Below are 55,330 nucleotides of genomic sequence, written 5' to 3' on the forward strand. Positions count from 1 at the left end.
CCATTCAGGAGTGGGACGCGCTCAACGACGTAGTCGTCGCCAAGGGAACCATCGCCCGCATGGGAGACTTCACCGTCGAGATTGAAAGCCAGCTCGTCGCCACCTTCCGCGCCGACGGCATCATCGTCTCCACCCCCACCGGCTCCACCGCCTACAACCTCGCCGCCAACGGCCCCATCGTCATGCCCAGCGTCAACTGCATGCTGGTCACGCCTATCTGTCCTCACCTGCTCACTATCCGGCCCATCGTCGTCCCCGGCGACGCTACGGTAAGCGTCCACGTTGTAGGTGTCCCGAACGAGATCTACCTGACCGTAGATGGTCAGGAGGCTGTCGAACTGAAGCTTGACGACTACATCCACTGCCAGCGCTCCGAGGCCAGCGTTCGCCTCCTGCGCAGTCGGCCCAACGGCCTCTTCTCTGTGCTGCGATCCAAACTCAAATGGGGCGAACGCTAGTCCTACCGGACGGGCGCCCTGCGCGGGCAGCGGTCACTTCGTGACCCGTATACCCCTCCCGTCGCCGCTCCCGATGGTCGCCTGAAAGATTGATCCGCCGACCAACGGGAGGCCCACGCGAAGCGGTACACAAGTCACGAAGTGACCTCCCCACGAGCAGTGGGCCCGTCCGGCAGGACAAAGAGTCTTTCTCGAAAATAAAGTAGAAAAACCTGTCGTATTTTTCGCACCCAGAAAAGCGACCGCGAACCCACCACATCCACCACGCTAACTACCAAAACTCACCAGCAAAAAACCACGCCGTACACCCGCATTTTCGCAAAAACCCCTGCAAAAACACCCATCCACCACACCCCGAAAATTACCGCCGCAAAGTAACCATCGGACCACCCACCGGATGGCAAAAAACTTTCCCATGACTCAGCGCGATCCGCCTCTGCGCCAGCCCCGCCATCTCCGGATCGTGCGTCACCATCACGATCGTATGTCCGTTTCTGTGCAGGTCCTGCAACAGCTCCGCCACAATCGTCTGATTCGCCGCATCCAGGTTCCCCGTAGGCTCATCCGCCAACAAAACAGGGGGGTTATTGATCAAAGCCCGCGCAATACATACCCTCTGCTGCTCCCCGCCCGATAGCTCGCTCGGCAGATGCGACACCCGCTTGTCCAACCCCACCCGCTCCAGCGCCGCCCGCGCCTCCGCCTCATCCGTCATCGAGTGGAAGTACTGCGCCAGCATCACATTCTCCAGCGCCGACAGGTAGGGAATCAGATGAAACTGCTGGAAGATAAACCCAATCTTATCAGCGCGAAAGCGGTCCAACTCCGTCGCCGACATCGAAGCCACATCGACGTTATCGATCTTCAACTCTCCCGACGTCGGCCGGTCCAGACACCCAATCAAGTTCACCAGCGTACTTTTGCCTGAGCCCGAAGGCCCGGTGATCGCAACCCATTCTCCTGCAACGATGGAGAAGGTAGCATCGCCCAACGCCCGCACCACGCTGCCATGCCCCGCATACTCCCGCGTGACCTGCTTCAGCGCAATCACAGCGCAGTCATCCCGCGTACTTCCGTAAGGATCAACAAGCGGTCCGGTCTGAACTTTCGCTTCGCTCACACTCACTATCCTCTCATTCTCCCTTCAACAGCGCAGCCGGCTGCAATCCGCGCAGCACACGCACTGGGAACAGCGCAGCCAGCGCGGCGATCGCCACATTCAGCAGCAAAACCAGCGGCAGCACCGACAGATGCGGCAGCGTCGAAGTATGAAAGTTCCCCTCGCTGATCACCCACGCCGCCGCCGAGCCAACCACAAACCCCGCCACCACACCCGCCAGCGCCAACACCAGAGCCTCTAATAAGAACATCCCCATCAACTGCGTCTGCGACCCGCCCAGCGCCTTCATCAGCGCAAAGTCACGTCTCCGCTCCAGCACACTCGCGGAGAGCGTTGCCAGCACACTTACAGCCACGGTCAAAGCAATCAGCAGAACCGCGCCAAACATCAACGCATGGGTTCGATCCACAATCTTCGACTCGCCCTCCACCAGCTGCCGCACCGCCTGCACCTGAGCCTCCGGTAGATCCTGCCGCAGCCGCGCCATCGTTGCCTCAATCCGCGCCGAGTTGCCCGGAATCTGTAGCTCGATCACGCTCGGGCCTACGCCTGTCCACGCGGTAAACGCGGCCAGCGGCATGTAGATGCGGCTATCTTCCTCGCCGCCCGTCTTCACTCGTCCGACACCACGTAGCGTCACCGCATGCCCTGCGTAGGTCAATCCAACAGAACGCTCGTTGCCCACGAACTGCGCGGCTCTTTGCCCGAGTAGTACAGCATCTGTCGCGCCATCCTCTGGCCAGTGATCGACCTGCCACCACGAATCCAGCCGCCGCACGGCGCTGAAGTCTGTGCCTGCAACGACTACCGGTGTTCCAGTGTCGGTCGTCGACACAGCATAGCCAAACTCGGCCGCGAGCACGTCTGGTCCGGCTGCCTCTCGCACGCGCACCAGTGCATCCGTTTGGAGCGCAGTGTTTGCGGGAGCCGTGATTACGACGTTCGCGCCGAAGCTGCGAAACTCCTTGTGCAGCTTGGCGTCGAGATCCGCGTAGAGGGTGAGCAGGGCTGTTGCCACACCAGCCGAGACAGTCATCGCGACCAGTGCGGCGATGCTTCGCGCCCTACGGTGTACAAGCGACCGCCGCAGCATTCCGAGCAGGCTAAGCGTGGCCATCAGGCATCCGCCCGCAGAATCGCGGATGGATCCATCCGCAGCGCCGCACGTATCGACGGTGTGCTTCCTACCAGTGCCACCACGAGTGCCAACGCCACCACGACCGGCAGCAGCACGGGGATCAGCACAGCCTCTGCACTGCCTCCGTCACCCGCAAAGATTCTCGCTCCCAGCCACGCCGCCAGCCCCGAGCCGAGTAGGTAGCCCAGGGTGCCCGCGAAGATGGCAAGTAGGCCAGTCTCCGCATAAAACAACATTGCAATCGCGCCTTTGCTTGCGCCCAGCGAACGCATCAGGCCGATTTCTCCACGCCTCTCCAGAATGGCGGTCGCCATCGCCGCGCTCACCGCAAACCCAGCTGCCAGTAACGCCGCCGCACTGATGAGCCACATCAGGCCGCTGATCCGGCTCAACACATTTCCTTCGCTCTGCTCCACTCGCCGTACCTGCTCCGCTTGCGCGCCGGGAATCGCCTCACGGATTTGATACGCGATCGAGTTCGCGTAGGGACGGCAGTACCAGATCTCACGCTTGGCTGGAGTCAGGGAGTCAGGATCGACGCGGGCGAACGCGTCCTCTGGCTTGGTGCGGGCGCTGACTTCAACCCGCCGCACACTGCCTGTTGCGCCTGCGAACATCTGCGCATCCTGCAACGAAAGCAGGATCTCGTTTTCTGTGTCGTCCCCTGTTGTAACGATCCCCACGACGGTTGCGGTTGACGAAGAAGCACCGACACCCGGTGCGGCATGAAGGGAGAACTTGTCGCCAACTTTTAGTCCCAGTTGTTGTGCGAACTTCATACCAACCGCCACATTCATCGCGTTTTGCGTTGCTGCGTTAGCCGTTGGCCAAGCGCCATGTAACTTCCACCAGGGATGCAGCGCCGGGGCTCCGGTTTTCAGTCCGCCGAAGTCGTGATCGAACCAATAGCCGACGGCACGAGCAGGGAAGAGCGTTCCACCGGACTGCCGGGCAGCCGCGAGTTCGACTGGAAGCTCCGGGGAGACACCTGTGATGTTGTTGCCCCAGAAGATCGTCTTCAGCTTGGGCAGGTCGCTCTCCTTGAGGTAGGAGCCACCTGAAGCCGGCTTTACGTCTACGCCGCCGATCTTTACATCCAGCAGATCTGCTTTGGGATAGATGACAATGTTCGCGCCATACACTGCCAGCTCTTTGTGGATTCGGTCGCCGATCGTGGTCGCAAGCGCGAGCATGGCGGTTACCGCGGTTGTGCCGAGCAGGATCGCGATGCCAGCCAGCAGCTTGCGGCGGCGCTGTCTGCGAAAGCTCTCCATGAGCAGGCGAAAGAACATTACCGTTCGAACACCGGAGCCAGTTCGCGCAGATCGGCCGCCTGAATGACAAGCTGTCCACCGCCGACTGCCGATTTTAGCGGAATCGGATTACATCCACCCTTCATGCCCATGGAGCTCGCGTTCAACGGCGAAGCGCACATCTTGCACGTAATCCCCTGATCCCCGATATAAAAGCCAACCGGTCCGCAGATCTGGCAGGCGTCGGCGACCGAGACGATATTTCCATCGGGCTTTTTGAAGAGCAGAAAACGAATCTCTACGCTGCCGCCCTTGCCATCGTCCACATGCACACCGAAACGGTGGAGTTTATCGTCGTTGATGTCTGCCGTCGGCAGTGTTACCTGCGAGCCCACCAGAGTTACAGCGGTGGTAGGGGATAGGGCCGTTGAGCTCTTCGCGTAGATGAACTCCGCCGTAGAGAGGAAGATGAAGACAAAGCTGGTCGCGACGACGGCGGTCATCCACATCTTTTCGCGTCTCAGGCTCCACTCCGCACGGCGCTTGTCGGCGGGGCTTGCATTTGCGCTTAGTACAGCGGGGGTACGGCGCTTGTATTCCATCAACATCATCAACCCGGCGAGTGCGAGCATGGTGACGAAGAAGAAGAGATCGTTGCGAACGATGGGACCAATGAGACGCATCTCCGCCGTACTGGATGGGAGGACGCCGTTCTCGCTCAGCTCGTGAAGCCCGCTGACGATCAACTGGAATGCCACAAAGTAGAGGATGACTGTCGTGACGCGGAAGAACCGCTGCAGGTTGATCTTTACGCTGCCGCGAATGAAAAGTACTCCGAAGACTACGGCGACCGCGATTCCCAGAAGAGTTCCGGTGAAGCTTAGCAGTTCGGTCGAGTTTAGCGTCACTGCCGAAAGAATAAGGACAGTCTCGACGCCTTCGCGAAGCACAAGGAGAAAGACGAAGAAGAATAATCCGATCTTCGATACGCCCTTCGCGCCCGTGTACTGCGAGATCTTCTCTTCGATCGAGCCCTTCATCGTTCGAGCTGTCTTATGCATGAACCAGATCATGCTGATGACGAAGGCCGCGGCGGCCAGCATCACCCAACCCTCGACGATGTCTGAGTTGTATGCGGTGTGGGCCACCACCACTGCGACGGCAACGCTGGCCGTGATGGCTGATCCGAGTGCCCAGAATACGGTGCGCTTCAGCTCGGTTCTGCCGATCTTCGACAGGTAGGCGAAGACGATGCCTACGATCAGCGATGCTTCTACCCCTTCGCGGAGTGTGATGATAAATGCCTGCAGCATAAGTCTTTCTCTTCCCTGCAAGGACCTGTATCAAGCTGGCTTCAGGTCGGTCGCGCGGGTAGCTCTCCACGACGACCTGATTGGTCCTTGTTTCATTCTCTAGTGTATTGAGGACTAATTTGGTCGTCAATCGCTTGCAGGTGTTTCGAGGCCATATTTCGACATTAAAGACAAAATGATGACTATTCTTGCTCAATGATTCTTCGTCGCATCTCGTCCGGAATTCCATGGCTCTTCGTCTTGCTACTACTTCTTGGCTCGCTTTCACTTCAGGGAGCTGCACGACTGCCTCCGGCAACGATTCTGCTAATGCGCCATGCAGAAAAAACCGATGGTAGCGCAAATCTGTCTCCGGAGGGCTTTGAGCGGGCCAAGCGCCTAAGTGAACTCTTCCTGCCGGAAGGCACGAGATCGGATCTGCCAAAGCCTCAGTTTCTCTTCGCTACTCATGAGAGCGCTCACTCCGATCGGCCAGTCCAGACCGTCGAGGACCTCTCGAAAGCTCTGAACCTGTCCATTAATGATGCGTTCAGAGATGAAGACTATGCAGGACTCGCAAAGGAGTTGCTCAGCGGTAGGTATGCTGGCAAGGTTGTGCTTGTGGTCTGGCACCATGGCAAGATTCCGCAGCTGACGAAGGCACTTGGAGCGACGCCTCCTTATACCCCATGGCCTGAGCAGCAGTTCGACCGCATCTGGCGCATTGACTATGTACATGGCAAGGCAACGGTGCGCGATCTTCCATTCGCACTGATGCCAGGGGATTCCCAGTAGGAGTTGTCGGTGCTTGCTTAGCTTGTTGGGGGTGTGAGGTCGTACTATGGTGCGCCCGGAAGGATTCGAACCTCCGACCCTTTGGTTCGTAGCCAAATGCTCTATCCAGCTGAGCTACGGGCGCACATTGCAGTAGAGGCAACCTTTTAAAGATATAGGAAGTTGGTCTGCGGATCAAGTCTCGCGATGGTTTGTAGTGGATCAGTTGAGGAGCTGGGCGTAGTCTGCCTCATCCGTTTATTGGTGCTCCCAATAAGTCGGCAAAGGAAATTTTATCGTGCTAAGGATTGAGCTTTCCACCGATGGCTGCTGTAATCTCCGCCGTCGCTTTACGTAGTATTTTGGTGACCTGGTCTGCGTTCTTGGCGGACTCGGTGTATTGAATGTACGGAACGGTAAGCGCACCGACTGCTGAACCGCGATCGTCCAATACAGGAAAACTTATATTCATGACACCCTTCACGAGATAGCTGGCACGCTTTTCATAGCCTGCCTTTCTGATGCGCGCGAGGTGTACGTCAAGATCTCGTGGAGGCTTCTTGCCGGTCTCTCTGCTCCATTCCACGAGGGTTCTCTCGCGCTGTGCATCATTCAGGTGAGAGAGAATGACATAACCGCTGGCTGCTTCCATCAAATCTACGGTGGATCCGAGTTTTACGTAGAAGCCAAGGTTTGCAGGCGCGTTTACCTGCGCAAGGATCACCACTCGATCGGTCTCCAGCACACCCAGGTGACATGATTGCATGGCTTCGTGAGAGAGTCTGTGCATTACGGGTAAGGCGTCGGCGATCAGGCGTTCTGTTGGAGGATGCTCCTGTACAAGTTTGAAGAGCTTTAACGTCAGTGAATATCGCTCCTCGGCGATCTGAGAGATATATCCACGCCCTTCTAGACAGAGCAACATTCGAAATATCTCGGACACTGTTCGATTCAACCCGCGGGCTATCTGGCTTTTGGTCAGTCCCTCTGACTGGTGCGCAAGCAGTTCAATCACATCCAGGCCTTTTTCGAGCGCAGGTGTGGAATAGGTAACAGTTTTCCCAACCTTTGAAGATCTTCCGCCTCGTTTGCTGACCATAAATCGCTGCTTCTCCTGTGTTATCGCTTCGACACAGAGTACAGGATTACTTTGTTCTCGAATAGAGCTTAAACGTTATTCCAAGCTCCGTAGAAGGTGCAGTTTGCAGGCTGAATCCGAGCTGCGAAACAGACGTTTGCGTCAAGAGTTCAGACGCTTTAGGCAAAGATAGGTGTGTCGCGGCTTGCTGGCAGCGGTTAGGACATTTTCCGTCATAAAACATATTTTTCACATACAATTCTCCCAAATGATTCCACGTCGAGGAACTCGCTTGAATTTATCCCGCAGCCTATCTATCGTCTGTCTCTTCGCGATGAGCATCGCTTCCTCCGCGCAGCCACAGGATAAGCAATTGAAAGCTCAACCTGCGCACCCGGTACCTTCTGTGCAAGATACCGAGACGCACGCTCAGCGCGATGCTCGTATGGAGTGGTTTCGCGAAGCACGCTTCGGCATGTTCATCCATTGGGGGCTTTACTCGGTTCCTGCCGGGACGTGGAAGGGCAAGCAGATTCCAGGCATTGGCGAGTGGATTATGAACAACGGGTCCATTCCTGTAGCGGACTATAAAGCTCTCGCTCCACAATTCAATCCTGTTGCGTTCAGTGCTCATGACATCGTCGCCCTGGCCAAGTCTGCGGGTATGAAATACATCATCATCACGGCCAAGCATCATGATGGCTTTGCGATGTTCGACTCGAAAGCAGATCCGTTTAATATTGTCGATGCGACGCCGTTCAAGCGAGATCCTCTCCGTGAGTTGGCGGCTGAGTGTAGGAAGCAGGGAATCAAGCTGGGCTTCTATTACTCTCAGGACCAGGATTGGACTGCTCCCGGTGGAGCTGCTTACAAGACGGGCGACCATCAGCCCCCGACCTTTCACTGGGATAAGGCGCAGGATGGCGACTTCGCGACATATCTCCACACGAAAGCCATTCCTCAAATGAAAGAGCTCCTCTCTAACTATGGCGACTTTCCCGCCATCATTTGGTTCGATACTCCGACCAAGGACATGACACCTGCTCTCGCCGGTGAGATTGTGGCACTGATGAATAAATATCCCAAGCTCATTTGGAATAATCGCCTGGGTGGTGGCTACGATGGTGACACTGAGACGCCTGAGCAGTTCATCCCGCCTCAGGGATACAAGGGCCGCGATTGGGAGTCCTGTATGACGATCAATGACACCTGGGGTTACAAGTCTTACGACACCAACTTTAAATCCACGGAGACTCTCGTTCGGAATCTCATTGACATTGCCAGTAAGGGCGGCAACTATCTTCTCAATATTGGACCGGATGCGCAGGGTAATGTTCCTTCGGCAGAGGTTGAGCGTCTGCAGCAGGTTGGAAGATGGATCTCAGTGAACGGTGAGTCTATCTATGGCACTCAGCCAACACTATTTGGAGACGAGGCGGGTTCCTACAATTCTAGCGAAAAGGATAGTAAGGGTAAACCGAAGTTTATTCCCGCCTGGAACTGGAGATCTACTACTACCGCCGACAAGATTTACATCGAACTCTTCACATGGCCGACCGGGAAATTCCATCTGAACAAAGTTCCCAGAACAGTCACCAGTGCGTACCTGTTGGCGGATCCATCGCACACTCCACTTAAGTTCACACAGACCTCGGCTGGATTGGATGTTGAACTGCCGTCAAAAGCACTTGATCCCATTGCGACTGTGCTCGTCCTGAACACCGAGAAGTAGGAGTTTGGGCGCGGATTTATATCGCAACTTAGCAAACTTGAAGCTGTTGGAGCAATGGTTGAGAGCCACGCATGTGTTACCTGGAATTTTTTGCCGTGAGGTTGCTTAAGAATCGGTGATGCGACTAAGCCTGAGCTCTCCTCGCGCCGTATCTTTGTTCCGATACGTATCATTTCTAAGCGGAGTTGATTTCAGTTAGGTAACGGCGGCTTTTCAACTGCGATAAAGATAATCCTGGTAGGAGGAATTATGGATTTGGGATTGAAGGATCGCGTGATCGTAGTCACCGGAGGTGGATCGGGGATTGGAGAGGCTGTGACCCGATCCTGTATCGAGGAGGGAGCAGCGGTTGTCGTGGTCAGTAAGATTTCAGACAACGTGAGGAACTTTGTCGAGGAGATGAGTCAAAAGCAATATCGGTGCGATTTTGTGGAGACGCATCTCGAAGATTCAGATCAGTGTCTAAAAGCAGTGGAGTACGTGAAAAAGACGCATGGCCGTATGGACGGCCTGGTTAATAATGCCGGCTCAAATGATGGCGTCGGCCTTGAGAGCGGCGATCCTGGTCGATTTATGGAGAGCCTGCGGCAAAATCTACTGCATTATTATGCGATGGCACACTACGCGCTTCCTCTTCTGAAGGAATCTCGCGGAGCGATTGTCAATATCAGTTCGAAGGTCGCCTTGACAGGGCAGGGCGGCACGTCGGCCTATGCGGCGGCAAAGGGCGCACAGCTGGCACTTACGCGAGAGTGGGCGGCGGAGTTATTGCCGTTTGGAATCCGTGTTAACTCGGTTCTTCCAGCCGAGGTGTTTACGCCACTTTACAAACGTTGGTTGGATACGCAGGCGGACCCGGCAGCGGCGATGGAGAAGATCACGAGACACATTCCATTGGGCCAGCGTATGACCGAAGCTTCGGAGATCGCAGCAATGACAGTTTTTCTGCTCTCGTCGACCAAGTCCGGCCATACAACGGCTCAGCATCTGATCGTTGATGGTGGGTATACGCATCTGGATCGCATATTGACTTGATCCCATGCTTGGACATTTTGTCTTCGTTCTTTACAGGATTGTTTACAAATATGCGCCACCCTTTTCATGAAGTTGATGCATCACTCGAGATTTTGATTGGAATGAAAGTAAGGCGATGATTGGGACAGGTTTGAATCCGAGGACCGCGCCGACGTTTCCGATAGCAGCGAAGGCTGCGCTTGGGGATATGCAACTGCGAAAGAATGTGCGGCATGCAACGGATGTGATCCAGGGTAAGCGGGCTCGCGTGGTGGGCGAGATGCCGGACTGGCAGCAGCTACGCGAGACGGGTAGACAGATCCGCCAGCATACGATGGAACATTTGGATTTCTATCTGGAGGAGTTTGAGACGAACTGCACTCGGGCGGGCGGAATGGTTCATTGGGCTCGGGATGCGGAAGAGGCACGAAGGATTATTGTTGGGTTGGTAAAGGCTTCCGGTTCGGATGAGGTCATCAAGATTAAATCGATGACGACGGAAGAGATTCAGTTGAACTCCGCGCTGGAGGCGGAGGGAATCCATCCGTTTGAGACTGACCTAGCTGAGCTGATTATTCAGTTGGGAGAGGATCGGCCATCACATATCGTAGTACCGGCGTTGCATAAAAATCGGCAACAGATTCGGGAGATCTTTCAACGGACGATGAATCTGCCTGAACTTGGGGACAGACCAAAAGATCTGGCTGACGCGGCGCGGATATTTCTGCGAGAGAAGTTTCTCCGCGTGAAGACGGGCGTGAGCGGAGCTAACTTCTTGATCGCGGAGATTGGTGGAGTTTGCGTGGTGGAGAGTGAGGGAAACGGAAGGATGTGCCTGACGTTGCCGGAGACGCTCATCACTGTAGCTGGGATCGACAAGATTTTGCCTCGGTTCCAGGATCTGGAGGTGATGCTGCAGTTGCTGCCGCGGTCGGCGACGGGTGAGCGGATGAACCCTTACAACTCGATCTGGACAGGAGTGAGTGCTTCTGATGGGCCACGTGTGTTTCATGTGGTGCTAATGGATAACGCACGAACCGAAATCCTGGCGGATGAAGAAGGACGGCAGACGCTGAACTGTATTCGCTGTGGTGCGTGTCAGAACGCTTGTCCGGTTTACCGGCAGACTGGAGGACATGCGTACGGCAGCGTATATGCCGGGCCGATTGGAGCTATTCTGACGCCCCAGTTGCAGGAGATGCATTACGCGCAGTCGCTGCCTTATGCATCGTCCCTGTGCGGGGCGTGCTACGAGGTTTGTCCAGTGAAGATCGATATCCCAGAGGTGTTGATCCATCTGAGGAATAAAGTGGTGAAGCAAAACACCGCTGGAGTCGCGGGATTTTTTGATATTGAGGCAACCGCCATGAAGGCTATGGCGACGATCTTTCGAAGCGAACGTCGGTTCCGCGCGGCACAAAGGCTAGGACGTGTAGCGGAGAGTCCACTTGTGCGAAAGGATCAGAATGGCACGGGGTGGATTGGATGGCTGCCGGGGCTGCTGGGTGGCTGGACGCAGGTGAGGGATTTGCAGGAGATGCCGAAGCAGACGTTTCGAGAGTGGTGGGAGAGGCGTGGGATGAACGACTGAGGGGCTTTGATCTCTTGATGTTCTCCGTACTCGCTGTCCTTACGGAATACTGCGCCGTCAGTTTCTGGTCCTTCGGAACTTGCAGGACTTATAAGAAGTTTATTCGCCTTGATGTTTCTGCAAGAAGGATGAGTGTCGTAGCTGTGAAACCTATATAAGTGTTAACTTGATACCCAAACTCCATATCGCAGGGTACGACTCACTTATAGATCGGTTTGCAGTTCGAATCAGTTCAACCTCTAACGGAAGCCTGAATCGTTGGAGTCGAAGCTATCGCATTTTTGATCTCTTGATTACTTGCCATTAAATTGAATATTGCCTGGGTAAGCTTTTCGTCAGCTTTAGAAGCTTGTCGAATTTGCACTGGGAAACGTGCCCACAGTTGGAACGAGCCTCCGTTGAATTGGAGACGCGATTCTACGATGGGTGGGTCGATGGGCGCCTGCATCCAATTCTCGACTCCCTGGTGCTGCGCCTCGATTGTGGTCTTATATTCGCTATACACAGCATTCACTTCTTTTATTACTGCCTCGCAGACGATCTTGTAGTTTGCAGTATCGGTGAGTTTGACGATTAACTCATGCCAAGCGTATTCGGTGCCCGGCATTTGTTTATAGAGAGGGGTGCCAGCTTGAAATAAAACGGCGTTCGAAAAAACGGCGATGCGGCCTGTGGGATTGAGTTCTGTCCCGCTGCCGGCTAATTCCATCATGTAGAAGCGTACAAGGCCAACGTCGATTACATCTCCGGTTACCGATGAGATAGTGATGCGATCTCCAACTTTCACTCCATATCTTCCTATGATGAAGAAATAGGCCGCTACCGAGAGCAGAATCGTCTGAAGGCCAACTGCGATACCTGCTGTTATAAAGCCGGCAAACGTCGCAAGTGAATTGAACTGGGTGACGAATCCAAACAAGATAACGATTATGGACAGGAAGCCGACGACGATCCTGCGGACGATGAGAAATTGACGGCGACGGCGAATATCTCGTATGTACTTGTTTGTGGCACGGCTCCATACTTCGCCACCACCCAGGATCAATGCCAGAGCTACTCCGATCACAAGAATCCTGAGCAAAAGCGCATGAAGAATGCTCTTATATTCGCGGTCAACAGATGTCTGCCAAGCAGTGAGGTTTGCGCGGTTCTGTTCTAGGGTAATGATCTCTTGGCTCAAGGGAACGGCTGCAGCCGACAATGCCTTGAACCGAGTAGTAATGGACTCAATATTGGGGGGAGTAGCCGAGCCTGACCCTATCTGGTTTGGTGGTTGCGAGGAGATGGGGGCAGTATTTTCGGCTTGCTGTGAGAGTAGTTGTCCCTGCTGGATCGTACTGCGAATGATCGCCGAAAGTGGTGTTCTAAGAGATAGAGCTTGCTTATGAAGATCATTGTTATAGTCGATCAGTGTATCTAAGGAGTGCCGTGTTTCGAACAGCTGGAATAAGACCGTGCCTTGACTGGTAACGCCGGAGGATCGGGCAGATTCGAGCGTTACAAGTTGGGTAGATGCGGTCTTATTCTTACTCTGCAACTCTGGTATAGATTCCTGCAGCCGGTCGATGTCTGCTGCGAGTCCGGTATCGCCCTTAGAGGTAGAGATTCCAACGATCTTTTGTAGGGCGTCTTTCATCGCATTGGCCAAATCGAGAGCGCCCTCAATCTGCTTTTTTTGTAACTGAAGCGCTGCGATATCTCGTGGTTTCGCGCCCTCAATCTGTTTATCCAAGGTAGATTTGCGTGTCTCTAGATCGCTGATCTGCTTTTCGGTATTTTCTTCGGTGGAACGCATCTTCTGTTGCTCACTGGCAGAGGAAGAGGTGGCTGATGTCTGTTGGACTGCTTGATATGCCGCCATAAGTCCGGCTTGAGCCTTTGCCGATTGAAATGCAAATCCCGCAAGCTGAGATGAAAGAGATGCGGCCTGATCGCTATAAACGACGTCGTTCGGCTCTCCCGATTTCTGGATCGGTTGAGTGGAAGCTCGATAGAATTGAATGACAGAGTTAAGGTGGGCAACTAAAGCTCGAGCCCTGGCTTCAGTCTCGAACCCCAGACTGGGCGGCTGCTGCGAGAAAGACAGATTTTTTTGCCCAATCAGCCCAAAAAGCAATATGAGTGTGACCAGATAAGAGATGTTCGTTATGCTAAAGATTCCTGCAGACCGAAACCTGTGATTTAGGTTCTTGCGTTGGCCCTGTAACAATGTCACCTCGTGTCGTCGTCGGACTTTGAAGATATAAGTAAGATGCTGAAGATTTGGAGCAAGGCAGTCCAAATGGGTTGGATGCTCATGTCTTTCGTGAGCCGGATCGCAGCGAACTCGTATCGCCGGTGGCGAAAGTCTGCACGGCACACAAGCGGTGATGGCTAAATAATGATAGCTGTTTAGTACTTGCATGGCGAAGAATGTAAATCTTGGGCCGCCGAAACAGTAAGTCGGCAAAAAGTTCTCTGCTTCGACGGGACAATCGTCTGCGTATGATCAGTTGGAGAACAATAGAAGGAATATGGAGGAAACAACGTGAATTTAGATTTCGCTGGAACCGTCGCAATAGTTGCAGGTGGCACAGGTGGATTGGGGCGTGCCATAAGCCTAGCGTTTCTTGAGGAAGATGCAAAGGTAGTGGTTACGTTTCGGCATCAGGAAGAGTATGCCGCCCTGGAGAAGGCGGCAGGAACGAAGCGAGAGCTGCTCGAAGGATATCTCGTCGATGTGACAGATGAGGTTGCCATAGGCCAATTCATTGATCAGGTTTTGGCTAAACATGGCAAGCTCGGCGCTATGGTGAATACGGTCGGTGGTTATGTAGGTGGCGTCAAGTTGTGGGAGCTCGAAACAAAGGTTCTTGAGCAGATGCTGGCCCTCAACCTTCATTCAACTTATGAGCTGTCGCGTGCAGTGATACCGGTGATGCTCAAACAGGGAAGAGGCGCGATCGTAAATGTCGCGGCGAAGTCTGCGGTTGATCATGGAGCAGGAGCATCTGCCTATGCTGCGTCTAAGGCGGCTGCTCTGGCGATGATGGATTGCCTGGCAGCGGATGTGAAAGGCAGTGGGGTCCGAGTAAATTCGATTCTTCCGAGCATTATTGATACGGAGATAAACCGAAAAGCCATGCCGGGAGCCGACTTTGCGGCCTGGCCAAAACCTGAAGACATCGCTCGTGTCATATTGTTTTTGTGCAGTGATTATGCCAGGGTGATTCATGGTGCGGCCATTCCAGTTTATGGTGATAGCTAAATACTCGATGAGTTTTATTAAGTCCAGATTTTGATCAGACAATCGCTATGGCGTGCTTGCTGCGGCTACCTGTCCATGAACAGCAGGAGAGATCTCCCGCCGATAATCACCTTCTCTATCACTTCCTTCTCTGTAAAGGGATTAGTGATATCTTCCGTATCGATAATTTGAACCCACCTGTCTTTTGACACGCATGGCGGAAGAGTGAACTGCACACCATCCTGTGCCGCGTTGACAATCAGCAGAAAGCTATTATCAGCAACAGGGTCTCCCTGATCATTGGTGACCTGAAGGGTCTGGCCATTCAGCAAGACACATATAGAGCGATTCCATTCTGTATTCCAGACTTCGTCGGGCACCTGCTTGCCATCGGTATTGAACCATGCAGCATCCTGAACGATGGTGCTCTGTCCAGCCTTTCGAATCTCGCGATCCTGGAAAAATTTGCGACGATGCAGGTTCGGATGTGACAGACGAAACTTGATGAGACGCGCAGTGAAGTCGCGAAGCCGTTTGCGCGGTTCGTCGAGATTCCAGTCGAACCAGGTGAGTTCGTTATCTTGACAGTAGCTATTGTTATTTCCTCGTTGTGAACGAGCCACTTCATCACCGCCCGTCAACATCGGAACTCCTTGAGAAAGCATTAGCGTTGCCAGGAAGTTTCGCGTCTGACGTTCGCGCAGAGTGTTGATGCCTTGATCGTCTGTTAGCCCCTCGGCACCCATATTCCAGGAGTCGTTATCGTTCGTACCGTCCTTGTTGTCGTCTTGATTTGTCTCGTTATGCTTTTCGTTGTAACTCACGAGGTCGCAAAGCGTAAAACCATCGTGAGCAGTAACGAAGTTAATACTCGCATAGGGTTTTCGACCATCGAATTGATATAGGTCGCTCGATCCCATGAGGCGATTGGCGAAGTCGGATAGCTGGCTCGGGTCTCCACGCCAGAAACGACGAACGGTATCGCGGTATCTGCCGTTCCACTCCGCCCAGAGAACAGGGAATTGGCCCACTTGATAGCCACCCTCTCCGACGTCCCAGGGTTCTGCGATAAGTTTTATACCTGCAAGGGTCGGATCTTGATGGATAGTGTCGAAGAAGGAAGACAGCCTACTTACGTCGTGGAGTTCGCGAGCGAGTGTCGCGGCCAGATCGAAGCGAAAGCCGTCCACATGCATCTCTGTTACCCAGTACCGCAGGGAATCCATGATCATTTTGAGAACTTGGGGGTTACGGACGTTGAGAGTATTTCCTGTGCCGGTGTAGTCCATGTAATAACGTGGATTCTCTGTCAACCGGTAGTAGGTTAAATTGCAGACGCCCCTCCAGCTGAGTGTAGGACCTAGCTGATCGCCTTCGCAGGTATGGTTATAGACGACATCCAGAATTACTTCGATCCCGGCGGAGTGAAAGGCTCTGACCATCTCCTTGAACTCGTTTACTTGGCCACCCGTGTCGCCGGATGAACTATATCGAGACATAGGTGCGAAGTACCCGAGGGTGTTGTAGCCCCAGTAGTCTCTCAATCCTTTATCGACCAGATGGCCCTCATCGATGAAGTGGTGGATCGGAAGGAGTTCGACTGCCGTTATACCGAGCTTCTTAAAATAGTTGATGCTCGACTCATGACTAAGGCCCGCATAGGTTCCGCGTAACTTTTCAGGCACCATCGGATTTTGAATGCTGAAGCCGCGAACGTGAACTTCATAGATGACGGAGTCAGCGAGCGGGGTCTCGGGTGGGCAATCGCCTCCCCAATCGAACTTGCTATCGACCACCACAGATTTAGGGACGCCGGCCGCAGAGTCCTGCGTGTCGATCTTGAGATCATCGCCGGAGGCTATATCGTAGCCGAAGATCGGTGCTTTCCAGTCCACCTGACCTGAGATGGCTTCAGCATACGGATCGACGAGGAGCTTGGCTGGATTGAAGCGATGCCCCCTCTCGGGCTCCCATGGGCCGTCGATTCGATATCCATAGAGTTGCCCAGGCATGATGTCACGGATCAAACCGTGCCAGACAAAGGCGGTGCGCTCGCGAAGGGGAATGGAGTCTGTCTGTTTACCTTGCGGATCGAAGAGGCAGAGATCAACACAAGTGGCTCCCTCGGAGAAGATGGCGAAGTTGGTGCCTTTGCTGGAAACAGTGGCGCCGAGAGGGTAGGGGCGTCCGGGGAGAAGAGTCCGATTCATGCCTTTTTGGATGCGAAATCCTTAGATCAGTTGCGCTGCGGGGAGCTGCGAATCTACAGGCCATTCAAAATCATCGTCTTCTTCGCTACTTTGCCATTTTATCGAGGTGCCGATAGCCATCGGTGGCGATGAAGGCGGTGAGAAAGATGGTGAAGTTATAACTGGCGTGGATGAGTGTAGAGGCAAGGACCGAGCGCAGACGAAGACGAACGGCACTGAGAACGAGGGAGACGCAGAAGAGCAGCAACAGCACAGGCCAGGCGTAGGAGACCTGCTGGCCGTGAAGGGCAGCGAAGAAGATACTGGTGAGCACGGCGGAGAAGATGTAGGCGGGCATGGTGATCTTGTTTGAGGAGTTCCAGAGATCGCGCGCGGCTGAAGTGCGGGGGAGGGCGATCCAATCGTAGGCGATGGCGAAGGCGGGGAGAAGGAATCCGCGAAAGCCGATCTCCTCAAATAGAGGCGCGAGAAGGGTGCCGAAGATGGTGATGAGCCACACGTCGGCTGGAGTGCGGAAGAAGTCGTCCATGGGGATATTCTTCGGCATGGTGGCCAAGGATGAGGCTGCCTGTACAACAAGTGAGAGGGCGATGCCGATGGGGATTAGTTTGAAGGCGTTGCGGCGCACGGCATCAGGATTCGCCTGAAGGCCTTCGGGGAATGGGCGCTTCCACAGAAGGGGAAAGATAAGCCAGGAGATAGCGATGGTTGCAAGATAGGTGAAGGTCTCGGAGGCAATGAGGAGCTTAGGGGAGATTGAGGTCTTTGCGGCGGCGATCGTGGTGTGGGAGAGGGGAAGCAGGCTTAGCTGAGCGAGAAGAAGCAGAAGTCCGGCGATGGAAAGAAAAAGCGCGGCGTGGCCTAGGTTGGGAATTCGCGTGGGCGGCTCTACCTCCCGTGGTGAGTTAGGTGGTTCGGGAAAGAATAGGGTGGTTTCATCCTCTGTAGTGCCGGGCACAGGAAAGTGCGGGACGGTGGCCTCGGGCTCCTTCGGAACATAGAGGTGTTGCGATGACGGAGATGGTGTGGGAGTGAGGTCGCTCATGCTTTTTTCGTGCGTGATGAGGGTACAGCCTTGACAGCTTTTTTGGCGGAAGTCTTTGTGAGTGCGGCTTTCTTTACGGATTTCGATGTGCGGCCCTCTGCGGGCTTGATAGAGCTTGCTGTGGCCCGACCGGTCTTCTTTTCGGGAGCGATGAATTTGCCGCGGGCTTCTTTCTTCTTATCGGGTGCAGCAACGATGTTAAGCGATTGTGGACCAGCGTGGCTGGCACCGTTGCGGCTTGCGAAGTCGGTGGCGTGCGTTGAGTAGTGCCGGGCGAGGAAGCTGCCAGTGTGAGACTCGCGGACGGTCGCGACCTGCTCAGGCGTACCGTGCGCGATGATGCGACCACCGCCCTCGCCACCCTCAGGGCCGAGATCGAGGATGTAGTCGGCGTTGCGGATGATGTCGAGGTTGTGCTCGATGATGATTACGGTGTTGCCGAGATCGGTTAGCCGGTGGAGAACTTCGAGGAGCTTGCGGACGTCGTCGAAGTGAAGACCAGTGGTGGGTTCGTCTAGAAGGTAGAGGGTGCGGCCAGTTTGGCGCTTGGATAGTTCGCGGGCGAGTTTCATGCGCTGGGCTTCGCCGCCGGAGAGGGTGGTGGCTGACTGGCCGAGGTGGATATAGCCGAGGCCTACGTCGACGAGGGTCTGAAGCTTGATGTTTACGGTGGGAATGTCTTTGAGGATGGGAACGGCGTCGGCGATCGGGAGGTCGAGGAGGTCGGCAATGCTGTAGCCGTTGAACTTGACGGAGAGAGTCTCCTGATTGTAGCGACGTCCGTTACATACTTCGCAGAGGACATAGACGTCGGGCAGAAAGTTCATCTCAATGCGGCGCTGGCCTTCACCCTGGCAGGCTTCGCATCGTCCACCTTGGACGTTGAAGGAGAAACGGCCGGGCTTGTAGCCTCGCTCGCGGGATTCGGGGAGCATGGCGAAGAGGTCGCGCATGGCGGTGAAGACGCCGGTGTAGGTGGCTGGATTGCTGCGTGGCGTGCGGCCAATGGGGGACTGGTCGATCTGGATGACCTTATCGAGCTGGTCGATGCCGATGACCTTGCCATGCTGGCCGGGTTCTTCGCGGGAGCCGTATAGTTCTTTGGCGAGGGAGCGGTAGAGGATATCGTTGACGAGCGTTGATTTACCGCTGCCGCTTACCCCAGTGATGACGGTCATGATGCCGAGCGGGAAGTGAGCGGTAACGTTTTGCAGGTTGTGGGAGTGGGCGTCTTCTACGGTGATCCAGTTGTTGGTGAGGGCGCGTGGCTCTTTACGAGCCACGATTTCGATCTTTCCGGCGAGATATTGCCCCGTGATGGACTCTGGATTGTCCATGATCTGCTGCGGAGTCCCGTCGGCGATGAGGTGGCCGCCGTTTTTTCCAGCTCCGGGGCCGAGGTCGAGGACGTAATCTGCCTTGCGGATAGTGTCTTCGTCATGCTCGACGACGAGGACGGTGTTGCCGAGGTCACGCAGGTTTTCGAGTGCGGTGATGAGGCGCTGGTTGTCACGCTGGTGAAGACCGATACTGGGCTCGTCCAGCACGTAAAGAACGCCGCGAAGGCGCGAGCCAATCTGTGTAGCCAGACGGATGCGTTGTCCTTCGCCACCCGAGAGCGTTGCGGCGGAACGGTCGAGGGCCAGGTAGCCGAGGCCGACGGCATTGAGAAACTCCAGGCGTTCTATGATCTCGCGCTGGAGGCGATCGGCGATGATGCGATCCCGGCCTGTGAAGTTCATGTTGCGGGCCGAGGTGAGGGAACGCTCGAGCGGGAGGGCGGTGAAGTCGGCGATGGATGCGCCGTTTACTGTAACGGCGAGAGACTCCGGGCGCAGGCGTCGGCCCTTGCAGACGGGGCAGATCGTCGCGGACATGTACTGCATCATGTACTCGCGATAGCCCTCGGATTTGGTGTCCTCGAGGTTGGAGCGGAGATAGTTGAAGATGCCGTGGAACCCGGTGCGGCCGGCCTCATTGCGCGGGGGACCGTAGAGGAAGAGGTTCTGCTGCTCGGTGGTTAGATCTTCGAAGGGCTGCTTGATGTTGATCTTGGACTTTTCGGCAAAAAGCTTGATGAGGCGGAGGAGATAAGCTGAACCGCTGCCGGGCCCCATGGCGCCGTCGAGTAGAGGCTTAGACCAGTCGGTGATCGTCTTTGCAGGGTCGAAGTCGTAGATGCTGCCCAGGCCGTGGCACTCGGGGCAGGCACCGTAGTTGGAGTTGAAGGAGAAGCTACGTGGTTCGAGGCGGGGAACATTGATTCCGCAGTCGGGGCAGGCCATGGAGCTGCTGTAGAGGGTCTCGTCCATGCCGTGGATCGCGATGAGGACGAGGCCGTTGGCCATTTGAAGAGCCTTGGTGACAGAGGTTTCCAAGCGGCGGAGATCGTATTTGGGGACGACGGGGGTGAGGGATGCGTTGACGTTTCCCTCTGGAGGTGGCAGCGGTTTAAGAATGATGCGATCGACGATGGCTTCGATCGTGTGGTTCTTTCGCTTTTCAAGGCGCATGCCTTCAGTGAGTTCGGTGATCTCACCGTCGATGCGGGCGCGGAAACCCTGCTGGTCGAGCGTTTCGAGCTCTTCGCGGAACTCGCCCTTGCGTCCGCGAACGATGGGAGCGTAGACAGTAATACGTTCTCCGGGCGAGAGGGCGGCAATGCGCTCTACGATCTGCTCCGCGGACTGGCGGGTAATGGGGCGGTGGCAGTTGGGGCAGTGCGGTTGGCCTACGCTGGCGTAGAGGAGGCGCAGGTAGTCGTAGATCTCCGTGATGGTGCCTACGGTCGAGCGAGGACTGCGGCTGGTGGTCTTTTGTTCGATAGAGATAGCGGGGGAGAGTCCGTCGATGGCATCGACGTCGGGACGCTCCATCTGGTCGAGGAATTGGCGGGCATAGGCGGATAGAGTCTCGACGTAGCGGCGCTGGCCTTCAGCATAGATGGTGTCGAAGGCAAGCGAACTCTTGCCGGATCCCGAGAGGCCGGTGACCACAGTAAGGGTGTTGCGCGGAATGCTGACGTTGACGTTGCGCAGATTGTGCTGGCGTGCGCCGCGGACGGTAATGTGTGTAATACCCATGGAAGGTCTCAGGCGCTGTTCGGCCAAGTCTCTAGAATACGGCATTTTCGGGTAACGAGATGGATTCCCCAATTTTGACCGGGGCAACCCCATAATGGGAGGATGTATCCGAAGTTGCAACAAATTTAGTTTTCGGGTCATTGTAATTGCCGATAAATTTGTAACAATAGCGACGGAATAAATAGGCCGCCGGAGACGAAAAAGTCAGTTTTGCGGTGTGGACTCAGGGGTGCGTTTGTGATTTTGTCGATTATGTTGATCTGTGCGGTGTTGATCTCGTTAGGGGCGGGTGTGCTGGTGGCCTACGGAATCTGCACGGGAATGTTTGGGATCTTCCGTATGCATGCACGGCAGGTAGCTGCGGAAAAGATGGCGGAGGACATGGTGACTCCTGCTCAAGTCCTGAAGGGCTAGAGTAGGGTGGAGTGACTATCTAGGCAGAGTAGCGACACTTCGGCTGAAACGACCAAAGAATCTGGTGTTCTGTTTCACAAACACAAAACTACAAAACTGAAGAGAATTATTGAGGAGCGGTTGGTTGCTGCTGCTGGCGCATACGCTGGAGTTGCTCGTATATCTCTTGCGGAGTTTTGACTCCGTTCGGGGAATCGGGCTGGGCAGCGCTGGTAGGCGTGGCTCCTGGGGCTGCCGAGGTGGGTTCGTTCTGGTTGTGAGGTGCTGGTGACGGGGGCGTGCTGGCGGGCTCGGGTTCTGGCTCCGTGGATGATCGAAGCTCCTGACGATCGTCGAAGGCAGGAGCGTTAGGACTTGGGGGGGTGGGCCCTCCCTGTCTTGGGGTGAGAATAAGTTCGGCGGGACCATCTCCGTCGCCGGGAACAAAGAGCATGTTACTGCCGGTGCCGTCGAGAAGTTTTGCAAGTATCTGAGGCGCGGGCGCGGGGCCATATTGGCCGAAGACTCGTTCGTCGGTGACGCCACCGGTGATCTTCAACCCGGTCTCATGAGCGATCTGACGAAGAATTTGATTGAGACTCGCGTTGTCGGCGGAGATGGACAGAACGCCATCTGCGTAGGCCACCTGTGCGTGCTTGGGCGGTTGCTGCGACGGAGTGGGGGGAGGAAAGGGAGTTGAAGCAGTAGCATCTGCGGGTAGCGATGGAACCGTTGCGCTGGGCTTTGGCATCGGTGATTGCGCCAGCAGTGCAGAGGCGGTTAGGCCTAAGGCGACTACAAATCGAACTGGCGCGACACTTAGCATGTTTTGTGGACGTATCTGAGCGTATGAAGGTAATCCAATTGTAGAGATGTACGCCGGGATTAGTCTATCGCGGAGTTGCTTTGTGAGAGCTTGGATAGCGGTAAATTGAGGGGGATAGATTTTCATAGGCGATAAGAGAGGCCGGGTGCGCTGAAATTTACAAGAAAAGCAGAAGAGAAAGAAGCGGCTATAAAGCGGGAATATGCCGGCAAGGTTGTTTGTACTAGACTGGCAGTGGCCTTCAGGGAGTCCCGCGTAGTACGTGCGGCTCAATGGGAAGGCCGACGGCGGGCATGATGATGAGACTCAGGATGAGTTTGCTGGCGTTGGGGATGCTGGTGGCTACAGGTGCCTCTGGCGAGGTGTGCACGACGCAATCGCAGATGACGGCGGCGGACCGTGATGCGCTGGCGTCGGCGGCGCATGGTTTGGCTGCGAAGGTGCAGGCTAACGACGTGGCTGGGCTGCATGCGGCAACTGCAGCCGAGTATGCCAAGGATTTGAGCGGGATTGGCGATGTGGTGGGCGGTGCATCCGCGAAGGTCAAGGGCGGCACGTTAACGGTGGAACAGGTTTATCTTCTGGATGGAAGCCAGTTGAAACGGAGTGCAGATGGAACGACTACGGAGGCGCAGTTTTTTTGTTCGCTGAACAAGACGGTCGCGGAGGCAGATTTTCTAATCTCAGGTCTGGCTCCGGGGCAGTATGGATTTGCCATCGTGGATGTAAAGAATGCCAGCACACCGTATCGTTTGTCTTTCCTGCTACGACAGGAAGGGGGACGATGGGGGATGGCGGGATTTTACCCGAAGCCTCTCTTGGCAGCCGGTCACGACGGTCTTTGGTACTGGACGCAGGCACGCATGATGACGGCGCAAAAGCAGCGCTGGGACGCATGGCTGTACTACCAGGAGGCAGAGAGCCTATTGCGTCCGACGGATTTCATCCAGAGCACTCATCTGGAGAAATTGAAGGCTGAAGAGAGTGCGGCGACGCCAACTGTGTTATCTGAGGGTATAAGTGCGGAGACGCCGCTAGTCGTCAAGGGGACTGACGGGGTGGAGTATCGTTTCACTGCGTTGGGTGTGGATGATTCGCTGGCGAAGGAAGAGGTCGATGTTGCTGCGCATCTAAAGGTAGACCAGATAGGCGATGCTGCCGCGGCTCGCAAGCGGAACGCAGATGCAATGGCTGCGCTGTTGAGTGCGTATCCGGAGATGAGAAAGCCATTTCATGGGGTGTGGATCTTCGCGGAAGCACCTGGACAGAATCCGTTTGTTACGGAGCAGGCGATGAGCGAGATCCATTAGAGTCGTGATGTATTGATGGTGTGGTCTTTGGAAGTGATCTTCAGGGTAGAACTGACATCTTATTGGTTAGGCGGTTCAGAAAGAGAACAATGACAACGATCAAAAAAACATTGAGCCAGGCAATCCAGGAGAGACGGGCGACGCCGAGTTTTGATGGGGCGCCGATCCCGAGTGAAGATTTGAAGCAGATTATTGATGCGGGGCTGCACGCCCCTAGTGGGTATAACATGCAGCCGTGGCGGTTCGTGGTGGTGCAGTCGGCGGAGCAGAAGAAGAGGCTGCGTGCGGCTAGTTATAACCAGGGCAAGGTGGAGGAGGCGTCGGCAGTGATTGTGGCCTGCGGCGATGCGGACGGCTGGCGCAAGGATCTGGACCTGATGCTGGAGCTAGGGCGCAAGGGTGGGATGCCGGAGAGCTATGCGGCGCAGGCGGAGAGTAGCGTACCGATGTATATGTCCAGCTTCAGCAGCGGCCAGATGCAGGGGTGGCTGAATAAGCAGGTGATGCTGGCGTTTACGCATATGCTGTTGATGGCTGAGGTGTTGGGATATGATACGGCTCCGATGGAAGGGTTCGAGCAGGACAAGGTGCATGAGGTGCTTCGGCTGCCGCTGAGCTATTGGGTGGTTGCACTGCTGGCGATCGGGCATGCGAAGGGACCGGACAAGTTCTACGGAGGGCGCTTCGACATGGCGCATACTGTGTTCGGGGAAGAGTTTGGCAAGCCGTTGAAGTAGAGGACGCACGGAGACGATTGAGTTATGAGGGTTGTGCTTCGTGTTGTGGCTGCGTTAGTGGTTCTTGTCGTCCTTGCTGGTGCGGTCTTCTATCTGCATCCGCTTTGGGTCGCGGATCAGCAGATTCGGTTCCACCTTTGGCGGGAGGGTGTGAAGAGCGATTACGTTCAGGTGGATGGATACAGACTGCATTATTTTGAGGTGTTGCCTGCGGGTGGGGGTGGCGGGGTACCGCTGGTGCTGGTGCATGGTCTGGGGGCGCGGGGCGAGGACTGGGGGTCGATGCTGGCGGCGCTGGCTGGGCAGGGGTTCCATGTGTATGCGCCGGACCTGCTGGGATATGGGCGGTCTCCGCGGCCGGATGTAGACTACTCGATCTCACTGCAGGAGAAGACGGTTGCAGACTTCATGCAGGCGGTGCATGTGGCGCGGGCGGATGTGGGCGGTTGGTCGATGGGCGGATGGGTGGCGATGAAGCTGGCGATCGATCATCCGGAGCTGGTGAACCGGCTGGTGATCTACGACAGTGCGGGCGTGTACTTCCCGGCTACGTTTACGGCGGAGCTGTTTACGCCGGTCGATGCTGCGGGGCTGAACCGCCTGATGGCGATGCTGACTCCGCATCCGATCCGGCTGCCTGGGTTTGCGGCGAAGGATGCGGTGCGGAAGCTGCAGGAGAACGCCTGGGTGATCGATCGGAGCATGGCTTCGATGACGAACGGGCGCGATCTGCTGGATTTCCAGCTCTACAAGATCACTCAGCCGATGTTGATTGTGTGGGGCGAGAAGGATGAGTTAATCCCGCTGGCGGTGGGGGAGGCGATTCACCGGAGGGTGCCGCAGTCGGTGTTGAATGTGGTGCCGGGGTGCGGGCATCTGGCTCCGGCGGAGTGCGTGGGGCCTGTGATCGCGAGTACGGTGAGCTTTTTGCGGGCCGATCCGCCGATGCAGGGTGGGGAGAAGACGCTTGCGGTTGTGCGTTAGAGCGATTCGTCGGGTTGCCACTGGTAGGCGCCGGGCTGGGGCAGGCCGATGTGGGCGAGGACGCGGTTGACGAACTCGCGGGCCATCTCGGTGGTGCTTTGGGGGTGGTTGTAGAGGGTGGGGATGGCGGGGAAGATGGTGGCGCCGGCGTCGGAGGCGAGCTGCATGTTGCGCAGGTGGATACGGTTGAAGGGGGTCTCGCGGACGCAGAGGATGAGCGGTCGGTTTTCTTTGAGGCAGACGTCGGCGGCGCGGTGGATGAGGTTCTGGGCGAGGCCGTTGGCGATGGAGGCGAGGGTGCCCATGGAGCAGGGGAGGACGATCATGGCAGAGGTGGGGTAGCTGCCGCTGGCGATGTTGGCTCCGATATCGGTGTCGGCGTGCTGCTGGAGCTTTGCGCAGGGGGCGCCGAGGAGCTTTTCTGCGAGGTTGTTGCGTCCGCTGAGGTTGAGCTCTTCGGCGAAGACGCGGAGGGCGCTGTCGGACGCGACGAAGTTGATCTTGGCGACGCGGTCGTCTGCGGCGAGGGCGCGGAGGATCTCGGAGGCGTAGACGCTGCCGCTGGCTCCGGTTACGGCTAGGGTGATGTTGGTGGGTGCTGTCATGGTTTGCTCGTCGTCTCCTCTCTTTGCATTGCGGTGGGTACCCCACCCCCTGGGGGGTACCCACCGCTAAGTCTATTTTTTGCAATAGATGCGAAAATCGCTGTCGCTAAATATTTCTAAATAAAAGGCTTACGGGTAAATATTTCTTTCTAAAAGGCTTATGCTTGAAATCCCGAATAATTCTTCAAACACCGACTTTTTTGTCCTGCCGGACAGGCCTCCTGCGCTCAGTCACCCCGCAAACGAAGACCTGTTTGCGGGGACCCCGATACGCGACCACTTCGTGGTGGGTGTACCTTGTCTTGCAGGTTTCTTATTTAATCCTCTTATTCCATTCTAGCGGGTGGGGTGTAACTAGTACGCAAGGCTTTCCAAGTTTTTCGTTGCGGCGTAAGTATTGTGTTCTTAGTTGATTAGGTGGAATTGTGAAAGTCGTTTTGCCGCGTGGGGGCTTGACAGGTTTCCTGGGATTTACGGAGTTGGAGGTTGGGATGGGCGGAGGGCGTAGGCGATCAGTGTTTCTCCGTGCAGGTGATTCGTGGTGTTGAAGGTGTTATTGCTGGTTTCTTGCTGGTCGGTGATGGTCGGGTCCAGCTCGCAGGCGGCGATCTCTTCGGTGGTGGCGTGGATGAAGCAGAGCTCGCAGGTGGCGAGGTTGACCTCGCCGTTGTCGCCTTCGGAGCGCATGGGTGGGCCGAAGGTTCGGCAGAGGATGGGGCGGCCGGTGTAGAGGTCGCAGGTACCGGAGGTCAGGTCGAGGACGGGGCAGGGCTCGTCGTTGGCGAACTCTTCGAAGAGGATGGCGGCTTCGTGGTCCTCGTTGAGGATGCCGGTGGCGAGGTCGCCGGGAAACCAGGGGTCGAGGCGGGTGAGGGAGTTGGCTACGCGGGCGTGAATGCGTGCGGCACGTTCGGGGTCTGACTGTTCGAGGGCGGTGAGGCCTTCGCGGAGGCGTGCGGCGTCCTCGTGGGCGATGGGGAAGACGCCGATGCAGCACTGGGAGCAGCCGGGGTGGCAGGCGAGGTGGGGGCCTCCGCGACGGTAGGCGTCGGCGACTGCGGTGTCTACGATTTGGATGAGGGTTTGCATCGTTTGCGTCATGGAGGGGAGGTGAATGCTCATCCTGCGGGGAGGGAGAGTCCTACACCTCATGCTGAGACGCTTGCGTGTTGCGAAGACGCTGGCACGATGGGCAGCGTCTCCGGCGGGTTAGACGGCTTTGCGCTGGAAGGTCGTCTTCTTGGTGCCGGCGAAGGAGTCTTTGGCCTTGGCCGAGACGGAGGACGATCCGGCGACGGGGTTTCCGCCGCTCTTGGCGTTGGCGGCTTTTTCGCGCGCGGCCTGAAGTTTCTGGGCTGCGCGACCTAGGCCGCGGGTCTTGATGTCGGCTGGTTTGGGGATGAAATCACTCATATGGAAAGTTTCTCATGGGGTGGGGCTGGGAACAAGGTGGGTTGTTGGTTCTATGGGATGATGTGTTGCTGGCGGAGGCGGGTGAAGAGGTCGAAGAAGCTGTCGTCGGTGGATTGGTAGTCGAGGAAGCCGAGCTTGCGGCTCTTGCTCATGTCGGTGACGACTTCAATGGGACGGCCGAGGTCGGCGTCGGTGTGCCAGGCGGAGGCGAGGTGGTTGAGTTCGGGTTCGGCGAGATGGTGACGGTGGGCGATGTCGCGCCAGATTGGTTCGGCGTCGGCGAGTTGTTGCTCGAGCGGGGTGCCGTGGCCGGGGAAGGGTGCGGGTTCGATGCCGAACCACTGGGCGAGGCGGGACCACATCCAGCTCCAGCGGAAGACGTCGCCGTTGACGACGTTGAAGGCCTGGTCGCGGGCGGCGGGGGTGGTGGCGGCCCACTCGAGATGGCGGGCGAGGAGGCGGGCGTCGGTCATGTCGGTGAGGCCGTTCCACTGGGCTGCGGAGCCGGGGAAGAGGAAGGGGCGATTGGTCTCGCGGCAGAGGGTGGCGTAGGCGGCCAGGGTGACGCCCATGTTCATGGCGTTGCCGAGGGCGTAACCGACGATGGTGTGGGGGCGGTGGACGCTCCATGTGAAGTGGTGGCGGGCGGCGGCGGCGAAGACTTCGTCTTCCTGGGCGTAGTAGAAGTTGTCGATGGCGAGGCGGGGCTGTTCTTCACGGAAGGGCGTGGCGGGGAGGGTGCCTTTGCCGTAGGCTTCGAAGGGTCCGAGGTAGTGTTTGAGGCCGGTGACGAGCGCGGCGTGCTGGAGGGTGCCGGCGGGGGAGACGGCTTCGAGGAGGTTGCGCACCATGGCGCTGTTGATGCGGATGTTCTCTTTCTCGGTGGGTTGGCGGAGCCAGGTGGCGATGAAGACGTGGGTGGGTTTGAGTGCGGCGACGGCGGTGCGGAGGGCGGTGGGGTCGAGGAGGTCGGCGGCGATGAAGTTGACGCCGGGGATGTCGGCGGAGGGGCGGCGGGCGAGGCCGTGGACGTGCCAGCCTTTGGAGAGGAGTTGGTGGGCGAGGTTGTTGCCGACGATGCCGGTGACTCCGGCGATTAGGGCTGTGGGGGGCATCTTGTTCCTCTGGTTTCTCTGGGTCGAGCTAAGAGTCTGGGGATTGGATGATGGTGGGTGCAGTTGGGTGCGTGGCATGCTTCGGGGAGGCGTTGCGGTGGGAGACGGTAGAAGCAGATTCCTTCGCTTCGCTGCGGAATGACAAACAAAAGGGCGGGCAACGGCAACAGCAAACGCACGACAACGGCGCGGCGGTGGTGGTTATTCGCTTAGGACGCGGGCGAAGATGGCGTCGACGTTGGCGAGCTGGCGGTGATAGTCGAAGGCGCGGGAGAGTTTTTCGGGGGAGAGGCGGGCGGTGATCTCGGGGACTTTGGCGATCTCGTCGCGGAAGATGAGGTCGTTCTTCCAGGAGTTCATGGCGTGGGTCTGGACGAGGCGGTAGGCGTCTTCGCGGGACATGCCGGATTCGGCGAGGTCGAGGAGGAGCTGGCCGGAGAAGATGAGGCCGCCGGTGGATTCGAGGTTCTTGAGCATGCGAGCCGGGTAGACCATCAGCTTGGCGATGAGGTTCTCGGTCTTGGCGAGGAGGTAGTCGGCGAGGATGGTGGAGTCGGGGAGGATGACGCGCTCGGCGGAGGAGTGGGAGATGTCGCGCTCGTGCCAGAGGGCTACGTTTTCGAAGGCGGTTTGCGCGTTGGAGCGGATGACGCGGGCGAGGCCGCTGATCTGTTCGGAGGTGATGGGGTTGCGCTTGTGGGGCATGGCGCTGGAGCCCTTTTGTTTTTCGCTGAAGAACTCTTCGGCTTCGCGGACTTCGGTGCGCTGGAGGTGGCGGACTTCGGTGGCGATCTTGTCGAGAGTGGATGCGAGGACGGCGAGGGTTGAGACGTAGGCGGCGTGGCGGTCGCGCTGGACGACTTGCGTGGCGATGGCTACGGGTTTGAGACCGAGTTGGTTACAAATTGCTTCTTCGTGCTCGGGCTTGAGATGGCCGAAGGTGCCGACGGCTCCGGAGAGCTTGCCGACGCGGAGGTCTTCGGCGGCGGCGTCGAAGCGGGTGAGGTTGCGCTGCATCTCGGAGTACCAGAGGAGCAGCTTGAGGCCGAAGGTGGAGGGTTCGGCGTGGATGCCGTGGGTGCGGCCGATGATGGGGGTGTGCTTGAACTCTATCGCACGTTTTTTTAATGTTTCCGATAGCGCGACGATGCCGGCGCGGATGATGGCGGAGGCTTCTTTGAGTTGCAGGGACTGGGCGGTGTCGACGACGTCGGTGCTGGTGAGGCCGTAGTGGAGCCAGCGGGAGTCTTCGGGGGAGTTGATGTGCTCGGCGACGGTGGTGGTGAAGGCGATGACGTCGTGGCGGACTTCGGCTTCGATCTCGTTGATGCGGTCGACGGTGAAGGCGCCCTTGTCGCGGATGGCGTCGGCGGCGGACTGGGGGACGAGGCCGAACTTGGCGAGGGCCTGGGAGGCGGCGATCTCTACGGTGAGCCAGCATTGGTACTTGTTGGCGTCGGACCAGATGCGGCCTAGCTCGGGGCGTGTGTAACGGGTGATCATGGAATTCCTTCGTTTTATAGAGCGGCGGCAGCGACGGTAAAAGCAACAGCAGATCCCTGCGAGATGACAAACAAAAAAGCAACGGCAAAAGTTGCGGCTAGTGGTTCGTCAGAGACGGTCGCGCGAGGAGATGGATTATTTGGCGACGCCGAGGAGCTGGGACATTTCGTCGTAGAGGAAGCCTTCGCCGGGTTTGTAGGGTTGAACCCACTTGCCGTCGATGACGAACTGGGGGATGGCGCGCTTGCCGGTATGGGCGATGACGAGGTCGGCGGCGCCGGGGGTGTTCTCGATGTCGATCTCTTTGTAGGGGATGTTGTGGGTGGAAAGGAAGCGCTTGGCTTCACGGCAGTCACGGCACCAGGCGGCGGAGTAGAGGGTGAGGTCCATAGAGCTTTATTTTAGCTTGTTTGCTGGGGGTGCTGTCCTGCCGGACGGGCCTCCTGCGCGGAGGGCGGTCACTTCGTGACGGGTATATCGCCTTCGGCTGGGCCTTCCGTTGGTCGGCGATAACTTTCCACCCCGACCAACGGGAGGGCTTTGCGAAGCGTGATGCCACCACGCAGTGGTCGCTCGCCGCGCAGGCGGTTTTATTGCTCGTGGTAGTTGCGGATGAGACCGCCGTCGACGAAGTAGGTGGAGCCGGTGACGTAGGCGCCGTCGTCGGAGGCGAGGAAGAGGGCTACGCCGGCGACGTCCTCGGGGGTGCCCATGCGGCCGAGGGGGATGTTGGCGAGGAGGGCTTCGAGCTGAGACTTGTTGGCCATCATCTTGGTGTTGATGGGAGTGGCGATGGCGCCGGGGGCGATGTTGTTTACGGTGATGTTGAGTGGGCCAAGTTCCACGGCGAGGTCGCGCATGAGCATGCGCATGCCGCCCTTGGAGGCGCAGTAGGTCGAGAAGTTGGGGAAGACCATGTCTTCGTGGACGGAGCTGGTGTTGATGACGCGGCCGGGCTGTTTGGCGTCGCGGAGGCGGCGGACGAAGGCCTGGGTGAGGAAGAAGGCACCTTTGAGGTTGATGTCGAGGACGGTGTCGTAGTCGGCTTCGGTGACGTCCCAGAAGGCAGCGGACTTTTCGATGCCGGCGTTGTTGACGAGGATGTCGCAGCGGCCTAGTTGGGCGTAGGCCTGGTCGACGAGGTTCTGGGTGTCGGCGAGGTTGCTGACATCGGCTTTGACGAGGATGGCTTTGCCGCCGGCTGCTTCGGCTTTGGAGGCGGTCTCCTGGGCCTGGTCGAGGTGGTTGCGGTAGTCGACAACGACGGATGCGCCCTCGCTGGCGAAGCGGATGGCGATGGCCTGGCCGATGCCGGAGCCTGAGCCGGTGACGATGGCGACTTTTCCTGCGAGACGACCTGACATTTGGTGGGTTCCTCTATCGAACGCTGGTTTTATAGATCTTCGTATTCTGTTGGATGCTGGTTCAGGATCTTCTTTCCACGTCGTTTGATGAAAAAGTTGGAGAGCATGGGGCCGCACTCGTCGGCGAGGAGGCCGGGGGTGATTTCGACTTTGTGGTTGAGCTGGGGGTGGTTGATGACGGAGAGGACGGAGCCGCAGGCGCCTGCTTTGGGGTCGGGTGCGGCGTAGACGAGGCGCGCGATGCGGGCGTGGAGGATGGCTCCGGCGCACATGGCGCAGGGTTCGAGGGTGACGTAAAGGGTGCAGTGATTGAGGCGGTAGTTTTGCAGGGCGAGGCTGGCGGCGCGGAGGGCGACGATCTCGGCGTGGGCGGTGGGGTCGGAGTCGCGGAGGACGCGGTTCTGGCCTCGGCCGATGATCTTGTCCTGGTGGACGACGATGGCGCCGACGGGGACCTCGCCTGCGGCTTCGGCGGCGTGGGCTTCGGCGATGGCGGCGTGCATGAAGTCGATGTCTGGCATGGCTAGTAGAGGTTTGAGCCGGCTTCGGATTCGAGTGCGGCGATGAAGGATTGCATGATGGCGACGCGGGGGACGGCGAGGGCTTTTGAGGGTTCGAGGTGGAGCTGGGTGGGGAGGGTGGTGAGTTGCTTCTGGAGGGCGTGGAGGGCTTTGGTGAAGGTGCAGAAGCGGGTGTCGCTGCCGAGCTTGGCGAGGGTGCGGGTGATGCCGATGGCGCCGAGCTGCTCGAGGATGTCGGCGTCGCGGGCGATGGTGGCTTCGAGGGTGAGGGGCGTGTCTTGCGGCTGGTGGGTGCGGATGACTTCGAGGACGGCGGGGATCTTTTCTTCGGGGAAGCCGGACTCGGTTAGGATGGCGGGGGCGCGATCGGTGATGTAGGCTACGTGGTCCCAGGCTTTGAGGGCTTCCTCGTCTTCGGGGCGATGGCCGATGAAGACGCCGAGGTCGTGGAGCCAGACGGCGGCGAAGACTACGTCGTCGTCGTAGGTGAGGGCTGGATCCAGTGCTGCGCCGATCTGTTTTGTGAGAGCGTAGAGGCGGGGCTGGTGGCCGAACTTGTGGGTCGGGTTGGCTTGGGCGGCGATGTAGGTTTCGAGGGCGTTGCGGTAGGTCTGGTTCGACATCTTTAATTAGTCTCGCGTGTGAGTGGTTGGGCTTCGGGGCCGAAGAAGCGGGCGATCTGCTGGGCCAGGGCTTCGATGGCTGGGCGGCGTTGAGCGAGTTGCTCTCCGTTCAACGTGAACTGTTTGATCCACAGTTGCTCCAGAAGCGGGAGTATCTGTTCTGCGGCGAACCCGGTGCTAGGGAGGCCGATGGTTGCTTCGTAGAAGTGCTTTGCTTCAGGGTCGTACTCGTCGAGCGGGGAGTCATCAGCAATTAAACCTTCGATGTCTGCCGTTGCGAATAGTTCCTTTAATGAATCAAGATCGGGTGGGGGCGGCCAGGTGCTCATGCGGGCTCCTGCTGGCTGAGGCAGTGGAGGGTGCCGAGGCCCCAGACGAGGTCGACGGCGTGGATGCCGATGATCTCGCGGTCGGGGAAGCAGGCGGCGATGATGTTGAGGGCGTGGCGGTCGTTGGGGTCGTTGAAGGTGGGGACGAGGACGAGGCCGTTGGCGATGTAGAAGTTGGCGTAGCTGGCGGGGAGGCGCTGGTTGTCGAAGAGGACCGGCGCGGGCATGGGGAGTTCGACGATCTCGAAGGGCTTGCCTGCGAGGTTGCGGAAGTTGCGGAGGCGGTCGAGGTTTTCGGCGAGGGGAAGGTGGTTTTCGTCGTGGACGTTGGGTTCGACGCAGGTGAGGATCTTGTTTTCGGCGACGAAGCGGGTGATGTCGTCGACGTGGCCGTGGGTGTCGTCGCCGGCGCAGCCCTTGTGAAGCCAGAGGGTCTTTTCGATGCCGAGGTACTCATGGAAGGCGTGTTCGAGGCAGGCGCGGGTCTCGGCTTCGTCGCCTAGGCCGGGGTTGCGCTCCTGAATCTTGGAGAGGAGACACTCTTCGGTGGTGAGGAGGAGGCCGGCGCCGTTGGTGTCGATGCTGCCGCCTTCGAGGACGAAGCGGTGGGTGGTGCCGTTGGGGAGTTTGACCTCGGGTCGGATCTGGGGGATGTCGTAGTGGTGGGCGACGTGGAGGGGGATCTGGTCGTCGCGGAGCCAGTTGTCGTACTTGGCCCAGGCGTTGAACTTCCAGTTGGTGGCGGCGAGGTCGCCCTTTGAGTTTTTGACGAAGATGGGGCCGGAGTCGCGGAGCCATACGCGGTCGGTAGCCCACTGGTGGAAGTGGAGGCGGGCGAGGTTGGCACCGGCGCGGCGGAGGAGGCTGGTGGCGCGGTTTTCGGCGGCCTGGTCGTTGACGAGGATGTGGACGTCTTCGACGCGGGAGAGGTGGCGGACGATTTCAGAGTAGACCCAGGGGATGGGTTGGAATTTGCCGGGCCAGTCTTCGGCGTTGTGGGGCCAGGCGATCCAGGTGGCGGCGTGGGGTGCCCACTCGGCGGGCATGCGGTAGTGGGTCGGCGTGGGGTTGGTGTCGCTCACGGCGTGGTGCTCCTTCTTGGGAGGGTATACCCCTCCCCGTGCATAAAGTGTGTAAAGTCTTCCATCCAAGTGGCTTAGTGTTGGACCTGGATGCGGCTGCCGGAAGGTTCACGGCAACGTATCAAGTTTGAATGACATTTGAATGAACTGCGGGACTCGTGGATGGGGGCTTTCGTTTGGGGCTTTACGAAAGGCTCGATCTCTTTTAAGTATAGCTGGTTGGGTGGAACTACTGCGTCGCTTGGATGTGTCTGATTGGAGAGAGGTTTGGTTGGTTTGGGGCTTGACGGGGATTGGGTTGAACGATTCGCGCATATCGCTCATGACGGGGTTACGAGGCTCTTTGATGGGAGGAGGATTGCTGCTGGTGCAATTCGAAGTGTCGACCGTCCGGCGGTGTGGGTTGGTGATGGAATCTTTTATGATTGAGAGACTCTCATGCCATTGTTTACCGTGACGATGAAGGCGGACAGAACCGCTGACGAAAAAGATGTGATCTCTCGTGCCATCCATGAGGCGAGCGTGAAGGCAGGATATCCCGCCGACGACATGTTCCAACGTTTTCTCTGTCTTGCGCAGGACGACCTGAGGGTCGATCTTTACTATCCTGGGTTGCCGAAGCCCAGGACGGAGAAGATGTTGATGATCGAGGTCCTTGTGTCGTCGGGGACTGACGCCGATAAGAAGAGGCGTCTGCTGGCAGCTTTGGTCGAAGCGCTCGATGCTGCGGGTACTGATCCGAACGATATTATGGTGTTCTTCGGGGAGATCGATCGCGCCAATAGCTCCTTTGGTGGCGGTCGAACTGCGCCGCCAGTCGTGATGAGCTAGTCACGCGACAGACGTGGTGGCGGAGTTAGGCACGACGGTTGTACGGAGCCTAAGGTGAGGTTGGTCGATGTGCTACAGGCTTTGGTTTTTGCGGCTTTCTACCATCTTCTGAACTGAATTTCGTACAGGCTCGGATGCCCCCTTCATGCGATGAGACTGCATGAAGGGGAGTCCGGGAGTGGGCTCTACTGGTTGTAGATGGGCGCTCCCATCGGTGCGCCGGTTGCTCCGCCGTCGATGACGAGCTCGCTTGCCTGCATGAAAGAGGCCTCATCCGAGGCGAGGAAGACGACTGCATTGGCCACTTCCAGAGGGTCGCCCATTCGTCCGAGAGGGATAGCTCTTTCGACATTCCTGAAGAGAGTGTCTCTTTCTTCAGGGCTGGTCGTGGCCGCATCCCATATCGGGGTATCCACCGAACCTGGTGTGACTACATTGATTCGAATTCCGCGGGGCGAGAGCTCAGAGGCCATGACGCGCGCCATGGTTCTGATAGCCGCTTTACTTGCTGCATAGGCAGACAGGCCAGGCCTGCCGTTCACGTTCTGGACCGAACTGTTGAAGATGATGGAAGCGCCATCGTTGAGATAGGGCAGACACTCCTGCACGATGAAGAAGGTCGAGGTCACATTGACGCTCAAAATCTGTTCGAAGAGTTCTATCGAAGTGCTGCCGAGTGGAGTGAGTGGGCCGATTCCGGCGTTGGCGAAGAGAATATCGAGCTTGCCGAACCGCTCCACGATCTCCGCGATAGCCTCTTTCATGCCTTTGCGGTCGGTTACGTCCACTTTTATGACGAGGGATTCGGGGCCGAGTTCCAGCGTTGCGGCATCGAGCGTCTCCTGATTTCTACCAGTGATTGCGACGCTCGCGCCCTCCTCTATGAAGCGTTTCGCTGTGGCCAGGCCAATGCCGCTATTGCCGCCTGTAATCAGTGCAACTTTACCTTTGAGTCTCATCGAGCTTCCTTTCGTGGCTTTGACGCCGGAGCTCATCGTGTCTCCGATCCATTGGCGCGCCAGCCAATGCATACCCGAGTGGATAGATAACTCAGGTGGCTAACATATTCCCGTTTCTCTGTGAGAAGACGCGATCAGGACCCTAGTCGATGAAGCGGCTGGTGATGCCTCCGTAGGCGTCGATGCGTCGGTCGCGGAGGAAGGGCCAGTTGCGGCGGGTGTCTTCCTGGAGCTTGAGGTCGATCTCTGCGATGAGGATCTCCTCTTTGTCGTGGCTGGCTTGCGCGATGACGCGGCCGAAGGGGTCGGCGATGAAGCTGCCGCCCCAGAACTCGAGGCCTGCGCCTTCGGGGCCCTTCATCTCGACGCCGTTGTGGATGACGTCGCCGTGCTCGAAGCCGACGCGGTTGACGGCGCCGACGTAGACGCCGTTGGAGATGGCGTGGGCGCGCTGCATGGTCTGCCAGGCGGAGTACTGGGCTTCGCCGTACTCGGCTTTTTCGCTGGGGTGCCAGCCGATGGCGGTGGGGTAGAAGAGGGTGTTGGCGCCGCGGAGGGCGGTCTCGCGGGCGGCTTCGGGGTACCACTGGTCCCAGCAGACGAGGGTGCCGATGTCGCCCTGGGTGGTCTTCATGGCTTTGAAGCCGAGGTCGCCGGGGGTGAAGTAGAACTTCTCGTAGTAGAGGGGGTCGTCGGGGATGTGCATCTTGCGGTAAATGCCCTTGATGGAGCCGTCGGACTCGAGGATGGCGGCGGTGTTGTGGTAGAGGCCGGGGGCGCGGCGCTCGAACAGGGATGCGATGACGATGACTTTTTCTTCCTTGGCGACGGCAGATAGGCGCTCGGTGGAGGGGCCGGGGATGGACTCGGCGGTGTCGAAGAGGGAGTGCTCTTCGCGCTGGCAGAAGTACTGGGCGCGGAAGAGTTCGGGGAGGCAGACGATGTTGGCTCCGGCGCGGGCGGCCTCGCGGACACGGTCGGCGGCCTTGTCGAGGTTGGCGGCGGTGTCGGGGGCGCAGGACATCTGGATGAGGGCGATCTTTTTGTTGGGGGTCGTTTTGGCCATGGCTATCTCTCCTAGTTTATAGGTGTGGGAGGATCTTTAGTCTTTGTCAGGGCGTTGCGGTGCGATGGGTTGACGCTAGCACGCTGCTTAATATTAGAGGATTTTGTTTGGGTAAAGATTCATGGGCCTGGCTGATGGATCGTTGAATCGCGCTTCGTTCTTCCAGTAGAGGCGTTGAAGGGCCGATCTCTCTTTTTTCTGAGTGAATTTTCTGTTAGTTTTGAGGGGTAGAGCTGTCAGATCGACGATCGGGCGCGCCCTGCTTCCATTCACCTAAAAACATCTTTCCCGGCAGTTGCAGTCGACGCGTATTTTATTGCAGAAGGAGTGTATTTTGAGCGAATTTCGTGATTTTCTGGAGCTTTCGTACGGCGAACTTGAGGACCTGAACCTGCAGGCCAAGGAACAGCGTAAGAAGCGCGTGGCTGCTGATGTGATTCAGGAAGAGCGGATCAAGTACCTGACCGACGAAAAGCGGATCAAGGCTGTGACGGTGCTCTTCAGCGATCTCGAAGGCCGTCTGCATATGCTGGACTACGACAAGAAGTTTCTGGTGAAGAGCTTCGACAACCTGACGTTCGACGGCTCGTCGATTCGCGGGTTTACGGCACAGCGGGAGAGCGACCTGCGGCTGGCGATCGACTGGAGCGCGTTCTACTGGGTGCCGGCGGATGTGTTTGGCGCGGGCAAGGTGATGGTGTTCGGCGAGGTGATCGACAAGAACGGCGGGACGTATAGCGCGGATATTCGCGGCGTGCTGAAGGAGTTCTCGAAGGAGCTGTTCGACAAGCAGGGATACACGCTGAACGCGGCGAACGAGATTGAAGGCTTCTTGTTCGAGGGCATCGATGCGGAGCGAAGCTATCACGAGACGGGCCTGTTCGAGTATGTGAATAAGGGCGGGTACTACCACTCGCTGCCGGGCGATCCGCTGCGCGAGTTTATCGACACGACGGCGGAAGTACAGAGGGCGATGGGTTTTGAGAACGAGAAGGACCATCCGGAGGTTGCGCCTTCGCAGTTCGAGATTAACTATACGTATGGCGAGGTGGTTGCAGCGGCTGACCAGATTCAGCTGTATAAGCTGATCTGTCGACAGGTGGCGACGCAGATGGGCATGACGGCGAGCTTTCTGCCGAAGCCTGTGGTAGGCGTGAACGGAAGCGGCATGCACACGAACGTCTCGATTACGAAGAACGGAAAGAATCTCTTCTGGGACCCGAATGGGCAGGAGAAGATCTCGAAGATGGCGTGGCAGTTTACGGATCGGATTTTGACGCACGGCAACGATATCTGCCTGCTGTTGAATGCGAGTGTGAACGCTTATCGCAGACTCGATCCTCACTTTGAGGCTCCGAACCAGATCAAGGCTTCGGCGACGGATCGCGGGTCGATGGTGCGGATTCCGATTGGGAACGAGAAGTCGGCGCGGGTGGAGGTTCGTTCGGTTGGACCGGATGCGAATCCTTACCTGGTGCTGTACTCGATCTTCAAGAGCGGGCTGCATGGAGAGACGTCGAAGATCAAGAACCTGCGGCAGGCGGAGCGGTATCTGCCGGACAACGTGTATACGGCGCTTGAGAACTTCCGCGGTGCGGAGTGGACGACGACGCTGCTGGGCGAGGATGTGAAGGGCCGGTATGCGGATCTGAAGCAGGCTTCGGCGGATCGCTGCGCGCGGTTGCTGGGTACGATTGTGAAGGCGCCTGAGGTGCAGTTCCATCACGATGTGTACAACCAGCTGCTCTGGAATATCTTCTAGATCGTTGCTGCTTGTTTTATGGAAGGCCCTCGCGATGGTGCGGGGGCTTTTCTGTTTTGGGGAGCCAGTTCCTCGTTGACATGAGGGGATTGGTGCTGCATTCTGCTGCTGTTGTGCGGATGGAGGGTTTCGTCTTGGATATGGAACGGTCTTCGTGGATGGCGCCTGCGGGTGTGCTGGGGATTTGCCTGCTGATTGGGCTGGTGGTGGGTGGTTGGGTGCTGGGGACGGAGATTAAGGACATCAAGCTGGGGGACCGTTATGTGACGGTGAAGGGGTTGGTGGAGCGAACGGTGAAGTCGGATACGGCGATATGGCCGGTGATGTTCAAAGAGGCGGGGAACGATCTGCCGCAGGTGTTTGCGAAGAGTGAAGAGGACAAGAACACGGTGCTGAAGTTTTTTGCGGCGCAGGGGGTGAAGCCGGGCGAGATTTCGGTGGGGCAGATTAAGGTGACGGACAAGCTGGCTAATGAGTACGGCGGGAATAATACGGGGCCGCGCTATATCGTGGAGCAGACGGTGACGGTGCAGTCCGGCGATGTGGACAAGATTGCGAAGGCGGGGGAGAAGACGGCGGAGCTGGTGCAGGCGGGGATTGTGGTGGGGGACAACAATGGGCAGGGTGGGATCAAGTACAAGTTCAACGGGTTGAATGCGCTGAAGCCGGACATGATTACGGAGGCGACGCGGAATGCGAGGGATTCAGCGAATCGGTTTGCGGCGGACTCGGGGAGCCAGGTGGGGGCGATTCGTTCGGCGAGCCAGGGGGTGTTTTCTATCTCGGCTGCCGATAGCATTTCGACGGGCGATGGAAGCGGCGGTGGGGATAGCGGGGATGCGAGCATCATGAAGAAGGTAAGGGTGGTGGCGACGGTGGACTATTATCTTGTTCGATAAGCGCACGGGTGGCGCTGTGTCGTTGCCACTCGTGTTCGGCGAATGGTAGCCTTCCGTTCTTGACGATTCCACGAGGAGACGACACGCATGCAGGCTAGCTATAACGGAATTTCAGTGCCGACAGATGGACAGGCGATCGAATACAGCAATGGCAAGTTTACGGTTCCCGATCATCCGATTATTCCTTTTATCGAGGGCGATGGGACGGGGCGGGATATCTGGAAGGCTTCGCAGCGGGTGTTCGATGCGGCGGTAGCGAAGGCGTATGGCGGCAAGCGGTCGGTGAAGTGGTATGAGGTTCTGGCGGGGGAGAAGGCTTATCGGCAGACGAAGAATTGGCTGCCGGATGATACGGTGAAGGCGACGGTGGACTTTCGCGTGTCGATCAAAGGACCGCTGACGACGCCGGTGGGTGGTGGGATTCGCAGCTTGAATGTGGCGCTGCGGCAGTTGATGGATCTGTACCAGTGCGTGCGGCCGGTGAAGTACTACGCGGGTGTGCCGAGTCCGGTGAAGCATCCGGAGAAGCTGGATGTGGTGATCTTCCGGGAGAATACGGAGGATATCTATGCGGGGATCGAGTTTCGGCAGGGTACGCCTGAGGCCGATAAGTTCATTGCGTTTGTGAACGATGACATGTTGAAGGGGACGAAGAAGAAGATTCGGCTGGACTCGGGTGTGGGGGTGAAGCCAATCTCGATTACGGGGTCGAAGCGGCTGGTGCGGGCGGCGATTCAGTATGCGCTGGATAACAAGCGCAAGACGGTGACGCTGGTGCATAAGGGAAATATTCAGAAGTTTACCGAGGGGGCGTTTCGCGAGTGGGGGTATGAGGTCGCTTCGCAGGAGTTTCGCGAGCAGACGGTGACGGAGCGGGAGAGCTGGATTCTGGGGAACCTGGAGGCGAATCCGAAGCTGACGGCGGAGGAGAATGCGGCGCTGATTGAGCCGGGGATCGAGTTTGCGGCGAAGGAGTTTGGCGAAGAGGTTATTGCCGAGGTGAAGCAGGTTGTCGCTTCGATCGGCGACTCGCATGGCGGGGGGAAGTGGAAGAGCAAGATTCTGGTGAATGACCGGATTGCGGACTCGATCTTTCAGCAGATTATTCTGCGGCCTGAGGACTACAGCGTGCTGGCGACGACGAATCTGAATGGCGACTATATTTCGGATGCGGCGGCGGCGCAGGTAGGGGGGTTGGGGATTGCTCCGGGGGGAAATATCGGGGATGGGTTTGCGGTGTTTGAGGCGACGCATGGGACGGCGCCGAAGTATGCGGATAAGGATGTGATCAATCCGGGGTCGGTGATTCTTTCGGGCGTGATGCTGTTCGACTTTCTGGGTTGGACGGAGGCGGCGCGGCTGATCGAGAGTTCAATGGAGAAGACGATTGCGCAGAAGTTTGTGACGTATGACTTTGAGCGCGGGATGCAGGGTGCGACGAAGGCGAAGACGAGTGAGTTTGCGAGTCGGATGATTGAGAATATGTAGACGGGGTGCGGAGGCTCTGCGGTGGGCAGGGCCGTCCGCAGTGGTTTGATTCAAGGAGTGTGCGGTATTCGTACGCGGTGGGCGATGTTAGTGCATGGGTGGCTTTGCTGACTCTAAAATAGACAGTGAGAGTTCCTGCGGGACGATGGGACGATAAGGGAGAGATGATGCGTAAAAAGGTAACGATTGTAGGTTCGGGTAACGTGGGAGCGACGGCTGCGCACTGGATCGCGGCGAAGGAGCTGGCGGACGTAGTGCTGCTGGATGTGGTCGAGGGTGTGCCGCAGGGGAAGGCGCTCGATCTGCTGCAGGCGATGCCGATTGAGAAGCGGGACGTCTCGATTGTAGGCACGAATGACTATGCGGATACGGCGAACTCGGACATTGTGGTGATCACGGCGGGGATTGCGCGTAAGCCGGGGATGAGCCGTGATGACTTGCTGATGACGAACCATGGGATTATGTCGAAGGTTGTGGGTGAGGTGGTAAAGGCTTCGCCGAACACGATCATTATTGTGGTGTCGAATCCGCTGGATGCGATGGCGCAGACGGCGTTCAAGCATGCGGGGCTGCCGCGTGAGCGCGTGATCGGGATGGCTGGCGTGCTGGATTCGGCACGGTTCCGGACGTTTATCGCGGAGGAGCTGAAGGTATCGGTGGAGAACGTGACGGCGTTTGTGCTGGGCGGCCATGGCGATACGATGGTGCCGCTGTCGCGCTATTCGACGATGGCTGGGATTCCGATTACGGAGCTGATTGCGCCGGATCGGCTGAAGGAGCTGGAGACGCGTACGGCCAATGGCGGCGCGGAGATTGTGAAGCACCTGAAGACGGGCTCAGCTTATTATGCTCCGAGTGCGGCTGCGGTGGAGATGGTTGAGGCAATTCTGAAGGACAAGAAGAAGATTCTGCCTTGCGCGGCTTACCTGCAGGGAGAGTATGGGATCTCGGGTCTGTATGTCGGCGTGCCTTGCAAGCTGGGGGCGAAGGGGCTGGAGCAGATTATCGAGATCAAGCTGACGCCCGAGGAGCAGGCTGCGCTGCAGAAGAGCGCGGATTCGGTGAAGGAGCTTTGCACGGTGATTGGTGTGGCGTAGAGCCGGCGAAGGGTCTATCGATTTGCCTAGGCTCGATGCTAGAACAGTGCCACTCTTCGGAGTGGCACTGTTGTTTGGGCGAGAGATGCGTCGTCGCCGGATATAATCAGGCGGATGAATCCCTCTGTGAGCGTTTTAGTGCCTACGTTTAATGGCGCGAAGTTTTTGCCTGCGACACTGGATTCTATTCTTTCGCAGACGTACGCTCCGGCAGAGGTGATCGTCTTTGATGACGGATCCACGGACGATACCAGAGAGGTCGTCTTGCGGATGGGGAGCCGGGTTAAGTATCACTTCGCGCAGAATGGCGGGATCTGCCGGGCAAGGAATGCGGCCGCGTCGCTTGCGATTTCAGAGTATCTGACGTTTTGCGATCATGACGATCTTTGGCGGAGCGATAAATTAGAGCAGCAGATGGGGCTGCACAGGAAGAATCCAGAGCTGCACTACTCGTTTACCAACTTCTCTATTGTGACGGACGATGTGTGGTCGGATAAGACCAAGTTTGAGGATGCGCGTGGAGATTTTCTTCTACCCGCTGTTCCGGAGGGCCTTGGCCCTTTCGAGTTGCAAGACTCGATTTATGACAAGCTGCTCAAGTTTCAGCCTATCTGGCCTTCGACGATTGCGATTTCGCGGGAGATGTTTCGTCGACTAGGGGGCTTCAGGGAGGAGCTTGGCAAGAATCCCTCTGAAGATCTTGAGTTTACGCTGCGATGTGTGATGACTCCTCCGATAGGGGTGGTGCGGGAGGCGGTGGTTGGAGTGCGGAAGCATCAGACGAACTACTCCGGCGACAACTATAAGACGATACGAGGGCAGATTGAAGTTTTGAGATTTGCACTGGATCACCATCCAATCAACGATGGCACGCGAGGGCTGATCGAGAAGGAGATTGAGGTTCGTAGCGTAGCGGCTGCTTATGATGCGTTTCGGCGATCTGACTTCAACGAGGTGGTCTCTTTGACGGCGATGGCTGACCCGTCGCTTCTGGATTCGAAGATGCGTTTGAAGGTATGGATCTCGAGGATGCCTTTGCCGATCGCTAAGTTGTTGGCAAAGTCTCTTATCAAGCAGTGAGTTCGTTTGTTCTGTGCAACGCCGAAGGCCCTCTTGGATAAGCGGGCCTTCGGCGTTGCGATAGATTGATGCGGAGCTGATTAGGCTACGCGTTCGATGGTGACGGACTCGAGGACGACTGGGGTTTTGGGGCGGTCCATGCCGTCTTTGCTGACTTTGCTGATCTTCTCGACGATGTCGTAGCCTTCGACGACTTCGCCGAAGATGGTGTGCTTGCCGGTGAGCCAGCTGGTGTCGGCTACGGTGATGAAGAACTGGCTGCCGTTGGTGTTGGGGCCGGCGTTGGCCATGGCGAGCTTACCCTTTTCCTGGAAGCCGTGCTTGGAGCCCTTGGTCTCGTCGGCGAACTTGTAGCCGGGGCCGCCCATGCCGGTACCTTCGGGGTCGCCGCCCTGGATCATGAACTGGGGGATGACGCGGTGAAAGATGGTGCCGTCGTAGAGCTTGTTGCCTTTTTTGCTGCGGCTGTTCCACTCTTTGGTGCCTTCGGCGAGGCCGATGAAGTTGGCTACGGTCTCGGGTGCGTCCTTCTCGAAGAGTTCACAGACGACGGTTCCTTCCGAGGTTTTAAAGGTGGCGTAGGTGCCGGGTTTGGTAGGCATTTCAGATTCTCCTTGCAGGTTGATGAAAGACGATAGGAGGAATGGTCCTGCTGGGTTCGCGAAGACCGAAGAAGAAGACGAAAGAGTTAGTTGGACGGCGCGGCGGCTGGGGTTGCAGGAGCGGCGGCCGGCGGCGTGGCTGGTACGGGCGGCATGGGTTGTCCGTCGCGGACGATGGTGATGCGGTCGATGACGACGGGGACGTTGGGCTTGTCGCTGGAGTTGCGTTCGACGCGTGCGATGGAGGCGACGAGCAGGACGCTGTGGGCGTCGCACTGGCCGAAGATGGTGTGCTTGCCGTTGAGCTGCGGGACTTCGACCTCGGTGATGAAGAACTGGGAGCCGTTGGTGCCGGGGCCGGAGTTTGCCATGGCTAGGCGTCCTGGCTGGTCGAAGGTGAGGCTGGGGTCGAACTCGTCCTGGAAGAGGTAGCCGGGGTCGCCGGTGCCGTCGCCCATGCGGTCGCCGCCCTGGATCATGAAGTTGGGAATGACGCGGTGGAAGGTGGTGGTGCTGTAGAAGGGCTGGCCGTGGACTTTTTTGAGGGTCTTGGGGTCGGTCCAGTCTTTGGAGCCGTCGGCGAGGCCGATGAAGTTGGCTACGGTGATGGGGGCTTGTTTTTCGTAGAGCTTGCAGGTGAGGCGGCCCATGGTGGTGTCGATGACGGCGGTGGGGCCGGTGGGGACGACGATGGGTGCGGCCTGGGGGGTGCTGCTGCTGGGGGCATCGGGAAGCGCGTCGGCTGGCGGGGGCGGCGGGGTGGTGGACTGTGCCTGCGCCGAGATGCTGACGGCCACTGCGAGTGCGAGAGTACGAAGGATCATGCGGGTGCGTCGCTCCAGAGAGAGTGCGGGAGCCTCGACGATGAGGCTGGCGTAATCCCCATCCTTGAGGCTACCGCAGACGGGCGGATGGAGCAATGCGGGCGGGCGGCTAGACGATGCGGGCGAGCAAGCTGCGGACGAGTTCGAGGGAGGCTCCGTAGACGACGTGGGCGGCCCAGTGCTGGAGGTGGTCGGTGGGTGGGGTATCGATGGGGGATGGGGCGAGCTGGAAGGCGGGGACGGCGACCTCGTCGGCTGCGAGGAAGAGGAGGGTGCCGAAGCCGGTGCCTGCGCCGGTGGTGATCTCGGGCAGAAGCTCCGCCGAGACGCCGTAGACGACGCCCATGAGTGTGCCGAAGGTGTAGTGGACGGCTTGGCCTGCGGTCTTCTTATCTTCTTTGTCGAGATGGGTGCCGGCGGCCTCGGCGATCTTGCGGGCGACGATCTCGGTGGAACCCTCCTGCTGGGCGGCCTGCTGTTCTTTTTGCACCTGCTCGTGGGCGATCTGCCAGGAGGACTCGCCCTGGCCTAGTTTGAGTTGTTTTTCGGCGGCTTTCTGGCCTGCGGCGCTCAGCTTCTGGAACTGGTCCATGATGAGGGTCGCGGCAAGGCCGGCGGCTACTCCGGTGATGACTCCGCGAAGGACGGATGGATGTTTTCTGCGCATGTTCACCTCAGTGGAGTCAGATGCTGGAATTCGTCTGGTCGTAATGTTTTGTTCTGGTAACTTCGAGGGGTCTACGGCATCTGATGTGAAGGAACACCAGGAGGATTTTGAAGATGGCGAAGTTTGCGTTGTATGTGGAGTTGAAGGCGAAGCCGGGTAAAGAGGCCGATGTGGAGGCTTTTTTGAAGCAGGGCGCGGAGATGGCGAAGTCTGAGGCAGGGACCGTTCATTGGTATGGGTTCAAGGAAGATAAGGGCGGCGTGTTTGGCGTGTTCGATACGTTCAACGATGAGGCTGGGCGTGATGCGCATCTGCATGGCGAGATTGCCAAGGCTCTGATGGCGAATGCAGAGACGCTGTTTTCGGAGGCTCCGCAGATTCACAAGATTGAGTTGGTGGGGGAGAAGGTTTAGTAGATGGTTTAACTGCTTTGTCCTGCCGGACGGGCCCACTGCACGTGGGGTGGTCACTTCGTGACTTTTGTACTCCTTCGGGTGGGCCTCCCGTTGGTTGGCGGGGAAGATGATCCAGCTATGGGTTGTGATCGGCGGCGGCTTGTACTTCGCGGAAGACACGGAGGAGGTTGCCGCCGAGTAGTTTGCGCATGTCGTCAGCGGTGTAGCCGCGGGCCATGAGGGCTGCGGTGACCTTGGGTAGGTCGGCGGCGGAGTCGATGGTGTCGGGTGGGACGGGGATGCCGTCGAAGTCGGTGCCGATGCCTACGTGATCGATGCCGGCGACCTTGATGACGTGGTCGAAGTGGTCGATGAGGGAGTTGAAGGGGGCGCGGCCGATCTTTGCGGCGAACTCGCGGTCGATCTTGTCGGATTCGGTGTAGGGAACGGGGAGGCCTTTGGCCCGGTATCTGGCTTCGAGGGCGTCCTGGGCTTTCTTTCGTTCGGGGGCTTGCGCGGCCCAGGCTTTGCGCCAGTTCTCGTCGATGAAGGCAGGGAAGAAGTTGACCATGACGACGCCGTTGTTCTTCTTCATGGCGAGGAGCATGTCGTCGGTCATGTTGCGGCTGGCGTGGGTGAGGGCGCGGGCGGAGGAGTGCGAGGCGATGATGGGAGTGCGGGTGGTGGCGATGGTGTCCCAGAAGGTCTTGTCGGAGACGTGGGAGATGTCGACGAGCATGCCGAGGCGGTTCATCTCGGCGACGACTTGTTTGCCGAAGGGGGTGAGGCCGTTGTGGTGGTGGACCTTGGCGTCGTCGATGTCACCGGAGGAGTCGGCCCAGTTGTTGGTGTTGGACCAGGTGAGGGTCATGTAGCGGACGCCGAGACGGTAGTAGTCGCGGAGGAGGCCGAGGGAGTCTTCGATGGAGTGGCCGCCTTCGATGCCCATGAGGACGCAGAACTTTCCGGCTTTGTGGGTGGCTATGATGTCGGCGGAGGAGAGGCAGAGGGCGAGCTTGTCGGGATGCTTGCGGACCTGTTCGAGGGTGCCGTCGATGAGTTCGAGGGTGCGGCGGGCGCTGGCGTTGGCGGGGTATTGGCCGGGGTCGACCCAGATGGAGAAGAACTGGGCGGCGAGGTTGCCTTTCCTGGCGCTGTCGTAGTTGAGCATGCCGCCGTTGAGGGGGTCGGTGAAGTCCCAGTGCTCGTCGACGAAGCGCTGCGGGGTGTCGGCGTGGGTGTCGATGACGATGGCGGAGGCGTGGACGGCGGCTGGGTCAGTCATCGTTTTTTGGATGGGATTTTTTCCGGTGAGTTGGAGGGTGGTTTGGGCCGGGAGAGACATGCTGCTGATGAGAGGCAGGGCCGTTAGTAGGGCGGACGCAAGGATTCGGCATGTCTTCAGGCACGTCTTCTTCATGGATGGCACCTATTCTTTCATGCGCGCTTTCTTGCTGGGGTAGGCAAATTGTAGCAAGCGGTTTCTGAAATCTCTGATAACGTTTTCCCATGTTATTTGGCAGGCATTTTTGGGCGTTGGGATTGGTGGCGGCTTCGTTTGGGAGCTGCGTGGTGCAGCGGGTGTATGCACAGGGTGCGGCGGCCGATACGGTTGCGGTGCGCGTGGACACGGGTGATCGCGTGGGGCCATATGCGCCGGTGTGGAGTTTCTTTGGCGCGGATGAGCCGAACTACAGCTATGCGCCGAACGGGCAGGCGTTGCTGCGGGAGCTCTCGCAGCTTAGTGCTGCGCCGGTGTATGTGCGGTTGCATAACCTGCTGACGACTGGGGATGGGGATAGTTCGTTGAAGTGGGGTTCGACGAATGCGTATCGCGAGGATGCAGAGGGAAGACCGATCTATGACTGGACGATTACGGATCGGATCTTCGACTCGCTGAAGAAGAATGGGGTGAGGCCGCTGGTGGAGGTTGGGTTTATGCCGGAGGCGATGTCGACGCATCCGGAGCCTTATCGGCATACGTTTCCTGAGGGGCAGGTGTTTACGGGGTGGAGTTATCCGCCGAAGGACTATGCGAAGTGGAGTGCGCTGGTGACGGCGTGGACGAAGCATCTGCATGAGAGGTATGGAGATGCTGCGGTGGATACATGGCTGTGGGAGGTTTGGAATGAGCCGGATATCGACTACTGGCATGGAACGCCGGAGGAGTACGACAAGCTCTACGATGTGACGGCGGCGGCGATACAGTCGGTGTTGCCACATGCGAAGATTGGCGGGCCTGAGGCGACGGGGGTTACGCCGGGTAAGTCGGAGGTGATGCTGCGGCAGTTTCTGGAGCACTGTGCGCGGGGAAAGAATGCTGCGACGGGAGGGGTGGGCGCGCCGCTGGCGTTTATCAGCTTTCATCCGAAGGGTTCGCCGAAGACGGTGGATGGGCATGTGCGGATGGATATCGGGCATCAGCTGCGGGCGATGGATATGGGGATGCGCGTGGTGGCTTCGTTTCCGGAGTGGAAGAATACGCCGATCATTCTGGGGGAGAGCGATCCTGAGGGCTGCGCGGCTTGCAAGGGGGCGCAGAATGGATATCGCAATGGACCGTTGTATGGCGTGAGTGTCGCGGAGGCTACGGCGGGAGCGGAGGAGCTTGCGCGGAGGAACGGAGTTTCGCTGCAAGGGGCGGTGACGTGGGCGTTTGAGTTTGAAGATCAGCCGCTGTTTGCGGGGTTTCGCGAGTTGGCGACGGGCGGCAGGGTGGGAGATGCGAACTACCTGGTGGATAAGCCGGTGCTGAATGTGTTTCGTATGCTGGGAATGTTGGGTGGGGAGTATGTAAGGGCGACGAGTACGGGCGCGTTGCCGATGGAGCAGATGTTGAAGGACAGTGTTCGCGGGGCGGCGGATGTGCGGGCGGTGGCGACGCGTGGGGAGCATCAGGTGGATGTGCTGGTGTGGAACTACCACGATGACGATGTTGCGGCGGAGGCTGCGCGGGTGAATCTTTCGGTGGCGGGATTGCCTGCTCGGGGGGTGAAGGTGCAGCGGTTTTTGATGGATGCGGAACACAGCAATGCGTATGCGGTGTGGCAGAAGATGGGTAGTCCGGCACAGCCTACGGTGCAGCAGTTTGTGGAGTTACAGCGTGCGGGAGGGTTGGAGGCGGTTGCTCCTTCGGCAGCGGCGGCTGTGAAGGATGGAGTGGCTGCGGTTGATATCAGGCTGGAACGACAGGGGGTTACGCTGGTTCGATTTTCCTGGTGAGGCTCAGGTGTTGCGGAGGAGATTGTCAGGGCAACCTTCGGGTTAGATGGTGCCATCTGTCTATGCAGAGGTGATGTATGGCACAAGGTCTGGATTCTACGAAGAGCGGAGCACGTCCTTCCCACGAAGCGATCGAGTCTGAGGCACCGGCGACCGAAGTGGGGAAGACTGAGCAGCAGAAGATAGATCATTCTGCGATGCAGAGCGCAAAACGCGCGGAGAACAGGATTCGGGATAACGAGGATACGACGCCTGGGAACACGATGTTTACGAAGTAGTTTTATCGCCAACTATTAACAGCAAGAGGCCCGCCTAGTTGTCGGGCCTCTTGCTGTTTTGCAGGTTTGCTAACTGGCTTGGCCGAGGAGTCCGTGAGGATCGAGGACGAACTTCTTAGCTACGCCAGCGTCGAATGCTTTATAGCCTTCGGCTGCTTCGCTGAGCGGGATAACGGTTGCGTTGACGATCTTTGCGATGGGTAGACGGTCGTGCAGGATGGCCTGCATGAGTTGGCGGTTGTACTTGAGCACGGGGGTCTGGCCGGTGTAGAAGCGATGAGACTTTGCCCAACCAAGACCGAAGCGCATCTTGAGGTTTCCGGTCTTGCCTGCTTCATCTGCAGCACCGGGATCTTCGGTGACGTAGAGGCCAGGGATGCCGATACCGCCAGCGGCACGGACGATGGACATGAGGGAGTTGAGAACGGTGGCGGGAGCTTCCTGGCCGTCTTTGCCCTGAGCGCGTGCCTCGAAGCCGACGGCATCGACTGCGGCGTCTACCTCGGGCTTGCCGACGACTGCGGCGATGAGTTCGCCGAGGTTGTCGCTCTTGGTGAGGTCGATCGGAGTAAAGCCTACGCTTGCGGCGTGCTGGAGGCGTTCGGGGATCATGTCGCCGATCATGACGAGGGCAGCGCCGAGGATGTGGGCAGAGGCAGCTGCGGCCAGACCGACGGGACCGGCGCCAGCGATGTAGACGATGGAGCCGACACCGACGCCCGCCATGACAGCTCCGTGAAAGCCGGTGGGGAGGATATCGGAGAGCATGGTGAGGTCTTTGATCTTCGACATGGCCTGGGCTTTGTCGGGGAATTTGATGAGATTGAAGTCGGCGTAGGGGACGAGGACGTACTCAGCCTGGCCGCCGACCCAACCGCCCATGTCGACGTAGCCGTAGGCTCCGCCTGCGCGGCCGGGGTTGACGTTGAGGCAGACGCCGGTCTGCTGTTCGCGACAGGTGAGGCAGCGGCCACAGGCGACGTTGAAGGGAACGGTGACGAGGTCGCCGACTTTCATATATTCGACGTCGGAGCCGGCTTCGATGATCTCGCCGGTGATCTCGTGGCCGAGGACCATGCCGGTGGGAGCGGTGGTGCGGCCGCGGACCATGTGCTGGTCGGAGCCACAGATATTGGTGGAGACGACCTTGAGGATGACGGCGTGGTTGATCTTTTTGCCGGCGGGATTTTGCATCTTGGGGAAGTCGATGGACTGCACTTCGACTTTGTTTTGTCCCAGGAAGACGACTCCAGTATTTTCTGCCATTTTAAACCTCGTTGCAGTTGCGGGTTATGTACCTATCTTTGGAAGATCCGTGCCTGTTTATGGGCCGCAGGAAAGGGTAGCGCGAATGCCCGCGCTACCCTTTGATTCGATGCGTGAGGAAGGATTTAGAAAGCTGCTACGCCTGCTTCGGCGACGGCGTGATCCTGATCGCCTGAGCCGCCGCTGACACCGATGGCTCCGACTACTTTGCCGTCTTTTTTAATGGGGATACCGCCGGCGAAGATCATGACCTTGCCGTCATTTGAGGCGTGGATGCCGAAGAACTGGTTGCCGGACTGCGAGTGTTCGGCGAGATCTTTGGTGGTGATGTCGAAGGCGCGTGAGGTCCAGGCTTTTTTCTGCGAGATGTCGATGGAGCCGAGCCAGGCGTTGGCCATGCGCTCGAAGGCGATGAGGTTGCCGCCTTCGTCGACTACGGCTACGTTCATGGGCTGCTTGAGCTCTTCAGCTTTTTTTTCGGCTGCGGCGATGATGCGGCGGGCGTCTGCTAGTTGGATCATTTGGTTCTCCTGATATATGAGCTTACCGGTTTGACGCTCCATTTGTGTCAGTGGCTTGGGCTTTTCAAAGTGGCCGGGGTGAAATTTTACATTTCCATCCGTTGCGGTGAGACTGCAGTGGATAGAGCGCTCAGAGATTCTTGATGAGTGAAGGAATGCGGTTCGCGCCTTCGCGCGAATGCCCACATCTCAGAATCGAGATATGGGGCACCCAGACTGGTGGCGTGATTATCGAGCGAAGAGGTCTTTGACTTGTTGGATGAAGACGTCGCGGCCCATGTCGCTGATGGCTTCGGTGAGGGGGAGCTGTTTGGGGCAGGCCTGGACGCAGTTCTGGGAGAAGCTGCACTCCTGAATGCCGCCGTCTCCGGCGAGGGCGCGGAGGCGCTCTTCTTTGAGGACGGAGCCGCTGGGGTCCATGTTGAAGAGCTTGGTCTGGGCGATGGTGGCGGCGCCGACGAAGCCGGTGACGTCGTTGAACTGGGGGCAGACCTCCATGCAGATGGTGCAGGAGATGCAGTTGGAGAGCGGGTAGCGCTGCTCCTGAATCTGCGGGGCCTGGCGGGGGCCCGAGCCGAGGTCGTAGGAGCCATCGATGGGGACCCAGGCTTTGACCTTCTTGAGGTTTTCAAAGAGGACGGAGCGGTCGACGGCGAGGTCGCGGACGACGGGGAACTTGCTGAGGGGAGCGAGGGTGATGGGCTGCTCGAGTTTGTCGACGAGGGCGGAGCAGGCCATGCGGGCTTTGCCGTTGATGAGCATGGCACAGGAGCCGCAGATCTCTTCGAGGCAGTTGGAGTCGTAGGTGACGGGCGTGGTGGCTTTGCCGGAGACGTCGACGGGGTTGAGCGCGATCTCGCCGAGGAGCGAGGTTATGTTCATGCCCGGGCGGTAGGGGATTTCGAACTTCTCGGTGGTGGAGGGGGCGTCCGGGGTGGACTGGCGCTTGATCTCGACTTTGATGGTGCTCTGTGCCATTGCGACTGCTCCTTAGGGCCTGCAGATATCCTGTGCCTTCGGCGTGGGGGTGAGCTGGAGGCGTTTGTTGCTGAGGATTGCAGTCGCTGAGAGGTGGATTAGAAGCTGCCGGTTTTGTGCAGGCGTTCTTTTTCCAGGGTTGCGACTGCGATGCCTTCTTCTTTGCTGATCGGCGGGCGGCCTTTGAGTGCCATGGTCCGTTCCGATGGGTGAAGGTGCGTGGTGTAGAGGTACATATATGCCATGACTGTGGCGAATATGACGGCAAGGGCGATGTAGACGAGGTTGATGATTTCCATGCCCGGTTAGATGGGGTTCGCGGGTTTTTGGGTAACTCGTCATTAGTGGAAAGTGCCCCGGGGCTAAAACCCCTTTGCCTGATGTTGGTTTTAGTGGGCTAAAGCCCACCGCTTAATCCACAAAGACTAGCTGGAGGTGTAGACACGGGGACGTGGTTTGATGTGGCTGATGTCGACTTCTTCAAAGGAGATTGCAGGTGCTCCGTCGACGAAGGCGGCTTTGGTGGTTTTGAGGAACTTTTCATCGTCGCGGTTGGGGAAGTCGGGCTTGTAGTGGGCTCCGCGGCTTTCGTCGCGAAGGCGTGCGCCGTGGACGATGACCCGGGCGAGCTCGATCATGTTGTAGAGTTGGCGGGTGAAGGCGAAGCTGGTGTTGGCCCACTGCGATTTGTCGGAGAGGTTGACGTTGCGGTAGCGGTCGAGGAGTTCGACGAGCTTGGCGTCTGCTTCTTCGAGACCGGCGTTGTAGCGAACGATGGTGGCGTGCTTGGTCATGGTTTCGCCGAGTTCGCGCCAGATCTTGAAGGGATTTTCGGTGCCGGGGTTGTTGAGGAGGAGACCGTTCTTTTCCTTCTGACGCTGGAGCTCGGCGGCGTGGCCTCCGTCGCCTTCCTGTGCGGGGAGGGAGCTTGCATAGGCCATGGCTTGCGGGCCGGCGACGAAACCACCGTAGATGCAGGAGAGCAGGGAGTTGGCTCCGAGACGGTTGGCTCCGTGGATGGAGTAGTCAGCCTCGCCTGCGGCGAAGACTCCGGGGATGTTGGTCTGCTGGTTGAAGTCGACCCAGAGGCCGCCCATCGTGTAGTGCATGCCGGGGAAGATCTTCATGGGGACTTCGCGGGGATCGTCGCCGACGAATTTCTCATAGATTTCGAGGATGCCTTCGAGCTTGTGGAGGCGCTCCTTGGGCAGGTGGGTGAGGTCGAGGTAGACCATGGGCTGGCCGTCGATGCCCATGTTGTCTTCGTAGACGATCTTGAAGATCTCGCGGGTGGCGATGTCGCGGGGGACGAGGTTGCCGTACTTGGGGTAGCGCTCTTCTAGGAAGTAATAACGGTCGGCCTCGGGGATGGAGCGGGCGACGCGTTTGTCGTTACGGTCGCGGGGTACCCAGACGCGGCCACCTTCGCCGCGGGCGGACTCGGACATGAGACGGAGCTTGTCTTCGCCGGGGATGGCGGTGGGGTGGACCTGGATGAACTCGCCGTTGGCGTAGAAGGCTCCCTGTTGATAGAGGGCGGACTGGGCGGAGCCGGTGCAGACGACGGAGTTGGTGGACTTGCCGAAGATGGCTCCGTTGCCGCCGGTGCAGATGATGATGGCGTCGGCGGGGAAGGTGCGGGTCTCCATGGTGCGGAGGTCCATGGCGACGATGCCGCGGGCTGCGCCTTTGCTGTCGAGGACGGCGGAGAGGAACTCCCAGCCTTCGTATTTGGTGACTTTGCCTTCGGACTCGTGGCGGCGGACCTGCTCATCGAGTGCATATAGAAGCTGCTGGCCGGTGGTTGCTCCGGCGAAGGCTGTGCGCTGGTAGAGCGTGCCTCCGAAGCGGCGGAAGTCGAGGAGGCCTTCGGGGGTGCGGTTGAAGGGGACGCCCATGCGGTCGAGCAGGTCGATGATGGCGGGGCCCTGCGCGGTCATGTTCTTGACGGGGGTTTGGTTGGCGAGGAAGTCGCCGCCGTAGATGGTGTCGTCGAAGTGCTTGAGGACGGTGTCGCCTTCGCCTTTGAGGTCCTTGGCGGCGTTGATGCCTCCCTGGGCGCAGACGGAGTGGGAGCGCTTGACGGGGACGATGGAGAAGAGGTCGACCTTGCCGCCGGCTTCGGCGATCTTGATGACTGCGGCTAGTCCGGCTAGGCCGCCGCCTACTACGATGATTCTGGGTGTTGCTGCTGCCATGATTCTTCTCCGTAGTCTCTCAGTGCTTCGAAACGATCAACATTGTGAAGGCAGCGACCGTGCCTAATACACCAGCCGCGTAACTCGCAATCCAGATAGACCTCAATGTGCTTTTCGGATAGAGCGCTTGGTGCCTCTTCCAAAGGTTGTAGCAGAATCGAGGACTCGCGGGGTTTGGGAAAGATGGATCAGCTAATTTGCGATCTACCTGTTTGAGCATGCGAAAGAGCATGAAGTTCGCGGCTATCCAGAAGCAGATGCCGACTCCGAATGCGATATCGCGCAGGTGGAGTAGATCGTTCAAATTAGCGAGCCTCGCCGGGCTGCTGCGGGTTTGTTGAATTTGGTGGCGGGACTGTAGGTGCTGGCAAGTCGATGCCGGCGGGCTGGACGGGCATGACGTTGGCGGGGGCGTTGGGGTACTTGTAGACGACAGCGTAGATGCTGGTGAGGCCCATGAGGCAGAGGGCGACGCCGAAGACGGCGCAGACGTAGCCGAACTTTTTGCGCGCCTTGTCGCCGGGGGTGATGCCCCACTTGGCGGCGAAGAGCCAGATGCCGTAGGCGAAGTGCCAGGTGGTGGCGATCATGGCGATGACGTAGATGGCGAGCATCCAGGGGTTGGAGAGTTCAACCTGTACTTTATGGAAGGCTGCGCCGGGATTCTCGGGGAGCGAGATGCCGCTGAAGCGCTGTCGCCAGACGTGCTGGATGATGTAAATGAAGGCGATGACGCCGGTGATGCGCTGGGAGACGTACATCCAGTTGGAGGCCCAGGGGTAGACGTTGACGTTGACGCGGCCGCGGATGGCGATGAAGAGGCCATAGAAGGCGTGGAAGGCCAGAGGGATAAAGATGAAGCCCCACTCGAGGATGCGGACGAGCGGGAGGGAGTTGAGGAACTTGACCTGCTGCGCGTAGGCGAGGGGGCCGTTGAGGGTCTCGAAGTTGGAGATGATGTGTTCGACCAGGAAGGCGCCGATGGGAATGATGCCGCTGAGGGAGTGGAGGCGGCGCCAGAAGAAGGAGTGGCCAACGCCTGCGCGGAGTGGCTGAACGCCTTTGAGTGGCGGGGCGGCAGGAGGTGTTGGCGATGCGGCTGTGGCCATGGGTGCTCCTTTTTCGGTGTTGCATGCACTGGCGGATGAAAAAAAGTGCGGCAGGGCGATTATTCCGCTCGGGGATTGCCAGCGTCAAGGAAATGCAGGCAGTTTGTGCGATTATCGATAGGTTTGTGCGATTAAGTTACTTCGCGCTGGTTTCAGAGGGGTTGCGGGAGGGCCTGGAGGAGGGCGGCGAAGGCTCGGCCACGGTGGCTGAAGGTGAGTTTGGTTGCGATGTCGAGCTCGGCCATGGTTTTTTTCTGGTCGGGGAGGTA

The 55,330-nt window shown here is 58.2% G+C and carries 53 protein-coding genes and 1 tRNA gene (2 of these 54 only partly in view); 19 read left to right on the top strand and 35 right to left on the bottom strand.

Annotation, left to right across the window (positions count from 1 at the left end; genetic code table 11):
- Positions 1–458, top strand: partial view of an NAD(+)/NADH kinase gene (locus GSQ82_RS19275; protein ID WP_158793924.1) — the 3' portion only. The gene continues 400 nt to the left of window position 1, outside the view; the window shows 458 of its 858 coding nt (coding positions 401–858); its start codon lies beyond the left edge, outside the window; the stop codon is at positions 456–458.
- A gap of 361 nt (positions 459–819) precedes the next feature.
- Here GSQ82_RS19275 and GSQ82_RS19280 read toward each other — a convergent pair whose 3' ends face one another.
- The 4 genes from GSQ82_RS19280 to GSQ82_RS19295 are packed head-to-tail and all read right to left on the bottom strand — an operon-like array spanning position 820 to position 5,282.
- Entirely contained in the window at positions 820–1,578 is a 759-nt protein-coding gene (locus tag GSQ82_RS19280) for an ABC transporter ATP-binding protein (RefSeq protein ID WP_158793925.1), read from the bottom strand.
- A 13-nt stretch (positions 1,579–1,591) separates the two neighbouring features.
- Positions 1,592–2,695: an ABC transporter permease gene (locus tag GSQ82_RS19285; RefSeq protein ID WP_158793926.1), complete on the bottom strand. Its 1,104-nt coding sequence runs from the start codon at positions 2,693–2,695 to the stop codon at positions 1,592–1,594.
- Positions 2,695–4,008, bottom strand: coding sequence for an ABC transporter permease (locus GSQ82_RS19290; protein WP_158793927.1), 1,314 nt, complete (start codon positions 4,006–4,008; stop codon positions 2,695–2,697). The genes GSQ82_RS19285 and GSQ82_RS19290 overlap by 1 nt, the downstream gene beginning before the upstream one ends.
- Positions 4,008–5,282: a Fe-S-containing protein gene (locus GSQ82_RS19295; RefSeq protein WP_158793928.1), complete on the bottom strand. Its 1,275-nt coding sequence runs from the start codon at positions 5,280–5,282 to the stop codon at positions 4,008–4,010. Before GSQ82_RS19295 ends, GSQ82_RS19290 begins: the two co-directional genes overlap by 1 nt.
- A 309-nt stretch (positions 5,283–5,591) precedes the next feature.
- On the opposite strand from GSQ82_RS19295, the gene GSQ82_RS19300 reads away from it, so the two are divergent.
- Positions 5,592–6,056 carry a hypothetical protein gene (locus GSQ82_RS19300; RefSeq protein WP_216847127.1) on the top strand — a complete coding sequence of 155 codons (465 nt, stop codon included), beginning with the start codon at positions 5,592–5,594 and terminating at the stop codon, positions 6,054–6,056.
- A 47-nt stretch (positions 6,057–6,103) separates the two neighbouring features.
- Here the strand turns inward: GSQ82_RS19300 and GSQ82_RS19305 are convergent.
- Together GSQ82_RS19305 and GSQ82_RS19310 are read right to left on the bottom strand one after the other, a co-directional pair.
- Positions 6,104–6,180, bottom strand: a tRNA-Arg gene (locus GSQ82_RS19305).
- 156 nt (positions 6,181–6,336) lie between these two features.
- Positions 6,337–7,134, bottom strand: coding sequence for an IclR family transcriptional regulator (locus GSQ82_RS19310; RefSeq protein ID WP_158793929.1), 798 nt, complete (start codon positions 7,132–7,134; stop codon positions 6,337–6,339).
- 271 nt (positions 7,135–7,405) lie between these two features.
- Between GSQ82_RS19310 and GSQ82_RS19315 the strand changes: the two genes are divergently transcribed.
- From GSQ82_RS19315 to GSQ82_RS19325, 3 genes are all read left to right on the top strand, one after another.
- Complete coding sequence (locus tag GSQ82_RS19315; RefSeq protein ID WP_158793930.1) at positions 7,406–8,845, top strand: alpha-L-fucosidase; 1,440 nt, start codon at positions 7,406–7,408, stop codon at positions 8,843–8,845.
- A 249-nt stretch (positions 8,846–9,094) separates the two neighbouring features.
- On the top strand, positions 9,095–9,880 hold the full coding sequence (locus tag GSQ82_RS19320; RefSeq protein ID WP_158793931.1) for an SDR family oxidoreductase: 786 nt from the start codon (positions 9,095–9,097) through the stop codon (positions 9,878–9,880).
- 115 nt (positions 9,881–9,995) lie between these two features.
- Positions 9,996–11,450, top strand: a complete 1,455-nt coding sequence (locus GSQ82_RS19325; RefSeq protein ID WP_158793932.1) for a LutB/LldF family L-lactate oxidation iron-sulfur protein — start codon at positions 9,996–9,998, stop codon at positions 11,448–11,450.
- Between the two features lie 232 nt (positions 11,451–11,682).
- Here the strand turns inward: GSQ82_RS19325 and GSQ82_RS19330 are convergent, their stop codons facing one another.
- On the bottom strand, positions 11,683–13,899 hold the full coding sequence (locus tag GSQ82_RS19330; protein WP_254061784.1) for a mechanosensitive ion channel family protein: 2,217 nt from the start codon (positions 13,897–13,899) through the stop codon (positions 11,683–11,685).
- A gap of 78 nt (positions 13,900–13,977) precedes the next feature.
- On the opposite strand from GSQ82_RS19330, the gene GSQ82_RS19335 reads away from it, so the two are divergent.
- Positions 13,978–14,697 (top strand): SDR family NAD(P)-dependent oxidoreductase, encoded by a 720-nt coding sequence (locus tag GSQ82_RS19335; protein WP_158793933.1) that lies wholly within the window; start codon positions 13,978–13,980, stop codon positions 14,695–14,697.
- Between the two features lie 65 nt (positions 14,698–14,762).
- Here GSQ82_RS19335 and glgX read toward each other — a convergent pair whose 3' ends face one another.
- The 3 genes from glgX to uvrA all read right to left on the bottom strand — a co-directional run bounded on the left by glgX (position 14,763) and on the right by uvrA (position 21,014).
- A complete protein-coding gene (gene glgX, locus GSQ82_RS19340) occupies positions 14,763–16,886 on the bottom strand; it encodes a glycogen debranching protein GlgX (RefSeq protein WP_158793934.1) in 2,124 nt (707 codons plus the stop codon).
- An 85-nt stretch (positions 16,887–16,971) separates the two neighbouring features.
- On the bottom strand, positions 16,972–17,931 hold the full coding sequence (locus tag GSQ82_RS19345; protein ID WP_158793935.1) for a CPBP family intramembrane glutamic endopeptidase: 960 nt from the start codon (positions 17,929–17,931) through the stop codon (positions 16,972–16,974).
- Entirely contained in the window at positions 17,928–21,014 is a 3,087-nt protein-coding gene (gene uvrA / locus GSQ82_RS19350; RefSeq protein WP_158793936.1) for an excinuclease ABC subunit UvrA, read from the bottom strand. The genes GSQ82_RS19345 and uvrA overlap by 4 nt, the downstream gene beginning before the upstream one ends.
- Before the next feature lie 237 nt (positions 21,015–21,251).
- On the opposite strand from uvrA, the gene GSQ82_RS19355 reads away from it, so the two are divergent.
- Entirely contained in the window at positions 21,252–21,428 is a 177-nt protein-coding gene (locus tag GSQ82_RS19355; protein WP_158793937.1) for a hypothetical protein, read from the top strand.
- Positions 21,429–21,534: 106 nt separating this feature from the next.
- Here the strand turns inward: GSQ82_RS19355 and GSQ82_RS19360 are convergent, their stop codons facing one another.
- The gene (locus tag GSQ82_RS19360) at positions 21,535–22,158 is read right to left on the bottom strand and encodes a hypothetical protein (protein WP_158793938.1); all 624 of its coding nucleotides are present in this window, start codon (positions 22,156–22,158) and stop codon (positions 21,535–21,537) included.
- 386 nt (positions 22,159–22,544) lie between these two features.
- Here GSQ82_RS19360 and GSQ82_RS19365 point away from each other — a divergent pair, with 386 nt between their 5' ends.
- The 3 genes from GSQ82_RS19365 to GSQ82_RS19375 all read left to right on the top strand — a co-directional run bounded on the left by GSQ82_RS19365 (position 22,545) and on the right by GSQ82_RS19375 (position 25,264).
- On the top strand, positions 22,545–23,543 hold the full coding sequence (locus GSQ82_RS19365; protein WP_254061785.1) for a hypothetical protein: 999 nt from the start codon (positions 22,545–22,547) through the stop codon (positions 23,541–23,543).
- 89 nt (positions 23,544–23,632) lie between these two features.
- Entirely contained in the window at positions 23,633–24,280 is a 648-nt protein-coding gene (locus GSQ82_RS19370) for a nitroreductase family protein (protein ID WP_158793940.1), read from the top strand.
- Positions 24,281–24,304: 24 nt separating this feature from the next.
- Entirely contained in the window at positions 24,305–25,264 is a 960-nt protein-coding gene (locus GSQ82_RS19375; RefSeq protein WP_158793941.1) for an alpha/beta fold hydrolase, read from the top strand.
- On the opposite strand, the gene GSQ82_RS19380 is transcribed toward GSQ82_RS19375, so the two are convergent.
- The 11 genes from GSQ82_RS19380 to GSQ82_RS19430 form a co-directional block, all read right to left on the bottom strand.
- Positions 25,261–25,869 carry a UbiX family flavin prenyltransferase gene (locus GSQ82_RS19380; RefSeq protein WP_158793942.1) on the bottom strand — a complete coding sequence of 203 codons (609 nt, stop codon included), beginning with the start codon at positions 25,867–25,869 and terminating at the stop codon, positions 25,261–25,263. The two genes, GSQ82_RS19375 and GSQ82_RS19380, sit on opposite strands and share 4 nt — an antisense overlap.
- Positions 25,870–26,340: 471 nt before the next feature.
- A complete protein-coding gene (locus GSQ82_RS19385; RefSeq protein WP_254061786.1) occupies positions 26,341–26,970 on the bottom strand; it encodes a YkgJ family cysteine cluster protein in 630 nt (209 codons plus the stop codon).
- Positions 26,971–27,078: 108 nt separating this feature from the next.
- Complete coding sequence (locus tag GSQ82_RS19390) at positions 27,079–27,282, bottom strand: hypothetical protein (RefSeq protein WP_158793943.1); 204 nt, start codon at positions 27,280–27,282, stop codon at positions 27,079–27,081.
- Between the two features lie 50 nt (positions 27,283–27,332).
- A complete protein-coding gene (locus GSQ82_RS19395) occupies positions 27,333–28,397 on the bottom strand; it encodes an SDR family oxidoreductase (protein WP_158793944.1) in 1,065 nt (354 codons plus the stop codon).
- Between the two features lie 201 nt (positions 28,398–28,598).
- Positions 28,599–29,900, bottom strand: a complete 1,302-nt coding sequence (gene purB, locus GSQ82_RS19400; RefSeq protein WP_158793945.1) for an adenylosuccinate lyase — start codon at positions 29,898–29,900, stop codon at positions 28,599–28,601.
- 135 nt (positions 29,901–30,035) lie between these two features.
- Positions 30,036–30,290: a glutaredoxin domain-containing protein gene (locus GSQ82_RS19405; RefSeq protein WP_158793946.1), complete on the bottom strand. Its 255-nt coding sequence runs from the start codon at positions 30,288–30,290 to the stop codon at positions 30,036–30,038.
- A 200-nt stretch (positions 30,291–30,490) separates the two neighbouring features.
- Positions 30,491–31,264 carry an SDR family NAD(P)-dependent oxidoreductase gene (locus tag GSQ82_RS19410; protein ID WP_158793947.1) on the bottom strand — a complete coding sequence of 258 codons (774 nt, stop codon included), beginning with the start codon at positions 31,262–31,264 and terminating at the stop codon, positions 30,491–30,493.
- Between the two features lie 29 nt (positions 31,265–31,293).
- Positions 31,294–31,785: a tRNA adenosine(34) deaminase TadA gene (gene tadA, locus GSQ82_RS19415; RefSeq protein WP_158793948.1), complete on the bottom strand. Its 492-nt coding sequence runs from the start codon at positions 31,783–31,785 to the stop codon at positions 31,294–31,296.
- A 2-nt stretch (positions 31,786–31,787) separates the two neighbouring features.
- Positions 31,788–32,408: an HD domain-containing protein gene (locus GSQ82_RS19420; RefSeq protein ID WP_158793949.1), complete on the bottom strand. Its 621-nt coding sequence runs from the start codon at positions 32,406–32,408 to the stop codon at positions 31,788–31,790.
- A 2-nt stretch (positions 32,409–32,410) separates the two neighbouring features.
- Entirely contained in the window at positions 32,411–32,737 is a 327-nt protein-coding gene (locus GSQ82_RS19425) for a hypothetical protein (protein ID WP_158793950.1), read from the bottom strand.
- On the bottom strand, positions 32,734–33,783 hold the full coding sequence (locus GSQ82_RS19430) for an agmatine/peptidylarginine deiminase (protein WP_158794228.1): 1,050 nt from the start codon (positions 33,781–33,783) through the stop codon (positions 32,734–32,736). Before GSQ82_RS19430 ends, GSQ82_RS19425 begins: the two co-directional genes overlap by 4 nt.
- A 474-nt stretch (positions 33,784–34,257) precedes the next feature.
- On the opposite strand from GSQ82_RS19430, the gene GSQ82_RS19435 reads away from it, so the two are divergent.
- Positions 34,258–34,650, top strand: coding sequence for a tautomerase family protein (locus tag GSQ82_RS19435; RefSeq protein WP_158793951.1), 393 nt, complete (start codon positions 34,258–34,260; stop codon positions 34,648–34,650).
- Between the two features lie 185 nt (positions 34,651–34,835).
- On the opposite strand, the gene GSQ82_RS19440 is transcribed toward GSQ82_RS19435, so the two are convergent.
- Both GSQ82_RS19440 and GSQ82_RS19445 read right to left on the bottom strand, forming a co-directional pair.
- The gene (locus GSQ82_RS19440) at positions 34,836–35,609 is read right to left on the bottom strand and encodes a glucose 1-dehydrogenase (protein WP_158793952.1); all 774 of its coding nucleotides are present in this window, start codon (positions 35,607–35,609) and stop codon (positions 34,836–34,838) included.
- A gap of 142 nt (positions 35,610–35,751) precedes the next feature.
- Positions 35,752–36,675: a carbon-nitrogen hydrolase gene (locus tag GSQ82_RS19445; RefSeq protein ID WP_158793953.1), complete on the bottom strand. Its 924-nt coding sequence runs from the start codon at positions 36,673–36,675 to the stop codon at positions 35,752–35,754.
- Positions 36,676–37,006: 331 nt separating this feature from the next.
- On the opposite strand from GSQ82_RS19445, the gene GSQ82_RS19450 reads away from it, so the two are divergent.
- The 5 genes from GSQ82_RS19450 (at position 37,007) to GSQ82_RS19470 (ending at position 43,001) form a co-directional block, all read left to right on the top strand.
- Positions 37,007–38,437 (top strand): glutamine synthetase family protein, encoded by a 1,431-nt coding sequence (locus GSQ82_RS19450; RefSeq protein ID WP_158794229.1) that lies wholly within the window; start codon positions 37,007–37,009, stop codon positions 38,435–38,437.
- Between the two features lie 140 nt (positions 38,438–38,577).
- Positions 38,578–39,336 (top strand): SIMPL domain-containing protein, encoded by a 759-nt coding sequence (locus tag GSQ82_RS19455; RefSeq protein WP_254061787.1) that lies wholly within the window; start codon positions 38,578–38,580, stop codon positions 39,334–39,336.
- A gap of 87 nt (positions 39,337–39,423) precedes the next feature.
- The gene (locus GSQ82_RS19460; protein WP_158793954.1) at positions 39,424–40,824 is read left to right on the top strand and encodes an NADP-dependent isocitrate dehydrogenase; all 1,401 of its coding nucleotides are present in this window, start codon (positions 39,424–39,426) and stop codon (positions 40,822–40,824) included.
- 167 nt (positions 40,825–40,991) lie between these two features.
- A complete protein-coding gene (mdh, locus tag GSQ82_RS19465) occupies positions 40,992–41,921 on the top strand; it encodes a malate dehydrogenase (RefSeq protein WP_158794231.1) in 930 nt (309 codons plus the stop codon).
- Between the two features lie 114 nt (positions 41,922–42,035).
- On the top strand, positions 42,036–43,001 hold the full coding sequence (locus GSQ82_RS19470) for a glycosyltransferase family 2 protein (protein ID WP_256370104.1): 966 nt from the start codon (positions 42,036–42,038) through the stop codon (positions 42,999–43,001).
- A gap of 80 nt (positions 43,002–43,081) precedes the next feature.
- Here the strand turns inward: GSQ82_RS19470 and GSQ82_RS19475 are convergent, their stop codons facing one another.
- The 3 genes from GSQ82_RS19475 to GSQ82_RS19485 all read right to left on the bottom strand — a co-directional run bounded on the left by GSQ82_RS19475 (position 43,082) and on the right by GSQ82_RS19485 (position 45,094).
- On the bottom strand, positions 43,082–43,603 hold the full coding sequence (locus tag GSQ82_RS19475) for a peptidylprolyl isomerase (protein ID WP_158793956.1): 522 nt from the start codon (positions 43,601–43,603) through the stop codon (positions 43,082–43,084).
- An 86-nt stretch (positions 43,604–43,689) separates the two neighbouring features.
- The gene (locus tag GSQ82_RS19480; protein WP_371417242.1) at positions 43,690–44,523 is read right to left on the bottom strand and encodes a peptidylprolyl isomerase; all 834 of its coding nucleotides are present in this window, start codon (positions 44,521–44,523) and stop codon (positions 43,690–43,692) included.
- Positions 44,524–44,536: 13 nt separating this feature from the next.
- Positions 44,537–45,094 carry a DUF1440 domain-containing protein gene (locus tag GSQ82_RS19485; RefSeq protein WP_158793957.1) on the bottom strand — a complete coding sequence of 186 codons (558 nt, stop codon included), beginning with the start codon at positions 45,092–45,094 and terminating at the stop codon, positions 44,537–44,539.
- Between the two features lie 113 nt (positions 45,095–45,207).
- On the opposite strand from GSQ82_RS19485, the gene GSQ82_RS19490 reads away from it, so the two are divergent.
- Entirely contained in the window at positions 45,208–45,507 is a 300-nt protein-coding gene (locus tag GSQ82_RS19490; RefSeq protein ID WP_158793958.1) for a putative quinol monooxygenase, read from the top strand.
- Between the two features lie 118 nt (positions 45,508–45,625).
- Here GSQ82_RS19490 and GSQ82_RS19495 read toward each other — a convergent pair whose 3' ends face one another.
- Positions 45,626–46,909 carry a dipeptidase gene (locus tag GSQ82_RS19495; RefSeq protein WP_254061789.1) on the bottom strand — a complete coding sequence of 428 codons (1,284 nt, stop codon included), beginning with the start codon at positions 46,907–46,909 and terminating at the stop codon, positions 45,626–45,628.
- An 89-nt stretch (positions 46,910–46,998) separates the two neighbouring features.
- On the opposite strand from GSQ82_RS19495, the gene GSQ82_RS19500 reads away from it, so the two are divergent.
- Together GSQ82_RS19500 and GSQ82_RS19505 are read left to right on the top strand one after the other, a co-directional pair.
- Complete coding sequence (locus GSQ82_RS19500; RefSeq protein ID WP_158793959.1) at positions 46,999–48,711, top strand: beta-xylosidase; 1,713 nt, start codon at positions 46,999–47,001, stop codon at positions 48,709–48,711.
- A gap of 77 nt (positions 48,712–48,788) precedes the next feature.
- On the top strand, positions 48,789–48,989 hold the full coding sequence (locus GSQ82_RS19505; RefSeq protein WP_158793960.1) for a hypothetical protein: 201 nt from the start codon (positions 48,789–48,791) through the stop codon (positions 48,987–48,989).
- Between the two features lie 69 nt (positions 48,990–49,058).
- Here the strand turns inward: GSQ82_RS19505 and fdhA are convergent, their stop codons facing one another.
- The 7 genes from fdhA to GSQ82_RS19540 form a co-directional block, all read right to left on the bottom strand.
- Entirely contained in the window at positions 49,059–50,255 is a 1,197-nt protein-coding gene (fdhA, locus tag GSQ82_RS19510; protein WP_158793961.1) for a formaldehyde dehydrogenase, glutathione-independent, read from the bottom strand.
- Positions 50,256–50,380: 125 nt separating this feature from the next.
- Positions 50,381–50,776 carry a heme-binding protein gene (locus GSQ82_RS19515; RefSeq protein WP_158793962.1) on the bottom strand — a complete coding sequence of 132 codons (396 nt, stop codon included), beginning with the start codon at positions 50,774–50,776 and terminating at the stop codon, positions 50,381–50,383.
- A gap of 228 nt (positions 50,777–51,004) precedes the next feature.
- Positions 51,005–51,754: a succinate dehydrogenase iron-sulfur subunit gene (sdhB, locus tag GSQ82_RS19520; RefSeq protein ID WP_158793963.1), complete on the bottom strand. Its 750-nt coding sequence runs from the start codon at positions 51,752–51,754 to the stop codon at positions 51,005–51,007.
- Between the two features lie 98 nt (positions 51,755–51,852).
- Complete coding sequence (locus GSQ82_RS19525) at positions 51,853–52,053, bottom strand: hypothetical protein (RefSeq protein WP_158793964.1); 201 nt, start codon at positions 52,051–52,053, stop codon at positions 51,853–51,855.
- A gap of 126 nt (positions 52,054–52,179) precedes the next feature.
- Entirely contained in the window at positions 52,180–53,952 is a 1,773-nt protein-coding gene (gene sdhA / locus GSQ82_RS19530) for a succinate dehydrogenase flavoprotein subunit (protein ID WP_158793965.1), read from the bottom strand.
- A gap of 305 nt (positions 53,953–54,257) precedes the next feature.
- Positions 54,258–55,061 carry a succinate dehydrogenase gene (locus GSQ82_RS19535; protein ID WP_158793966.1) on the bottom strand — a complete coding sequence of 268 codons (804 nt, stop codon included), beginning with the start codon at positions 55,059–55,061 and terminating at the stop codon, positions 54,258–54,260.
- Between the two features lie 152 nt (positions 55,062–55,213).
- Positions 55,214–55,330, bottom strand: partial view of a non-canonical purine NTP pyrophosphatase gene (locus tag GSQ82_RS19540; RefSeq protein ID WP_158793967.1) — the end only. 486 nt of this gene lie beyond the right edge of the window; the window shows 117 of its 603 coding nt (coding positions 487–603); its start codon lies beyond the right edge, outside the window; its stop codon occupies positions 55,214–55,216.

It is taken from the genome of Granulicella sp. L60 (genome assembly GCF_009765825.1).
GTDB lineage: Bacteria > Acidobacteriota > Terriglobia > Terriglobales > Acidobacteriaceae > Edaphobacter.

What these genes read in the sequence shown, in the direction of transcription:
- GSQ82_RS19485 (WP_158793957.1), bottom strand. Translation starts at nt 45,094, where the DNA reads ATGCGCAGAAAACATCCATCCGTCCTTCGCGGAGTCATCACCGGAGTA.
- GSQ82_RS19310 (WP_158793929.1), bottom strand. Translation starts at nt 7,134, where the DNA reads ATGGTCAGCAAACGAGGCGGAAGATCTTCAAAGGTTGGGAAAACTGTT.
- GSQ82_RS19360 (WP_158793938.1), bottom strand. Translation starts at nt 22,158, where the DNA reads ATGCCAAAGCCCAGCGCAACGGTTCCATCGCTACCCGCAGATGCTACT.
- GSQ82_RS19505 (WP_158793960.1), top strand. Translation starts at nt 48,789, where the DNA reads ATGGCACAAGGTCTGGATTCTACGAAGAGCGGAGCACGTCCTTCCCAC.
- tadA (WP_158793948.1), bottom strand. Translation starts at nt 31,785, where the DNA reads ATGCCAGACATCGACTTCATGCACGCCGCCATCGCCGAAGCCCACGCC.
- GSQ82_RS19525 (WP_158793964.1), bottom strand. Translation starts at nt 52,053, where the DNA reads ATGGAAATCATCAACCTCGTCTACATCGCCCTTGCCGTCATATTCGCC.
- GSQ82_RS19320 (WP_158793931.1), top strand. Translation starts at nt 9,095, where the DNA reads ATGGATTTGGGATTGAAGGATCGCGTGATCGTAGTCACCGGAGGTGGA.
- GSQ82_RS19295 (WP_158793928.1), bottom strand. Translation starts at nt 5,282, where the DNA reads ATGCTGCAGGCATTTATCATCACACTCCGCGAAGGGGTAGAAGCATCG.
- GSQ82_RS19460 (WP_158793954.1), top strand. Translation starts at nt 39,424, where the DNA reads ATGCAGGCTAGCTATAACGGAATTTCAGTGCCGACAGATGGACAGGCG.
- GSQ82_RS19500 (WP_158793959.1), top strand. Translation starts at nt 46,999, where the DNA reads ATGTTATTTGGCAGGCATTTTTGGGCGTTGGGATTGGTGGCGGCTTCG.
- GSQ82_RS19470 (WP_256370104.1), top strand. Translation starts at nt 42,036, where the DNA reads ATGAATCCCTCTGTGAGCGTTTTAGTGCCTACGTTTAATGGCGCGAAG.
- sdhB (WP_158793963.1), bottom strand. Translation starts at nt 51,754, where the DNA reads ATGGCACAGAGCACCATCAAAGTCGAGATCAAGCGCCAGTCCACCCCG.
- GSQ82_RS19345 (WP_158793935.1), bottom strand. Translation starts at nt 17,931, where the DNA reads ATGAGCGACCTCACTCCCACACCATCTCCGTCATCGCAACACCTCTAT.
- GSQ82_RS19435 (WP_158793951.1), top strand. Translation starts at nt 34,258, where the DNA reads ATGCCATTGTTTACCGTGACGATGAAGGCGGACAGAACCGCTGACGAA.
- GSQ82_RS19495 (WP_254061789.1), bottom strand. Translation starts at nt 46,909, where the DNA reads ATGAAGAAGACGTGCCTGAAGACATGCCGAATCCTTGCGTCCGCCCTA.
- uvrA (WP_158793936.1), bottom strand. Translation starts at nt 21,014, where the DNA reads ATGGGTATTACACACATTACCGTCCGCGGCGCACGCCAGCACAATCTG.
- GSQ82_RS19290 (WP_158793927.1), bottom strand. Translation starts at nt 4,008, where the DNA reads ATGTTCTTTCGCCTGCTCATGGAGAGCTTTCGCAGACAGCGCCGCCGC.
- GSQ82_RS19370 (WP_158793940.1), top strand. Translation starts at nt 23,633, where the DNA reads ATGACAACGATCAAAAAAACATTGAGCCAGGCAATCCAGGAGAGACGG.
- GSQ82_RS19430 (WP_158794228.1), bottom strand. Translation starts at nt 33,783, where the DNA reads ATGCCCGCCGAGTGGGCACCCCACGCCGCCACCTGGATCGCCTGGCCC.
- GSQ82_RS19420 (WP_158793949.1), bottom strand. Translation starts at nt 32,408, where the DNA reads ATGTCGAACCAGACCTACCGCAACGCCCTCGAAACCTACATCGCCGCC.
- GSQ82_RS19455 (WP_254061787.1), top strand. Translation starts at nt 38,578, where the DNA reads ATGGAACGGTCTTCGTGGATGGCGCCTGCGGGTGTGCTGGGGATTTGC.
- GSQ82_RS19445 (WP_158793953.1), bottom strand. Translation starts at nt 36,675, where the DNA reads ATGGCCAAAACGACCCCCAACAAAAAGATCGCCCTCATCCAGATGTCC.
- GSQ82_RS19425 (WP_158793950.1), bottom strand. Translation starts at nt 32,737, where the DNA reads ATGAGCACCTGGCCGCCCCCACCCGATCTTGATTCATTAAAGGAACTA.
- GSQ82_RS19395 (WP_158793944.1), bottom strand. Translation starts at nt 28,397, where the DNA reads ATGCCCCCCACAGCCCTAATCGCCGGAGTCACCGGCATCGTCGGCAAC.
- GSQ82_RS19405 (WP_158793946.1), bottom strand. Translation starts at nt 30,290, where the DNA reads ATGGACCTCACCCTCTACTCCGCCGCCTGGTGCCGTGACTGCCGTGAA.
- GSQ82_RS19440 (WP_158793952.1), bottom strand. Translation starts at nt 35,609, where the DNA reads ATGAGACTCAAAGGTAAAGTTGCACTGATTACAGGCGGCAATAGCGGC.
- GSQ82_RS19535 (WP_158793966.1), bottom strand. Translation starts at nt 55,061, where the DNA reads ATGGCCACAGCCGCATCGCCAACACCTCCTGCCGCCCCGCCACTCAAA.
- GSQ82_RS19375 (WP_158793941.1), top strand. Translation starts at nt 24,305, where the DNA reads ATGAGGGTTGTGCTTCGTGTTGTGGCTGCGTTAGTGGTTCTTGTCGTC.
- GSQ82_RS19515 (WP_158793962.1), bottom strand. Translation starts at nt 50,776, where the DNA reads ATGATCCAACTAGCAGACGCCCGCCGCATCATCGCCGCAGCCGAAAAA.
- GSQ82_RS19380 (WP_158793942.1), bottom strand. Translation starts at nt 25,869, where the DNA reads ATGACAGCACCCACCAACATCACCCTAGCCGTAACCGGAGCCAGCGGC.
- GSQ82_RS19300 (WP_216847127.1), top strand. Translation starts at nt 5,592, where the DNA reads ATGCGCCATGCAGAAAAAACCGATGGTAGCGCAAATCTGTCTCCGGAG.
- GSQ82_RS19490 (WP_158793958.1), top strand. Translation starts at nt 45,208, where the DNA reads ATGGCGAAGTTTGCGTTGTATGTGGAGTTGAAGGCGAAGCCGGGTAAA.
- fdhA (WP_158793961.1), bottom strand. Translation starts at nt 50,255, where the DNA reads ATGGCAGAAAATACTGGAGTCGTCTTCCTGGGACAAAACAAAGTCGAA.
- GSQ82_RS19365 (WP_254061785.1), top strand. Translation starts at nt 22,545, where the DNA reads ATGAGTTTGCTGGCGTTGGGGATGCTGGTGGCTACAGGTGCCTCTGGC.
- GSQ82_RS19390 (WP_158793943.1), bottom strand. Translation starts at nt 27,282, where the DNA reads ATGAGTGATTTCATCCCCAAACCAGCCGACATCAAGACCCGCGGCCTA.
- GSQ82_RS19410 (WP_158793947.1), bottom strand. Translation starts at nt 31,264, where the DNA reads ATGTCAGGTCGTCTCGCAGGAAAAGTCGCCATCGTCACCGGCTCAGGC.
- mdh (WP_158794231.1), top strand. Translation starts at nt 40,992, where the DNA reads ATGCGTAAAAAGGTAACGATTGTAGGTTCGGGTAACGTGGGAGCGACG.
- GSQ82_RS19325 (WP_158793932.1), top strand. Translation starts at nt 9,996, where the DNA reads ATGATTGGGACAGGTTTGAATCCGAGGACCGCGCCGACGTTTCCGATA.
- glgX (WP_158793934.1), bottom strand. Translation starts at nt 16,886, where the DNA reads ATGAATCGGACTCTTCTCCCCGGACGCCCCTACCCTCTCGGCGCCACT.
- purB (WP_158793945.1), bottom strand. Translation starts at nt 29,900, where the DNA reads ATGATCACCCGTTACACACGCCCCGAGCTAGGCCGCATCTGGTCCGAC.
- GSQ82_RS19475 (WP_158793956.1), bottom strand. Translation starts at nt 43,603, where the DNA reads ATGCCTACCAAACCCGGCACCTACGCCACCTTTAAAACCTCGGAAGGA.
- sdhA (WP_158793965.1), bottom strand. Translation starts at nt 53,952, where the DNA reads ATGGCAGCAGCAACACCCAGAATCATCGTAGTAGGCGGCGGCCTAGCC.
- GSQ82_RS19385 (WP_254061786.1), bottom strand. Translation starts at nt 26,970, where the DNA reads ATGACGCAAACGATGCAAACCCTCATCCAAATCGTAGACACCGCAGTC.
- GSQ82_RS19285 (WP_158793926.1), bottom strand. Translation starts at nt 2,695, where the DNA reads ATGGCCACGCTTAGCCTGCTCGGAATGCTGCGGCGGTCGCTTGTACAC.